Origin of the sequence: Frigoribacterium sp. 9N (assembly GCF_902506305.1) — a bacterium.
Taxonomy (GTDB): Bacteria; Actinomycetota; Actinomycetes; order Actinomycetales; family Microbacteriaceae; genus Frigoribacterium.
The window spans coordinates 2,251,377-2,306,447 of sequence record NZ_LR733392.1; the positions used below are offsets into that span (position 1 = coordinate 2,251,377).

The window sequence follows — 55,071 nt, forward strand, 5'->3', positions numbered from 1 at the left end:
CCTGTACGTGACGACCGGCGACGCGAACCAGCGGCCGAACGCCCAGGACCCCGGCTCGCTCGGCGGAAAGGTGCTGCGCGCGACCGCGATCGGCGGCGTGCCCGACGACAACCCCGAACCCGGGTCGCTCGTCTACTCGCTCGGCCACCGCAACCCGCAGGGCATCGCCTGGGACGCCACCGGCGCCGCCTGGGCGGCCGAGTTCGGGCAGAACACCTACGACGAGCTCAACGCCCTCGAGCCCGGGGCGAACTACGGCTGGCCGGACGTCGAGGGGCGCGGCGACGTCGCGGGCTCCACGGACCCGGTACTGCAGTGGTCGACCGACGACGCCAGCCCGAGCGGCCTCACGGCGGTCGGCACGACGCTCTACCTGGCCGGGCTCGGCGGCGAGAAGCTGTTCGAGATCCAGGTGGCTCCCGGCTCCGAGGCCGTGCCGACCGAACTCTTCGCCGGCGACCGGTCGCTCGGCCGCATCCGCGACGTCCTGCCCGGTCCCGACGGCACCCTCTGGCTCGTGACGAACAACACGGACGGGCGCGGCACGCCGAGCGCCGGCGACGACCGCATCGTCAGCGTCCCCCTCACCCCGGCCCCCTGACCCGGCCGGCGCCACCGGAGGAGGCGCGGGTCGGGTTCCGCACACCGGCCCCAGGAGGCGCGGGTCGGGTTCGCACACCGGCCCCGACACTCGCTCACACGCTGCGCGCCGCGCGGCCTGTTCGGGGGCCGGGCGGTTACCCTCGTACTCGATGAGCCAGCACGACCGACCCGACACGACAGCACCCGGCAGCGCCCGCCCCCAGACCGTGCCGCCGGGGTTCGCCGCGCCCGTCGTGCGCGGGACCGGTGGTGCCGGCGGCTTCGACCCCGTCAGCCTGCGCACGGCCGTCGACGTGCCCGTCGCCGAGGCCCGCCTCGCCGCCCTGGGCCAGAGCCGCAGCACCGCAGCCCTCGGCGAGCGCGCCGACCTGCTGCGCCTGCTCGGCCGCCTCGACGAAGCCCTGGCCATCGCCGAAGAGGCGTTCCGTCTGGCGCACTTCACCGGCGACCGGGCCGACTCGACGGCGGCCCGCATCCGACGGGCCCACATCTTCCGCGAACAGGGCAAGCTCGACCGTGCGCTGAACGACCTGCACACCAGCCGCATCACGGCCGCCACCGAAGAATGGCGCGAGCTCGAGGCCGCCGCCGCCGAGCTCGAGGGCTACACGCTCTACGACCTGGGCCGCAACGAAGAAGCGCGCGAGACCCTGGCCAAGGCGCTCGAGGCGTACGAGGCATCCGGTGCCCCGCGCGACCGCACGAACGGCCTGCGCGTCGCGATCGAGGGCGTCATGCGCGCCTACCTCAGCGACACCGGCCCGCAGCCACGACTCGAGGCCCCGGCCGTGGGTGACACGAACCCGGTGCCGCTCCAGCCCCTGACCGCGGCGCCGACGTCGGCCCCTGCCCCGGCCCGATCCCAGGGCCGGACCCAGGTGCCCCGCTTCGACGGCATCGCCTCGCTCCACGGTGGTGCGCCCACGTCGACGCCGGCGTCCGCTCCCGCCCCGGCTTCTGCTCCGGAGGTGCCCGCGGGCACCGCGGCCGCGGCCGCCGGCGACGGCGCGGGGGCCGAGGCCGTCCCCGCCCGCCAGCCCATGGACGCCGCGCGCACCGCCGCGATCAGCTTCGACCCCGAGTCCATGCCCGACGAGGCCGCCGCGTCGCCGGTGGCCGAGGCCGCCGCCGCCCGTGCCGAGAAGGTCGCCGCGACGGCTCCGGCCGCACCACGCGACGGTGGGCTCTGGGGCAAGATCAGCCACCTCGCCGAGCGCGCCGCGGGTCACCGCGACCGCGACTCCGACGAGTTCGACGCCGAGCGGCGGGGCGACGCCGAGCGTCGCGGCGCCGACGAGGGCCGCACCGGGGACCGCCCCCGCACGGGCGGCACCGGCGTGACCGGCGTGGTCGACGGCCTCCCGCGCGACGACGAGCCCACCACCTGGCCGTTCCCGCGGCGCTGACCCGCGCCTCCTGACCTCGACGTGGCCGACCTCGACCGGGTGCGGCGCTGGGCCGCCGCGCTCATCGACCTGCACCTCGACCCCGCCGTGTGGACCTTCGGCTTCGACAACGCCAAGACGCGCGCGGGCCTATGCAACTACACGACCAAGCGCATCACGGTCTCGCGGCACCTCGCCGGCCGCTACGACGACGACGAGATCCACCAGGTGCTGCTCCACGAGGTCGCCCACGCCCTCGCCGGCTCCCGCGCCGGTCACGGTCCCCGGTGGAAGGCCGTCGCCACCGACCTGGGCTACGTCGGCTCGCGCCTGCACGACGGAGCCATCGCCAGCGAGCTCGCCCCGTGGGTCGGGGTCTGTCCGGCGGGGCACGAGCACTACCGCTACCGTCAACCGGCGCGACCCCTCGCCTGCGGGAAGTGCTCGCGGCGGTACGACCCGGCCCACCTCATCACCTGGACGAAGCGCGCGGTCTGACGCCGCGCCTCCCGGGCCCGGTCCGCGCCGGACGAGGGCCGTCGGGAGGCGCGTAACCGGTTAGGGTGGTCAGGTGCAGACCGGACAGTGGCTCAGATCCGACACCGACACCCGGTGGTTCTTCGACTCGGGCGCGCTCAGCCTCGACTTCGCGTACCTCGGCGGGTTCCGTGCCGGGTCGCGGTTCGGCCCGGAGTCGGGCCTCGACCTGCCCGCCGACGGGTCGACCCCCTGGGACGGCCTCCTGCTGCCCGCCGACCTCGACGACTGGATCGGCGAGCGCTTCGACGGCATCGCGGGCTCGGCCGGCGACCGCGAGCTCGCCGACGCCCGGGGCCTGCGCGACGCGGTCGCCCGGCTCGCGGTCGCCGCGGCCGACGGCACCTCGAGCGATCCCGACGACGTCGACACCCTCAACCTGTTCGCAGCCCTGCCCGACGTCCCGCCGTCGCTCGAGGGCGGACGACGCCAGGCCGGGGCCGGGCGCCTGCGGCTCGGGCAGGCGATGGCGTCGGTCGCGCGCGACGCGGTGACCCTCTTCACGGCCGTCGGCTTCGTCGGCGGACCGGACTCGCGCCTCCGTCGGTGCACGAACGAGGCGTGCGGGCTCGTCTTCTTCGACGAGTCGCGCGCGGGCAGCCGCCGCTGGTGCTCGATGCAGCGGTGCGGCAACCGGGCCAAGGTCCGGGCGCACCGGGCCCGCGCCGCCCGCGCCTGAGCAGGGAGCCGCGCAGGCCTTTCGTGCGCTCCGGTCGCCGGGCCGCCCCGCTCGGCCACCGCTTCGGCTTGCCGCCCCGACCTGCCGCCCACGATCGCTCTCTGCCCCTCTACGCCACGAACGGAACAACCCGCCACGCGATTCGGTGGCGGGTTGTCGAGTACGTGGCGGCGTGAGCGGTGCGGCCCCGGCTGGGGCCGCATCGAGCACGGAGGGGACGGTCGGTCAGTCGACGACCGAGACGTCCTTCCAGAAGGCGACGTAGCCCGAGTAGTCCTTGCCGACGCGGTCGAACGAGGACGGGATCGGGGTCGGGTAGCTCCAGGCACGGTCCTGCAGCAGGTCGTCGCCCGACGTGACGCTGAAGTACTGCGTGTCGCCCTTCCACGGGCAGTGGTACTGGGTGGGGCTCTCGGTCAGCAGGTCGGAGTTCACGCTCGCGGGCGGGAAGTACCAGTTGCCCTCGATCGAGATCAGCTCGTCCTTCGGGGCCTCGGCGACGACGGTTCCGTCGGTGAGCACTGCCTTCATGGTTCCTCCTGCGGTCGGGGCGACGTTCGGGTCGCTCTGGCCGCAACGCTACGCCGAGGGGGTGAATTCCCCTCGGGAGCCCGACGGGGCCACGACGGCAAAGGCAGCGGAGGACGAGGAGGCGCGGGCCGCGTCGACCACGTCGCCCCGGTCGGTGGCGACCAGCTCGGCCGCCGAGGCCGAGGCCGTCAGCAGGTGCGACGAGGCCCGGGCCAGCGCCCCGGAGGCGGCGCAGGCGACGGCGGCCTCGGGCGACGAGAAGTCGATGCCGACCGCGGCGAGCGCGTCGACCACCGCCCCGGCGGTGAGCTGGTCCTCGACGGCGGGCCGGAACCCGTCCGCGTCGACCGCTCCCGCGGCGACGATCGCCACGAGGGCACGGTCGCCCCGTCGGGCCTGACGCTCGACCACGTGCCGGGCCACCTCGGGCGCCGCCCCGGCGCCGGTGACGACCAGGACGTCGGCCCCGCTCGCGACCTCGGGCAGACCGGCGACGACGCGCACGGTCTCGTCCCGCGTCAGCGTGCCGTGCCCGTCGATCACGTCGACCACGACGACGACGTGCGCGCCCGGGGCGATGCGGGCGGCTCCGGCCACGCCGTGGTCGAACCTCACCTGGTACTTCTGCTGGCCGTGCGGACTCATCCGACCAGCGTAGGCAGCCGCGCTCGGACGTCGCCCGTGCGTGACGCGACGTGACGTGCGATCAGGCGGCGGGAGTTGGATCGGGGCATGCACGTGCAGCTCAAGCTCCGCCTCGCCTGCCCCGTCGATGTCGCGACCGACGCCCTGCGCGACCCTCGGGTGATGGTCGCCGTGACGAAGCCGCTGGTGGTCTACCGCTCCGAGTCGCCGTCGGGCTTCCCCGACCGCTGGACCGAGGAGGCGCACCCGGTGTCGGCGAGCATCCTCGGCGTCCTGCCGCTCGGCAGCACGCACGTCGACCTCGACTGGCACGAGCGCGACGGTGCGTGGATCCAGCGAGACACCGGGCGTGGCACGAGTGGCCAGTTCGCCCGCATGCGCATCAACCACCGGATGGCCGTCGTGCCGGACGGTCCGGGCCACACGCTGTTGCGCGACCGGCTCGAGTTCCACGCCGGGGCGCTGGGCCTCGTGCTCTGGCCCGGGCTCTGGGCGACCTGGCAGTGGCGCGCCCTGCGGATGAAGGCCCTCGCCCCGACCTGGCGCGGGGCGTCGACCCACCCGAAGCACGTCTGACCCGCTCCGCGGTCCGCAGCAGCACTCAGCCGTGGCAGGTCGGCCGTCGCAGGTCGACCGCTCCGCGTCAGCCCCAGAAGCCGGCGTGCACGGCCGAGGCCTCGTCGAGGAGGGCCGGCCCCGACACCGACACCGCGCCTCCCCCACGAGCGAAGACCTCGCGGCAGGGCAGGTCGAGCGTCGATTCGCCCTCCTGCTCGGTGACCATGCCGAGCAACTGCTGTTCGGCGAGCGCGTAGACGACCCGGCCGATGCCGGCCCAGTGGATCGCTCCGGCACACATCGCGCACGGTTCGGTGCTCGTGTAGAGGGTCGCGGCCTTGAGCGTCGGCTTGTCGAAGCGCTGCGCGACGAGCCGGACGAGGTTCGTCTCGGCGTGGCCCGTCGGGTCGCCCTCGGTGACGACCGTGTTCTCGGCCTCGACCACGTCTCCGTCGGCCGTGAGCACCAGGGAACCGAAGGGATGGTTGCCGTGGTCGCGAGCCTGCTGCGCGACCTCGATCGCGCGGTGCAACCGCGCCAGGTCGGCCGGGGTGACGGTGGGGTCGGGAGTCGTGGTGTCGGTCGTCATGGGGCGAGCGTAGCCAGGGAGCGCCGTCCGCCGCGGCCGGGACGGCGAGCTGTGGACGGGCGACCTGCCTGTGAGCGAGCCACGGGCACCGCGGCGACCGCCTGCGTACGGTGGCAGAGGTGACCGACCCGACCCGCGCCTCCTCGTCCACCGGTGAGACCTCCGCCGACGCCGGCGTCGACGCCTCTGCCGAGACCACCGCCGACGCCGACGACAGCACCTCCCCGACGCCCGCCCAGGGAGCGCTCGACATCGCCTCGTGGCGGCGGACGATCCACGGGCTCTACCGCGACGTGCGCGAGGCGACCGACCTGGCGGCGGCGCACGACCTGTGGCGACGCACCCGCGACGAGCTGTTCTCGACGCACCCCTCGACCCCGCTGCTGCCCGAGGACCGCCCCGACTTCACCGGCCTGCCGACGAAGCCGTACGACCCGGCCTGGCGCTTCGAGGTGTCGGTCGAGCCGGCCGAACCGCGACGCATGGTGGTCGAGACCGGCACCGACGGCGACGTGCTCTTCGACCTCGTCGGCGTGGCCGACGTGCCCGGCGTCGGCAGCCTCGACGTGTGGAAGCTGGCGCAGTACGCCGGCGGCCTGTTCATCCCCATCAAGGACGCGCTGGCGGGCAAGCCCGGCGGCACCTACGGCGGAGGGCGCTACCTGATCGACTCGGTCAAGGGCGCCGACCTCGGCGCCGGCGGCGAACCCGGCACGATCGTGCTCGACTTCAACTTCGCGTACAACCCCAGCTGCGCCTACGACCCCGCCTGGGCCTGCCCGCTCGCCCAGCCCGGCAACACGGTCGCGGTCGAGATCCCCGTCGGCGAACGGTACGGGCGCGCGCACTGATCGGGGCCCGCGGGCGGACGCGCGCATCGCTCGAACCCCGCGGGGGACGCGCGCACCGCTCGAACCCCGCGGGCGGACGCGCGCCTAGCCCTTCGGCTCGGAGTCGACCTCCACCGCGACGCCGTAGTCGTCACCGCCGTCCGTGCTGATCACCGAGACCGAGTCGTAGACGACGTCGGAGCCCGGGGTCCTGACGTCGCAGTGCACCTCCGCCTGGTCGACGACGGAGACCGCGTCGTCGCCGCAGTCGACGTCGGGGCGGGTGCCGACCTCCTTCTCGAGGGCGTCGGCGACCGTGGTGGCGAAGGCGCTGGACGACACGGTCCGGTCGATCGAGGCCGAGGCGGTGCATCCGGCCAGGGCCGTCGCCAGGACGGAGGCGGTGATCACGCTCGAGACGACTGTCGATGTGCGCATGGGTGCAGACCTTCCGGACGAGGCGGAGACCGCGGTGCGTGCCCCCGGAGCCGCGGCCCTCGCGCCCCCGACGTGCAGCCAACCACGTCGTCCGGCCGGTAGAACGACAGGTCGATCCTCACGGGCACGTCGACTAGCGTCGGATCATGACCCCGACGACGCCGCCCACCACCCCGTCGAGCCCACAGGTCGTGACGCAGGCGCTGCTCGACCTCGGCTCGCGACCCGAGCATCCCTTCACCACGAGCATCGAGGGCGGACGCATCGTCTTCACCTGGGTCTACGACAAGGCGTCGGGGCCGTTCGGCAGCCGGGAGCAGTCGTACCGGCTGCGCATCACGCTGATCCCCGAGACCTCCGAGTACAAGAGGTCCGAGATCGGCGTCGAGCGGCAGCGCGGCTCGGTCAGCGGCTCGTACACGTTCAACTCGGCGAAGGTCGTCGGCCCGGTCAAGCGCACCCTCGAAGCCCACGGCTGGCACCGCCGACGCACGGCGCTGGGCAAGGCCATCCGGCGCCTGTTCTCGTAGCGGACGGTCGTCGGAGGTCAGGAGGCGCGGTGGGGGCGAGGCGTCCCGAGGGGCCGACCCGCGCCTCCTCGGCTCGTCCCCGGCGCCGCCACGCGGCGCCCCGCACGGCCGTGCACACCACACCCGTCGCGTTTTCCGGCGCCAGCCGCTAGGCTGGGTTCACTTGCGAGCCGGCCCGATCGGCTCCCTGCGTCGTAGCACGCCCCTCACCGCCTCTCCGTCCTGGCACACACCCAGGCAGACCAGCAGGCGCGCGAAGCTCACTCTGCGGCGAAACGATCGTGCACACCTGCACCGTCGCCACACCTCGAGCCCGGCTACGACAGCCGTCCTCCCGGCACTGCCCCGCCCTCGTGCGAGCACGTCCCCGACGTGCCTCCTCACCAGCAGGCGGCCAGGCAGCCTCGGCCCGGCTCGACACCGATGCCCCGAAAGGTGCACCACATGTCAACGAACACCCTCGACACCGAGAACACCACCGGCGCCACGAGCGTCGACGAGACGGCCGACGCCGTCACCTTCAGCTCGCTGGGCGTGCCCGCCCCGATCGTGAAGTCCCTCGCCGCGGAGGGCAAGACCACCGCGTTCCCGATCCAGGTCGACACCCTGCCCGACACCCTCGGCGGTCGCGACGTCCTCGGCCGCGGCAAGACCGGCTCGGGCAAGACCCTCGCCTTCTCCATCCCCATGGCCGCACGCCTCGGCGGCAAGCTGGCCGGCGGCAACCGCCGCGCCGGACGCCCCCTCGGCCTCGTCCTCGCCCCCACCCGCGAGCTCGCCACGCAGATCGACGCCGTCCTCGCCCCGCTCGCCGAGGCCTACGGCATGCGCACCACCACGATCTTCGGCGGCGTCTCGCAGAACCGTCAGGTGCAGGCCCTCAAGGCCGGCGTCGACATCATCATCGCCTGCCCCGGCCGCCTCGAAGACCTCATGAAGCAGGGCTTCGTCAAGCTCGACGCCATCGAGATCACCGTGCTCGACGAGGCCGACCACATGGCCGATCTGGGCTTCCTGCCCGGCGTCACGCGCATCCTGAAGGCCACCCCGAACGACGGCCAGCGCCTCCTCTTCAGCGCCACCCTCGACAACGGCGTGGACAAGCTGGTCAAGCAGTTCCTCCACAACGAGGTGCTGCACTCGGTCGACGAGGCCAACTCGCCCGTCGCCAAGATGACCCACCACGTCTTCGAGACGCCCGACGTCGACAGCAAGAACGCGCTCATCCAGAAGCTCGCGAGCGGCCAGGGTCGTCGCATCCTCTTCATGCGCACCAAGCACCACGCGAAGAAGCTCGCCAAGAAGCTCACCGAGTCGGGCATCCCCTCGGTCGACCTGCACGGCAACCTGTCGCAGCCGCAGCGCGACCGCAACCTCGCCGCCTTCCAGGACGGTTCGGCCCGCGTGCTCGTCGCCACCGACGTCGCCGCCCGTGGCGTGCACGTCGACGACATCGAGCTGGTCATCCACGTCGACCCGCCGACCGAGCACAAGGCGTACCTGCACCGCTCGGGCCGCACCGCCCGCGCCGGAGCCGAGGGCGACGTCGTCACCCTCGTCATCCCCAGCCAGAAGCGCGACGTCGCCCAGCTGATGAAGAAGGCGGACATCCGCCCGACCATCACCGCCGTGACGCCGAACTCGCCCGAGGTCGACGCCCTCGTCGGCCAGGTCGCCGCCTACGTCAAGCCCTCGCCCAAGGCTGCCGTCCAGCAGCAGCAGGGTGGCGGTGGACGCTCGCAGGGCGCGAACGCCCAGCGCAAGCGCGCCGCCCGTCAGGACTCGCAGGGCAACCCCATCGCCCGCCAGGACCGTTCGGGTCGCCCCAGCCAAGGAGGCGCGGGTCGCGGTTCCGACGCCGGTCGCGCCGGTGCCGGTGCCGGTGCCGGTCGTTCGGGTGGCTCGCGTGACGGCGGCCGCCAGGGTGGTCGCGACGGCGCCCGCCGCGACGCCGCTCCCCGCGGTGGCGCCTCGACCTTCTACTCGACCGAGTCGGGCCGCGGTTCGTCCACGCCCGTCCGCGACGACGCCCGTGGCACGCGCGACGGTGCTCGTGACGAGACCCGTGGCACCCGTCAGACCGGTCGCCGCGCCCAGAGCAGCGGCACCCAGAGCGACGGCGGCCAGAGCCGCACCAACGCCGTCCGCAACGACCAGGCCGAGTTCGCCGCGTCGCTCGGCGGCTCGCGCGAGGGCGGCCAGCGTGACGGCGGCCAGCGCAGCGGCGGACGCCGCGCCTCGTCCGAGGGCGGCCGTCCCGGCTCGCTCAAGGTCGGCGGCCTCGTGGGCGGCAAGGCCCGCACCGGCGGCGGCCAGCGCGGCGGTCGCTGACCCGACCCGCTGCCACACCCCCGAACCGGCGTGACACCCTCTGATCCGAGGGTGTCACGCCGGTTCGGGGGTGTTGCGCTGCCAGCCCCTTCAGCGCACCCCGGCGCGCGCGAGGGCCCGCACCATGGGCTCGGCGCGCAGGGCGTCGCCCCAGGTCCATCGGACGACGGTGTGAACGCCGGGCAGCGCCCGCAGATCGTCCTCACGCCGCTTCTCGTCGATCACGACCTGCTCGGGGCTGCGCCCGGCCCGCATCCGTTCGTCGCGGTACTTCACCTCGCCGTCGAACTCGCCGATGACGCCGAACTGCGGCCACCAGAAGTCCACGAAGCCGATCAGGGGGCCCGTCACCGGGAACCGGGCCTGCAACACGGGCCCCGTGAGCCCGGCGGCCCTCATGCCCGCCCGGCTCAACGACTCACCCGGCGACTCGGACCGCCCATCGGCGAAGGCGACGGCGACCGCCGCCCGTCGACGCCCGGGCACCCCGGGCCGTGCGGCCAGGGCGGCCTCGAGCGCGGACCGGTCGTACGCGCCCGCGTGCAGCCCGTGGTCGAGCACGACGGTCGCCCCGCGCAGGTCGCGCCGGCGCACGCTGTCGACGGCCGCTCGGGCGGCACCCACCACGGGCAGCCCGTCGACCGTGTCGATCTCGCCGTCGCCGAGGGGCGCCGCGTGCTGGTGGACGGACCCGGTCACCTTGTCACGAGCGCGCTGACGTGCCACGACGTGCACCCTTCGAGGCCACTCGCCCAGCAGCGGAAACCCCCGAATGGCGAGGGCGGACTCGTGGGAGACGACGGCGTCCGGTCCGAGCCGGGGCAGCACCGTGTGCACGCGGGCGGTGTGCTGCGACGCCGGGCCGAGCGACCGCCAGTCGTCCGTCCGGACGTACACGCCGGCGGCGAGCCTCACCGCGAGGCCACGTCGCGCGTCCCGCTCGATGGAGGAGGCATCCACGCCGTCGTCGACGAGCCGGGAACGACGGATGAGCAGGCCTGACGTGTCGCGCATCGGTCCAGCCTGGCCGAGCGCCGTCAGGGACGCGGCCCGCGCCTCCTCGCCTGTGGAGAGGTGCTGGGCGACACCCCCGAACCGGCGAGACACCCCGCGATCCGAAGGTGTCACGCCGCGTCGGGGGTGTTGCGAGCGCCGCTAGTGCAGGGCGCCGACGGAGGCGAGGGCGCTGCGCAGCAGGGTGCCGCGCCCGCCCTCCATCTCGGCGGCGACCTCGTCGGAGGCGGCCTGGTGCGGCGTCAGCCAGGTGAGCTCGAGGGCGTCCTGCCGCGGGTCGCACGTGCCCGTGACGGGCACCACGTACGCGAGCGACACCGCGTGCTGACGCGGGTCGGTGTAGACCGACGAACCGGGCAGCGGGAAGTACTCGGCGACCTGGAACGGCACCGGAGACGGCGGCAGCTGGGGGAAGGCCATCGGCCCGAGGTCCTTCTCGAGGTGGCGGAACAGCGCGGTGCGCAGGCTCTCGCCATACATCACCCGGCCCGACACGAGCATGCGCGAGATCGACCCCTCGTCGGAGGCGCGGAGCAGCACCCCGACCTCGGTCACGACCCCGAGGCCGTCGGTCCGCACGGGCACGGCCTCGACGTAGAGGATCGGCAGGTGCTGACGCGCCTGGAAGAGCTCGTCCTCCGAGAGCCAGCCGGGATTGGGGTCGGGGTCGGGTGTCCGCACGGAGCTCATGGGCCATTCTTACCGGCTCGGGGGCCCGATCGCGTGACGTGACGCTACGGGCGAACAGCACCGGCCCCGATGTCGGCACCCGTCGCTAGGCTCGGCCCATGGTGCAGATCGACCCGTCCCTCGTCCAGTGGTCCGCCGTCGAGGCCGAGCGTGACGGGCGTCCCCTGCTCGTGTTGCTGCACGGCGTGGGCTCGCACGAGGGCGACCTGATCGCGCTCGCCCCCTACCTGCCGCAGCAGTTCGTGGTCGCGTCGCTGCGGGCACCACTGCCCCACGGCGACGGGTTCTCGTGGTACCCGCTGTCGACTCCCGGCGCACCCGATCCGGGCGCCGTCGACGACGCGGCCGAGGCCGTGCTCGCCTGGCTCGACTCGCTCGGGGCGCACCATCCGTCCCTCAGCCTGCTCGGGTTCTCGCAGGGCGGGTCGCTCTCGCTGCAGCTGCTCCGTCACGCGCCCGAGCGGTTCGCGTTCGCGGCCGTGCTCGCGGGGTTCGTGGTCCCCGCCGCGGGCGACGACGCCACGCTTGAGTGCGCGGCCGCACGCGACGACGCCGTCACGGCCGCCCGCCCCGCCGTCTTCTACGGTCGCGGCGACGTCGACCAGGTCATCCCCGCCGACGCCGTCGAGCGCACGTCCGCCTGGCTCGAGACGCACGCCGACGCCGAGCAGACCGTCTACCCCGGGCTGGCCCACGGCATCTCGCAAGAAGAACTCGACGACCTCAACGCGTTCATCGGTCGCGTCACCGCCGCGCCGGTGGTCGACGGCGGCGCCTCCGTGGTGGCCGGCGAGGCCGGCACCGCCGACTGACCACGGGCCTCCGCCGACTGACCACCGGGCCCCACCCGGCCCCGCACCACCCGACGAACGAAGGAGGCGCGCGATGGCGACGCTCTCGGTGTCCGGTTCCGCCACCCACCGCCACCGTGCCGAGCGCGGCGTCGTCCACCTCACCGTGGGCTTCGACGGCGACGACCGCGAGGCGGTCGTCCGCGACACCGCCGCGGTGCACTCCCGCCTCACCGAACAGGCCACGGCCTGGCGCCGCCAGGAGGCCGCCACCTGGTGGAGCGCACAAAGGGTCGCGGTCGAGACCGAGGCGACGACCGACCGGGGCGACGGGGCCGACGCGACCCGCGCCTCCTCGGTGGTGCGGTTCCGCACCCGGGCCGCCGTCGACGTGCGGTTCAGCGACTTCGACGCGTTGGCGTCGTGGGTGGGCGACGTCGCCGTCGAACCGGGCGTCACCGTCGAATGGATCGAGTGGTCGCTCAGCCACGACCGTCGGCCCGAGGTCGAGAAGGCCGTGCGGGTCGCCGCGATCGCCGACGCGGTCACCCGGGCCGGCGACTACGCCGAGGCGCTCGGGCTCGGTCGGCCGACGCTGCAGTCGGTCTTCGAGCCGGGGTTGCGGCCCGGCGCTCCCGGTGGGGGCAGCCCGTTCGGCCTGGCCCGTGCCGTCGCGACGTTCTCGTCGGGCGGCCCCGTGACGTTCGACCTGTACCCGGACGACATCGAGGTCACCGCCGAGGTCAGCGCCGACTTCATCGCCTGACCCGCCTCCGGGCACGGCCGACCGGCAGGCCCGCCTCCCGCGTCCCGCCTCCCGCCTCACAGCAGCCGGTGCCACACTCCCTCGACGCCGATCGGCACGAACCCGACGGCCTCGTTGACCGCGAGCATGGGCCGGTTCTCCTCGGCGTTGAAGGTCAGCACGGACGGGCGTCCCGGCTTCTCCGCGATCAGTCGGTCGAGGTTGGCGGCCTTGACGAGCCAGCCCAGCCGGTGCCCGCGGTGCTCACGCCGCACGAGGGTCATCTGCTGCATGGCGGGCCGCGACGCGTCGTCGGGCACCGCGAGGTCGGAGCACGCGACGAGCCGGCCGGTCGGCACGTGCTCGGCCGCCGCGGTCAGCGAGGCCCGCCCGCTCGCGGCGCGTCGCTGCTCGGCCTCGACCAGGCGATCGACGGTCCAGACGTCCTCGGGCTCCGGCACGTCACCCATCGGTGCGTCGGTGCTCAACGCGGTCGCCATCGCCGCGACGTCGGACCGCCAGCGCGGAGGCGTGGGGCCGGACCAGGTGTGGACGCGGTACTCGTCCCCCGCCGCGGCGAGCGCCTCGGAGCGGATCGCGGCCAGCGCCTCCTCGTCGACCGGCAGGGGCAGGCGGCTGATGCGCTCGACCTGGCCGAGCGCGTAGCCGCGCGAGAGCGCGAACCGGACCTCCGAGGAAGCGCGGGGCACCCACCCGTGACCGGTCGAGGCCTCGAGGCGGTCGCCCGGGTCGGGGCGCGAGCCCTGGCCGGACGCGACGAAGGAGATCGCGTCGGTCCTGCCCGCCGCGCGGGCGACGGCCTCGACGTGGTCGAGCAGGGCCGTGCCGAGCCCCCGGCGGCGGTGCTCGGGGGCGACGGCGACCCAGAGCCAGCAGGTCGTGACGGTCGGGTCGGCGAGCGTCTCGTAGGTGGCCTGTCCGACGATGCGACCACCGGACCGCACCACGAACAGCCGCCGCGGCGTGAACCGGTCGTGCCACTGCGGCAGCTGTTCGACCGGGCCGAAGTCGAGGTCGCCGAAGCCGAGCACCTCGGCCTGGACGGCGTTCTCGAGGCCGATGGCCTCGACGTAGGCGGCGACGCGTGCGGTGTGGTCAGCGCGGTCGGCGCGGTTGGCATCGGCGTCGTGGCCGGCATCGGCGTCGGCTCCGGCGTCGGAACGGGGCTCGAGGGTGTCGGGCACGACGATCTCGTCGATCACGATGTCGGTCACGGGGGCTCCGGGGTCGTGGCGGGGACGTGGTCCGCCGCCCGGCAGGGCAGCCGACCAGGGTAGCGCCGTCCTCGGCCTCCGCGCCAGGGGGGAGACGGCTCGACCCGCAGCGCGTAGAACGGGGCGATGAGCGATCCCTTCGACCTCGGACGGTACGTCGACGCGCAGGACGCCGACGGCACCCACGACCAGGCCCTGGCCGAGCTGCGCCGCGGGCGGAAGACCTCGCACTGGATGTGGTTCGTCTTCCCACAGATCGCCGGCCTCGGCCGCAGCGGCATGGACCGCACCTACGCGATCCGATCGCTCGACGAGGCGCGGGCCTACCTCGCCCATCCCCTGCTCGGCCCGCGCCTGCGCGAGGCGGCGGGCGTCGCGGCCCGGGCGGACGCCGCGAGCGCCGGCGAGCTGATGGGCGGGATCGACGCCCTCAAGCTGCGCTCGTCGATGACCCTGTTCGCACGGGCCGACCCGACCGAACCCGAGTTCCGGGCCGTGCTCGATCGCTGGTTCGACGGCGTCGAGGACGACCTGACCGTCGCCCGCCTCTGAGCCCGTCCGCGACCGTCCGTCGGGCGACGGCTCCTCCCCGGACGAGGAGGCGCGGGTCGTCGCCCCCAGGCGCCGCGCCTCCCCTGCCGGTGTCGGCTCCCCCGGCTACGCTCGTCCGCATGCGCCAGCTCTACCCCGAGATCGAACCCCACGACTCCGGCCTGCTCGACGTCGGCGACGGCCAGCAGGTCTGGTGGGAAGAATGCGGCGACCCCGACGGCAAGCCGGTGGTCTTCCTGCACGGCGGGCCCGGCAGCGGGTCGTCACCCGCGCACCGCCGCCTGTTCGACCCCGACCGGTACCGCATCGTGCTGCTCGACCAACGTGGGGCGGGTCGCAGCACGCCCCACGCCGGCACGTTCGGCACCGACCTCTCGACGAACACGACCCGCCACCTCGTGGCCGACCTCGAGACCCTGCGCGAGCACCTGGGCATCGACCGCTGGCAGGTGTTCGGCGGCTCGTGGGGCTCGACCCTCGCGCTCGCCTACGCCGAGACCCACCCCGACCGCGTCACCGAGCTCGTGCTGCGCGGCATCTTCACCCTTCGCCGGAGCGAGCTCGACTGGTTCTACGAGGGCGCGGCGTCGAACGTCCTGCCCGACCGGTGGCAGGGCTACCTCGCCCCGGTGCCCCTCGACGAACGACGCCCCGGCGGGCTGATCGAGGCCTATGCGCGACTCCTCGCCGATCCCGACCCCGCCGTCCACGGGCCCGCCGCCGTCGCGTGGTCGTCGTGGGAGGCCTCGGCGATCACCCTGCTGCCCCGCCCCGACCTGGTCGAGCGGTACTCCGACCCGGCGTTCGCGCTGGCCTTCGCCCGCATCGAGAACCACTACTTCGTCCATCGCGGCTTCCTCGACGAGGGCCAGCTGATCCGCGACGCTCACCTCGTCTCGCACATCCCGACGGTCATCGTGCAGGGCCGCTACGACCTGTGCACGCCGGCGACGACGGCCTTCGACCTGCACGCCGCCCTGCCCGACGCCGAGTTCGTCCTGGTCGACGACGCCGGCCACGCGTTCGACGAGCCGGGCATCCTCGACGCGCTCATCGCGGCGACCGACCGCTTCGCGGCCGAGTCGACGCCCTCGCGTGACGAGGCGAGCCGATGACCGTCGTCCTCGCCGGCTGCGGCGACCTCGGCACCGAGGCGGCCCTGCGCTTCGCCGCCCTCGGGCACCACGTCCTCGGACTTCGTCGCTCGGCCGAGAAGCTGCCCGCGTCGATCGACGGCGTGTCGATCGACCTCGGCGCCACCCGGCCCACGCTGCCCGCCGACACCGAGATCGTCGTCGTCGCCCTCTCGGCCGGGTCCCGCGACGTCGACACCTACCGGGCGTCCTACGTCGACGGCCTGCGGAACGTCCTCGACGCGCTCGACGAGGCGGGGGCCGCCGACGCCCGGGTGCTGTTCGTCTCGTCGACCGCCGTGTACGACGTCGACGACGGCAGCGTCGTCGACGAGACCACCCCGGCGACCGGGGCCTCCCCCACGGCCGAGGTCATCCTCGAGGCCGAGGCCCTGCTGCACGCGCGTCGTCCCGACGGCATCGTCCTGCGCCTCGGCGGCATCTACGGCCCGGGCCGGGAGCGACTGATCACCCAGGTGCGCGACGGAGAAGCGCGCCTGGCCGAGCCGGCCGGCAGCTCTCCCCACACGAACCGCATCCACCGTGACGACGCGGCGGCCGCGATCGTGCACCTCACCACCACCTCGGCGCCGACCGACGTCCTGTACGTGGGGGTCGACGACGAGCCGTCGAGGCTCGACGACGTGCTGGCGTTCGTGGCCGACGAACTGGGGTCGCCCGTGCCGCCGAGCGCGCCTCCTCGGGGTCGTCAGGCGGGCGGCGACAAGCGGTTGTCGAACGCACGACTACGCGGCACGGGATTCACCTTCGAGTACCCGACCTTCCGCGAGGGGTACCGGGCCGTGATCGCGGGCGAGGGCGTGCGGCACCCCTGAGCCGGGCCCAGCCCGGCTCGGGCCAGGCGGTGCGAGCCTGTCGGACCTGCCCCGCAGGTGCGGGCCGTGTGGACCACGCCCGCCGGTGCGGGCCGGGTGGACCCACGCCCGCCGGTCCGAATTGGGGGGTCACCTCGCCCACCTCGCCCACCTCGCCCGCCTCGCGCGCGAGGACGCCGCCCAGCGGACCGGGCACCGCGTGGTGTCGCGGGGCCCGGTCCACTGGACGGCGTCCTCGAGGGCGGAGGGTGATCAGTGGATCGGCGTGCCACCCGTCACGGCGATGGTCTCGCCGCTGATGTAGCTCGACTCCTGGCTCGCCAGGAAGACGAACGACGGGGCGAGCTCGACGGCCTGGCCCGGGCGGCCGTAGGCGGCCTCCGAGCCGAAGCTCTCGATCTTCTCGTTCGGCACGAAGGCGGGCTGCAGCGGCGTCCAGACGGGGCCGGGCGCGACGCCGTTGACGCGGATGCCGCGTTCGGCCAGCTGCTGGGCCATGGCGCGGGTCCAGTTGGCGATGCCGGCCTTCGACACGGCGTACTCGGCGAGGTCGGGCGAGGGCTGGAAGCCCTGGATCGACGAGGTCGTGATGATCGAGGCCCCTGGCTTCAGGTGCGTCGAGGCGGCCTTGGTCAACCAGAACAGCGGGTAGATGTTGGCCTTGAGGACGTGGTCGAGCGTCTCGGTCTCGAAGTCGTCGATGCTGCTGACGGTCGGCATGACGCCGGCGATGATCGCCAGGATGTCGAGGCCGCCGAGCTCGGCGACCGTCTTCTCGACGACGTCGACGTTGGTCTGCTCGACCTGCAAGTCGCCTGGCAACAGCACGGCGGTACGACCGGCCTCGCGGACGAGTGCGGCGACCTCTTCGGCCTGGGACTGCTCCTCGGCGAGGTAGCTCAGCGCGACGTCGGCACCCTCGCGGGCGAAGGCGATGGCCGTCGCGCGGCCGATGCCGCTGTCGGCACCGGTGACGAGGGCCTTGCGACCGGCCAGGCGACCGCTGCCGACGTAGCTGGTCTCGCCGTGGTCGGGCTCGGGCTTCATGGCGTGGACGTCGCCGGGAGCGCTCTGCTGCTGGTGCTCGAACGGAGGCTGGGGGTACTGGGTGACGGGGTTCTGCGGGGTGTACATGTTGTCTGCCATGCCCCCGGTGTACGCGGCGGAGCGAGCGTGCCGGCCCAGCTTGTACCCCGGTCGGGGGTGACGTCGGCGGCGCGGAGCGACGACAGGAACCGAGGAGGCGCGGCACCACCCCCGGGGAAAGATACGGTGGTCGCGTGCCCCTGCTGCCACTGCCTTCCGAGACTCCCCGTCAGGTCCTGCCCGCCTGGGTGCTGCGCGCCGACCGACGGGCCGCGAAACGCATCAACTCGGTCAGGGGAGTGCCGGTCGTCGACCGCAACCTCAGCCGCCTCAGCCACTTCGCCGACCACGGACTGTTGTGGGCCGCGGTCGCCGCAGGACTCGCCCTCGTCGGCCAGCGTCGTGCCGCGGTGCGGGGCACCCTGTCGCTCGGTTTCGCCAGTGCCATGGCGAACATCGTCGGCAAGCGCATCTTCGGCGGCAACCGGCCCCTGATCGACGACGTCCCGATCGAGCGACGTCTACGCAGCCAGCCGCTGTCCGCGTCGTTCCCCTCCGGCCACGCGGCCTGTGCCGCCGGCTTCGTGACGGGCGTCGCCATCGAGTCGCCGGGAGCCGCGGCAGCCTTGTTGCCGCTGGCCGGTGCGGTCTCGTGGTCGCGCCTCCACGTGGGGGCGCACTGGACGTCCGACGTCGTCGGCGGGCTGCTCATCGGGTCGGGCGTCGCACTGCTGGGCCGACTCGTGTCGGCACCGCGCGGGCGCTGACCCCGGGCCGGCCCGCCGGCACCCGGTCTACCAGCGGGGGTGGACGGCCTCGCGGAAGTACTGGTCGTAGATGCGGACGACCTCGCTGTCGAGCCCGTCGTCGAGCTCGCCGACGCTGCCGGCCGCGGCGTTCGCCGTGGCCTGCGCCACGTTGCGCGCTCCGGGGATGACCGTGCTGACGCCCGGCTGCTCGACGATCCACGCGAGGGCGGCCTGCGGCACGGTGACGCCGTCGGGGACGGCCGCGGCGAACTCCTGCGCGGCGGCGACGCCCTGCTCGAAGTCGACACCGCTGAAGGTCTCACCCTGGTCGAAGGCCTCGCCGTGACGGTTGTACGTGCGGTGGTCGTTCTCGGCGAAGGTCGTCTCGGTCGTGTACTTGCCCGACAGCAACCCGCTGGCGAGGGGGACGCGCGCGATGATGCCGACGCCGGCCCGTCGCGCGGCCGGCAGCACCTCGTCGAGGGGCTTGAGACGGAACGCGTTGAAGATGATCTGCACGGTCGCGAGGTTCGGTCGGGCGATGGCGGTCAGGGCCTGGGCGGTCTCCTCGACGCTGACGCCGTAGGCACGGATCGCACCGTTCTCGACCAGCTCGTCGAGGGCGTCGTAGACCGCATCGCTCTCGAAGACGGGGGTGGGCGGGCAGTGCAGCTGCACCAGGTCGAGCGTGTCGACGCCGAGGTTGCGGCGCGAACGATCGGTCCACGCCACGAAGTTGTCGCGGACGTAGTTCGACGGCACCTGGTCGAGCCGACGGCCCATCTTCGTCGCGACCGTGAGGGGCACGTCGGGGTTCGACGCACGGAAGCGCCCGATGATCTGCTCGCTGCGCCCGTCGCCGTACACGTCGGCGGTGTCGAAGAAGGTCACCCCGGACTCGACGGAGGCGCCCAGCACGTCGAGCGCGTCGCTCTCGCTGACGTCGCCCCAGTCGGCACCGAGCTGCCAGGTGCCGAGACCGATGACCGAGACGGGACGGTCGGCGAGGAAGGGTGAACGGGTTCCGAGGGTGCGGCTCTGCATGCCGTCGAGCCTAGCCACGCCGCACGTCGACCCGCCCAGACTGCGAGGGCTCAGCGGCGCGACGCGTTCACGCTGCGGACCAGCGCGTAGGCGACGACGACCGAGACGAACGCCGCGAAGAGGAACGCCGCCCCGAACCCGGCCTGCCCCTGCAGGAGCCGGACGAGCCCGACGATCGCGAGAGCCGCGGCCAGCATGCCGAACACGCGCGCGACGACCGACTTCACGCGGCGTGCGGCCCCGGCCCTACGGCCGCCTCGTCGACGCGACGACACGGTCACCCGAGGCGACGAGCCGAGGCGACCGCCGCCTCCTTCGCCTCTCGCAGTTCGCGCGTCGCTCGCTCGCGGGCGGCCTCGGGCATGGGCAGCCGGTCGCTGAGCGTGAGGTTCGTGGCGATCGTCTCGACGCGCATGCCGAGCGTGGCCCCCAGGACGATCTCGAGGACCGGGGTGGCGTGGTCCCAGCCGGCCGTGGGCGTGCCGTCGTCGTAGGCGCCGCCGCGGCTGGTCACCACGACCGCGGGTCGTCCGAGCATCGGCTGCTGGTCGTCGCCGTCGAAGGGCGCGGTGACGCCGGGCAGGTGGACGTTGTCGACCCAGGCCTTGAGCGTCGAGGGCAGCGAGTAGTTGTAGAGCGGCGCACCGATCAGGACGACGTCGGCGGCGACGAGCTCGGCGATCAGGGCCTGCTGCAGGGCCTCGTGGGCGGGATCGGGGGCGTCGCCCGGCTGCCGGAGCCGCGGCGGCCAGTGCAACGAGCTGTCGCTCAGGTGAGGCAGCGGGTCGACGTGCAGGTCGCGCCGGGTGACCGCGTGGTCGGCGCCGAGGTCGCGCCAGGCGTCGGCGAACGCGGCGGTGATCGCACGGGAGCGGCTCGTCGTGAGGTCGGCGGACGAGTCGAGGTGGAGCAGGTTCGGCATGCGCCCACCGTAGCCGGGGCGACCGACACGGTCGGCGAGACGTCACGACCCGCCTCGCCCCTCCGGTCGTGAGCGGCACGTCGTGACGTCTCGGCGGAATGTCGGTGGTGCAGAGCAGGATGGCAACGATGACCGACGTGCTCGACCGCTTCTCCCCCGCGACCCGTGAGTGGTTCCGGGGGGCGTTCGCCGCGCCGACCCGGGCTCAAGAAGGCGCCTGGACGGCCATCAGCCAGGGCGACCACGCCCTCGTCATCGCGCCGACCGGTTCGGGCAAGACGCTCGCGTCGTTCCTCTGGTCGATCGACTCGTTGGCCTCGTCACCCCCGCCCGACGAGAAGCTGCACCGCACCCGGGTCCTCTACATCTCGCCGCTCAAGGCGCTCGGCGTCGACGTCGAACGCAACCTCCGTTCACCGCTCGTGGGCATCACCCAGACCGCGAGACGCCTGGGCACCGAGGCTCCCGACATCACGGTGGGCGTGCGCTCCGGCGACACGAGCTCGAGCGACCGCGGCCGTCTCGCCCGCACGCCGACCGACATCCTCATCACGACGCCCGAGTCGCTCTACCTCATGCTCACGTCGCAGGCGCGCGAGACCCTCAAGGGCGTGCAGACGGTCATCATCGACGAGGTCCACGCCGTCGCCTCGACGAAGCGCGGTGCCCACCTGGCCCTCTCGCTCGAACGCCTCGACGCCCTGCTCGAGAAACCCGCCCAGCGCATCGGGCTCAGCGCGACCGTCCGGCCGCCCGAAGAGGTCGCGCGGTTCCTCGCCGGCCCGGCACCGGTCACCATCGTCAACCCCCGCGCCGACAAGAAGTTCGACCTGCGGGTCGTCGTCCCGGTCGACGACATGACCGAGCTCGGCACCGCCGCCCCGCTCGAGGGCTCGGCCGCCGGCGCCGCGCCGCAGGGCTCCATCTGGCCCCACGTCGAAGAGGGCATCGTCGACCTGATCGCCGCGCACCGCTCGACCATCGTCTTCTCGAACTCACGCCGCCTGGCCGAACGCCTCACGGCCCGCCTCAACGACATCTGGATCGAACGCCAGGGCGGCGACCTCGAGGCCGCCGAACGTGCCACCGAAGAGGCGCGGGGCCAGCTGGTCACCGCCGGCCCGGTCGGCGACGACGCGGCCGCCGACGCCGTCGACCCCTTCGCCCCGGCACCCGCCGCGCAGCGCAACCCGGCCGTCGGCGGCGGGGCGCCCGCCCAGCTCATGGGCGGTTCGGGGCAGACCGCCGGCAGCGATCCCCTGCTCGCCCGGGCCCACCACGGCTCGGTGTCGAAAGACCAACGCGCCCTCATCGAGGACGACCTCAAGAGCGGCCGACTGCGCTGCGTCGTCGCCACGAGCTCGCTCGAGCTCGGCATCGACATGGGTGCGGTCGACCTGGTCATCCAGGTCGAGTCGCCGCCGTCGGTCGCCAGCGGCCTGCAACGCGTCGGCCGCGCCGGGCACCAGGTCGGCGAGACCTCCCGCGGCGTCCTGTTCCCCAAGCACCGGGCCGACCTGATCCACTCCGCCGTCGCAGCCGAGCGCATGGTCGCCGGGCTCATCGAAGAGCTGCGCGTGCCGACCAACCCCCTCGACGTGCTGGCCCAGCAGACCGTCGCGGCCGTCGCCCTCGACGAACTCGACGCCGACGCCTGGTTCGACACCGTGCGCCGCAGCGCCCCCTTCGCCACCCTGCCGCGCTCCGCCTTCGACGCCACCCTCGACCTGCTCAGCGGCAAGTACCCCTCCGACGAGTTCGCCGAGCTGCGACCCCGCATCGTCTGGGACCGCGTGCACGGCACCCTGACCGGGCGCCCCGGGGCCCAACGCCTCGCGGTGACGAGCGGGGGCACCATCCCCGACCGGGGTCTGTTCGGCGTCTTCATGGTCGGCGAGAAGGCCGCCCGCGTCGGCGAACTCGACGAAGAGATGGTCTACGAGTCCCGGGTCGGCGACGTGTTCGCCCTCGGGGCCACGAGCTGGCGCATCGAGGACATCACGCACGACCGCGTGCTCGTCTCGCCCGCCTACGGCCAGCCCGGTCGCGTCCCCTTCTGGAAGGGCGACGGCATCGGCCGCCCGGCCGAGCTCGGCAAGGCCATCGGCGGCTACGTCCGCGAGCTGTCGAACTCGAGCGAGGCCGACGCCACCACGCGCGTCGCCGCCGGTGGGCTCGACGAGCGCGCGGCACGCAACCTCATCGCGTTCCTCGGCGAGCAGAAGGCCGCCACGTCGTACGTGCCGACCGACACCACCCTCGTGGTCGAGCGCTTCCGCGACGAGCTCGGCGACTGGCGCCTCATCCTGCACTCCCCCTACGGCATGCAGGTGCACGCGCCGTGGGCACTGGCGGTCTCGGCCCGCATCCGCGACCAGCTCGGGGTCGACGGCGGGGCCATGGCTGCCGACGACGGCATCGTCGTGCGCATCCCCGACACCGATGCCGAGCCTCCCGGGGCCGAGCTGTTCTCGTTCGAGCTCGACGACCTCGACGAGATCGTCACCGAAGAGGTCGGCGGCTCCGCCCTGTTCTCGTCACGCTTCCGCGAGTGCGCCGCCCGGGCCCTGCTGCTGCCCCGGTACAACCCCGGCAAGCGGTCGCCGCTCTGGCAGCAGCGTCAGCGCTCGTCGCAGCTGCTCGACGTCGCCCGCAAGTACCCGCAGTTCCCGATCGTGCTCGAGGCCGTGCGCGAGGTGCTGCAGGACGTGTACGACCTGCCGGCCCTGATGAGCCTCACCCGCGACCTCGCCAGCCGCACCGTGCGCATCGTCGAGACCGAGACCGAGGTGCCCTCGCCCTTCGCCCGGTCGCTGCTCTTCGGCTACGTCGCGGCCTTCATGTACGAGGGCGACTCGCCGCTCGCCGAGCGTCGTGCGGCCGCCCTGTCGCTCGACTCGAGCCTGTTGCAAGAGCTGCTCGGCCGGGCCGAGCTGCGCGAGCTGCTCGACGCCGACGTCATCGACCAGCACGAGCTCGAACTGCAGCGCCTCGCCCCCGACCGCCGGGCCCGCGACATCGAGGGCGTCGTCGACCTGTTGCGTCTGCTCGGCCCGCTGACCACCGACGAGATCATCGACCGCAGCTGGCTCGCGGCGACTCTCGTCGCCGGTGACGTGGCCGCCCGCGACGACGCCCACCGCGCGCTCGAGACCGCCCTGACCGACCTCGCCTGGTCGAACCGCGTCCTGCGCTTCACCCACGCCGGCACGGTGCGCTGGGCCGGCATCGAGGACGCCTCGCGCCTCCGCGACGCCCTCGGCGTCGCCCTGCCGATCGGCGTGCCGACCGCCTTCGTCGAACCGGTCGACGACCCGCTGGGCGACCTCATCGGCCGGTTCGCCCGCACCCACGGCCCCTTCACTCCCGCCATGGTGGCCGACCGTCTCGGCCTCGGCACCGCCGTCGTGATGGACACCCTGCGGAAGCTCGCCACCCAGCGTCGCGTCGTCGAGGGCGAGTTCCGCCCCCGACAGCAGGGCAGCGAGTGGTGCGACTCCGAGGTGCTGCGCCGACTGCGCGGCAAGTCGCTGGCCGCGCTCCGGCACGAGGTCGAGCCGGTCGCCCCCGAGACGCTCGGGCGTTTCCTGCCCGCCTGGCAGCACGTCGCCACCGGGCTCAAGGGGTCGGGCCTGCGCGGCCTCGACGGCGTCGTGCAGGTCGTCGACCAGCTCAGCGGGGTCTCGCTGCCTGCCTCGGCCTGGGAGTCCCTGATCCTGCCGGCCCGCGTGACCGACTACAACCCGTCGATGCTCGACGAGCTCACGGCCACCGGCGACGTCATCTGGTCCGGCACCGGCACCCTGCCCGGCAACGACGGCTGGGTCAGCCTGCACCTCGCCGACGGAGCCCAGGTCACCCTGCCCGAGCCGTCCGGAGCCGAGACCGACGACCTGCAGCGCGAGGTGCTGGCGGCCCTGGCCGGTGGCGGGGCGTACTTCTTCCGCCAGTTGTCGGACGCCGTGGGCAGCACCGACGACGACGCCCTGGTCACCGCGATCTGGCAGCTCGTCTGGGCCGGGCAGATCACCAACGACACGTTCGCGCCCCTGCGCACCCAGGTGGGCGGCGGACGCACGCCGAGGCCGCGCACCCCGACGCGGTCGCGCTCGTCGTACCGCAGCCGCGGCCGGGTCGCCATGCCTCGACAGGCGGGCCCGCCCACCGTCGGCGGCCGCTGGTCGCTGCTGCCGCTGGCCGAACCCGACGGCACCGTGCGCGCCGCCGCGACGGCCGAGATCCTCCTCGAACGTCACGGCGTCGTCACCCGCGGCGCCGTCGTCAACGAGGGCGTCCGTGGCGGCTTCTCGACGGCCTACAAGGTGCTCAGCGGCTTCGAAGAGACGGGGCGGGCCCGACGGGGCTACTTCGTCGAGGGCCTCGGGGCGGCCCAGTTCGCGACCGGGCCCACGGTCGACCGCCTGCGGTCGTTCGTGCGCGACGAGGGCGACCGACGCGACGACGACACCCTCGTCGCCGCGGGTCGTCAGCGCGACGTGCCCGTGGTGACCCTGGCCGCCACCGACCCGGCGAACCCCTACGGGGCGGCCCTGCCCTGGCCCGGGCAGACGCTCGACGGCGCCTCCGCCGACGAGGCCGCGGCCGTGGCGAGCGCGGCGGCACGAGCCGCCACCGCGGCGGCGGCGACCACGGCGACCGGAGCCGGGGAGCGCGCCGAGGCGGGCTCCGCCGCCGGCTCGACCCGCGCCTCCTCGGGGGGCGACGACCGTGCGACGAGCGACACCCCAGGAGGCGCGGGCGGCAAGAAGAAGTCCGGTCACCGCCCGGGGCGCAAGGCCGGTTCGCTCGTGGTGCTCGTCGACGGGCGGCTCGTCGTCTACGTGGAGCGCGGCGGCAAGACGGTGCTGACCTTCGGTGAGCCGGACGAGCGCGAGCTCGCCCTGGCCGCGGGTTCGCTGGCCGCCACCGTGCGCAACCGCATCGGCAAGCTCGCGGTCGAACGGGTCGACGGCGAGTTCGTGTTGGGTACCGCCCTCGGCGACGCCCTGCGCGACGCGGGGTTCGCACCGACGCCGAGCGGCATCCGGCTGAGGGCCTGACCGATGCCCGAAGGAGACACCGTCTACCGCGCCGCCAAGAACCTCGACGCGGTCCTGCACGGCCAGACGCTCACCGCCAGCGACTTCCGGGTGCCGGCGTTCGCGACCGTCGACCTCAGCGGTGAGGTGATCGACGACGTGATCGCCCGCGGCAAGCACCTGCTGCACCACATCGGCGACCTGACGCTGCACACGCACCTCAAGATGGAGGGCTCGTGGCACGTCTACCGGCACGGCACGAAGTGGAGACGTCCGGCCTACCAGGCGCGCGTCGTGCTCGAGACCGCCGACTGGGTCGCCGTCGGGTTCGACCTCGGCATCGTCGAGCTCGTGGCCCGCGACGACGACGACAGCGTGGTCTCGTACCTCGGCCCCGACCTCCTCGGCCCCGACTGGGACGCCGCGCGCGCCCTCGCCAACCTCGAGGCCGACCCGTCCCGCGAGGTGGGGCTCGCGCTGCTCGACCAGCGGGTGCTGGCGGGTGTCGGCAACGTGTACCGCAACGAGCTCTGCTTCCTGAGGGGCGTGCTCCCGACCCGTCCCGTCGGCGAGGTCGAGAACCGGCCCAAGATGATCGACCTCGCTCACCGGCTGATCCAGGCCAACAAAGACCGCGTCGACCGCACGACGACCGGCAACCTCCGCGGCACGACCGACTGGGTCTACGGCCGGGCGGGCAAACCGTGCCTGCGCTGCGGCACCAAGATCAAGAGGGGCGAGCTCGGCGAGAGCGAACTCGAACTCCGCGACACGTACTGGTGCCCTCACTGCCAGAGCTGACGGTCGCCTGCCCGACCGCCACGCCGGCAGGCCGCCACGCCGCCACGCCACCACGCCACCACGCCACCACGCCACCACGATGTAAACATCCCGCCACGCAATCGTGTGGCGGGATGTTTACATCGTGGCGGCATGGGTCGGCGGCCGAGCAGCGCCGGGATGCAGGGGCGATCGGCAGGGCAGGGTCCGAGCGCCCGAGAGCCCGAGAGCCCGGCCGTCCGGCCGCGTGTGACGCCCCGTGACGCGGATCGGCGTCGGTCCGGGGTGACGTGCCTACGATCAGCGACACCCGACGGCCGTACCCGGCGAGCCCGTCAGCGCGAGAGGACGACCATGTCGAACAGCAACCCCACCGACACCCGCAGTACCGCCAGCACCCCCGCCTCCACCACCATCGCCGAGCAGGTGACCGAGTTCAACGAGGGGTTCACCGCGCAGATCGGCCCCGACTTCTCGAAGGTCTTCGACGACGAGCAGAGCACCCTGCGCGAGGCCGGCGTGCCCGACGACGCCGTGCGACCCGGCGACACCGTGGTCGAGGCGACACTGTTGACGCCGCAGGGCACCGAGGTCTCGCTCGCCGAGACCGTCGGCGAGGGGCCCGCCGTGCTCGTCTTCTACCGCGGCGCCTGGTGCCCGTACTGCAACCTGACGCTCAAGACCTACCAGGCCGAGCTGCTGCCGCGCCTGCGGGAGCGCGGCGTCGCGCTCGTCGCGATCAGCCCGCAGACCCCCGAGGGCTCCAAGGCGTCGGTGACGAACGGCAGCCTGGAGTTCCCCGTGCTGTCCGACCCGGGCAACGTGCTGAGCGGCGCGCTCGGCATCCGCACCGAACCGAGCGCCGACGCCCGCACCGTCCACACCCAGCTCGGGTTCGACGTCGCCGACAGCAACGCCGACGCGACGGGCGACATCCCCTTCCCCACCGTGCTCGTCATCGACCACGACGGGATCGTCGTCTTCGCCGACGTCCACACCGACTACACGACGCGCACCGAGGTCGACGAGATCGTCGCCGCCCTCGACCTGCTGGAGGCGCGCGCGGCCTGACCCCGCCCGGTCACCCCGTCCGGTGACCCCGCGGGTCACCGCGACGCGTCGCCCGAGGTCGGCACGGGCCAGACGTAGTCCAGGTCGGCGGGTTCGTCGCCGAACGCCGCGGCGTAGGCCTCGGGTGCCTTCGCCAGCAGCTTCGACTGGTGTGAGCGGTGGACGTCCTCCCGACCGAACCACGGAGGCAGCTCGAACTCGTCCGCGCGGAACGCCGCCGCGTCGGCGGGGACCTCGTCGAGGGTGGCCAGGGTCTTGTCCAGGCAGGTGTCGGCGAAGCCCCGAGCGACCCAGGCCGCGCAGGTCTCGACCTGGTAGGCCATCAGCGCCGGCCGGTACCCCCGCCACATCGCGGTGACCGGATGGCTCTGCCAGCCGTAGCCGGGCACGACGAGCGCCCGCATGACCTGGAGCGTCTCGACCCGCTGCTTGCCGAGCCGCTTGTCGTCGAGCACCTCGGCGCTGGCACGGAAGTCGGCGTAGGGGAGGAAGGTCTGCACCGCACCAGCCAACACGCCCGTGCGGGGCGCCGTGCGGCCGCCGAGGACGAGCGCCCGGCCGGTCCCGAGCCGGGCCGCGGCCGGACGATTGCGAACACCACCCCGCCCCGTGCGGTCCCCCGGGCGCGCATCCGCCTACCCTCGATCGAGGTGACCGGCCCGAACCCGGTGCACCCCGTCACGGTCGAGAGGACCCCATGTCGAACGCCGACTCCCCCATCCCCACCCGCATCGCCGACAAGGTGACCGAGTTCAACGAGGGCTTCAACGCCGAGATCGGCGCGGACGCCACGAGGGTCTTCGATGACGAGCAGTCGGGACTGCGCGACTCGGGGGTCCCCGCGGCCGCCGTCCGGGTGGGCGACACCATCGTGGACGCAACGCTCGTGACGACCGCCGGTGACGAGGTCTCGCTGTCGGAGACCGTCGGCGAGGGTCCGGCCGTCCTGGTCTTCTACCGCGGCGCCTGGTGCCCCTACTGCAACCTGACGCTCAAGACCTACCAGGCCGACCTGCTGCCCGAACTGCGGGAGCGCGGCGTCGCCCTGGTCGCGATCAGCCCCCAGACGCCCGAGGGCAGCGAACGGTCCGTCGCGAACGGCGGCCTCGAGTTCCCGGTGCTGTCCGACCCGGGCAACGTGTTCGTCCGGGCCCTGGGCATCCAGACCGAGCCGGTCGCGGCCGCCCGTGCGGTGCACTCCGACCTCGGATTCGACGTCGCCGACAGCAACGCCGACGCGACCGCCGACGTTCCGTTCCCGACCGTCCTCGTCGTCGACCGCGACGGCAAGGTCGTCTTCGCCGACGTCCACGTCGACTACACGACCCGCACCGAGGTCGACGAGGTCGTCGCCGCCGTCGACGCGCTCGACACGCCCCCGGCCTCCTGACCGGCACCGCGCCTCCTGCGCCGCACCGCGCCTCCTGAGGCCGAGGAGGCGCGCCCGGCCCGGCCCCGCCGGTCACGCCCCGGGCACACAGCGAAGGACCCCGTCCCCGACGACGGCCCCCGAAGGATCGGGATGCATCGTCCGGGACGGGGTCCTCCGTCGGTCGGCGGTGCCGCTCAGTTCGGACGGCCACCGGCGTCGACGGCGGGTGCCGGGGCGGCGGCGTCCTCGCCGAGACCGACCCGCGAGTGCCGACGCCCGTAGGCGAAGTACACGACGACGCCGATCACGAGCCAGACGGCGAACCGTGCCCAGGTGAGCGTGGTCAGGTTGAACATCAGCCAGACGCAGAGCACCGCCGACAGGATCGGCAGCACGGGCGACAGCGGCACCCGGAACGCCCGCGGGAGGTCGGGCCGGGTGCGCCGCAGCACGATGACGCCGATGCTGACCAGCACGAAGGCCGACAGCGTGCCGATGTTGATCATCTCCTCCAGGACGCCGACGTCGGTGAACCCGGCGATCAGGGCGACGAGCACACCGGCGATGACCTGGACGCGCACGGGCGTCTTGCGGACGGCCGAGGTCTTCGCGAGCCAGCGGGGCAGCAGGCCGTCGCGCGCCATCGAGAAGACGATGCGGGCGAGGCCGAGCAGCAGCACCATGATGACCGTCGTCAGGCCGATGAGGGCTCCGATGGCGATGACCTGGGCGGCCCAGCCGACGCCGACCAGGTCGAAGGCCGTGGCCAGGGTCGGGGCCTCGACGGCGGCGAGGTCGCGGTACGACACCATGCCGGTGAGCACGATGGACACCATGACGTAGAGCACGGTGACGATGGCCAGGCCCAGGAAGATGCCGCGGGGCATCGTCTTCTGCGGGTTCTTGACCTCTTCGGCGCTGGTCGCGACGACGTCGAACCCGATGAAGGCGAAGAAGACGAGCGAGGCGCCGGCGAGCAGGCCGAAGACGCCGTACTGCGCGGGCTCGGCACCCGAGACGAACGAGAAGAGGGACTGCGTCCAGACGTCTCCCTCGCCGGCCGGGCGGGGCTGCGACGCCGGGACGAAGGGCGTGTAGTTCGACGACTTGACGAAGAAGAAGCCGACGACGATGACGAACAGCACGATCGCGACCTTGATCACGGTGAAGACGCTGCCGACGCGCGAGCTGAGCTGCGTGCCCAGGACGAGCAGCACGGTGAAGAACGCGACGATGACGAACGGCGCCCAGCTCAGCTCGAGCGGCCCGATCGACAGGGTGTCGGGCACGTCGAGACCGAAGCCGGAGAACACGGTGCTGAGGTAGATGCCCCAGTACTTGGCCAGCACGGCCGCCCCGGTGAGGGTCTCGAGGATGAGGTCCCACCCGATGATCCAGGCCAGGAACTCGCCGAGGGTGGCGTAGGTGAAGGTGTACGCGCTGCCCGCGACGGGGATGGTCGAGGCGAACTCGGCGTAGCACATGATCGCCAGGCCGCAGGTGACGGCCGCGAGGATGAACGACAGCGTCACGCCCGGGCCCGCGAAGTTCGCGGCGGCGTTGGCGCCCACCGAGAAGATGCCGGCCCCGACCGCGACGGCGATGCCCATGAGGGTCAGGTCGGTGACGCCGAGCGAGCGCTTCAGCCCGTTCTCGGGTCCCGTCGAGTCGGCGAGCGACGACTCGACCGACTTCGTGCGCCACAGGGTGCTGAGACCCCGGGCCTTGGGGACGGTGCTCATGCTGCCTCCTGGGTGGTGCGGGCGATGGGGTCGCCCCGTCTCGGGGGACGACGCGCCAGCATACCGGCGGACCGGCCGCGTCTCGTAGCATGGCGGGCGAGGGGGCATCGTGGACGGACGACCGTGGCAGCCGACGCGTCCCGAGCGCCCGGCGGCAGCCCGGGAGGCGCGGGCCGGCTCCCCGGCGACGCCCGCCTCCGCGACCGGTCACCCCGACGAGCACGCAGCCGACGTCGATGCTCGCGACGGGCACGACGGGGTGGAGGCCACCGGAGCAGGACGGCGCGCGGGGCGCCCCCCGCTGCAGGCGGTCGGACGCCGGACGGGTCGTGCGCTGCGCCGGGGGTGGAGCCGCGCCTCCCGGGCTCGCCGCCTCGGGCTGACGGTCGGCGCCGTCGCCGTGGTGACCGCGCTCGTCGCCGGCGCGGGCCTCGCGATGCAACCGCGGTACGACGAGCCGGTGCGCCCCGCGATGCTCGTCGACGACCTGCGGTCCGAGCCCACGGCGACCGTCTGGCGGACCGACCTGGCTGGTGCGGCCACGCCGGGCATGCCCTCGGGGTGCGCCTACTACGCGTTCGCCGGGATGGTCGGCGACGACGCGCTCGTCACCGCCCAGTCGGCCGAGCAGTCCGACCGCTGCGGGGGTGCCGGAGGACGCCTGGCCCGGGTCGACGGCGACACCGGCGACGTGGTGTGGAGCGCGAACGTGGCCACGGCCCTGGGGCGGGCGGTGCGGTCGGTCCGGGTGACGCCGGACGCCGACGGACGCACCGCCACCCTGGTCGTCGAGGTCGACGCGGGTTCGACCCTGGCCCGGCTGGACCTGCGGACGGGCGAGGTCACCGACTGGTCGGCGGCGGTCGAGTCGTCCGATCCCGACCAGGTGACGCGCATCGAGGAGGTCTCGTCGACGACCGTCCTCGTCTCGCACCAGCCCCGGACGAGGTTCGGGCCCGACGGCTCGGGGCCGACCACCGACGAGGGCGACGTGACGGGGTACGAGCTCCGTGCCCTCGACGCCCCCGACGCCGTGTCGTGGCGGGCCGACGAACCGTCGCAGGCCACCGTGAGGCTCGTCGACGACGAGTTCTACGTGCTGACGACGGCCGGCGACGGATCACGGGTGATCGACGCCGCCACCGGTGACGTGCACCGCCTGCCGATCGACGACGACACCTACGGCTGGCCGGAGGCGGCCGGCGACCACGTCGTCGTGACGCTCGCCGCCCCCTCCGGGCAGCAGCTCGTCGCCTTCTCGCAGGACCGGCCGGGCACCGTGGACTGGTCCGCCGACCTGTCGGGCGACGCCTCGTTGATCGTGTCGGACCGGTGCGTCACGGTCACGGCCCCCGTCGTGAGCGGCGACCCGGTGGTCGCCGGGCCGAGGGGCTCCGACGACTCGGGCGACACCGACGACGCGGGCGACACCGCCGACGCGGACGGACCCGTGGATCGGAGCGCGGTCACCTGCCTGTCGCCCTCGACCGGCGAGACCGTGTGGTCGACCACGGTCCCGGTCGCCCGCGGACAGACGGTGCAGTCGGGGTGGAACCCCTCGCCGAGCTCCGCCTTCGACGACGTGCAGGTCACCGTCTCACCGTCCAGCGACTTCGGCGACGAGACCTCGACCGTGACGACGTTCGACGCCCACGACGGGCGCGTGGTCTTCGAGGCGACCCTGCCGGGGTACTCGGCACCCCTCGCCCAGGGCCGCACGACCGTCTACCAGCAGACCTTCGGGGTCGACGGGCGTCTGGCGATCGTCGCCCTCGACCGGTCGAGCGGCCGCGAGCTCTGGCGGACGTCGCGTGACGACGTGCTGACGTACGAGTTCTGGGGGCAGCACCTGGTCGTCGTGACCCAGGACGGCGTCGTCCGACGCCTGGCCGATCCGACGGCGGTGGCCGACCGCTGACGTCACGGCTGCGGCGCCGACGAGCTCGGCTCAGAGCAGCCGGTCGAACCGCTGCGTGGGCCGCTTCAGCAGCGAGTGCTCGAACGGGTCGCCCGCGGCCACCCACCCCTCGCTCTCGTAGAGCCCGACCGCGGCGACGTTGTCGAGAAGTGCGTGCAAGACGACGCGGCGGTGACCGAGCGCGCCGAGCTGGCGGGTCGCCTCCCTCAGGAGGGCACGCCCCAGCCCGCGCGCCTGGGCGCCGGGCCTGGTAGCCAGCAGGCCGACGACGGGGGCGTCCTCGGGGTCGCCCGGCAAACCGCTGCCGGGCCGCGTCGCGAGCACGAAACCGTCGACGCCACGAAGCCCGTCCACGTCGGGCCCGTCCACGTCGGGACCGTCCGCGACCAGCCACACTACGCCCGCGTCGAACTTCGGTCGGGCCCGTTCGGCGACCCCCTCGAACGCCTGCCCGTCGCGTGCGGCGCACGCCGCGACCCAGACGGCCAGGCACGCCTCGAGATCGGCCGCCTCGGCAGGGCGCGTCTCGACGGCCCCGATGGGCGGTTCGACCTCGGACATGCACGTAAGGCTAGGGCCGTTCGGCTAAGCTCGAATCAATCGACCCCCTCCCAAGCCTCTCGACGATGCTCAAATGGGAGGGGCCTTTTTCGTTCTGGAACACGTCATGAAGCCGAGCCTCTCCCTCGAACAGCAATCAGCCCTGCTGAGATCACGCGGGCTGATCATCCCCGACGAAGCAGAATGCCGAGCCTTCCTCGCGGCCCACAGCTACTACCGCCTGTCGGGTTGGGCGAGGTACTTCCAGACCGCGCCCCACGTGGGTGACGACTCGTTCCGCCCGGGTACCGGCTTCGACGACATCCGTCGCGTCTACGAGGCCGACGAAGCCCTTCGTGCTCGGCTCGTCGCCCCGTTGACGCGTGCCGAGCTGGTGCTCCGAACGCACGTGGCCCGAGTGATCGGCGACAGGCACGGCCCCCGTGGACGGTACCTGGAGCAGGACTTCTACACCGACGTCGGCGATGCCGAGCCGACCGTCATGGCGTGCCTCCGCGACGTCGGTCGCAGCAAGGAGAGGCACATCCTGCACTTCAAGTCCGGCACCGGGAACGATGCTCACTTCGCCGATCTGCCGGTCTGGTCGGCGGTCGAAGCCTTCTCGTTCGGAACCTTGTCCAAATGCATCGAACGAGGGGCCGGGGGCACCCTCACTGCCGACGTGGCAGCCAGCGTCGGGGTCGCCACGGCGGGCTTCGCGTACCGCGTCCGGGCACTGGTCTATCTGCGGAACCGTTGCGCCCACCACAGTCGGCTCTGGCATCACTCGGTCGTCGACGCAGGCCCCACACCCAACAACGTCCGAGTCAAAGCGAAGAGGCTGGTCGGCCAGTTCGGCCCTCGGTCGGTTCTCGACGTCATCGCCTCCCTGGACGATCTCCTGGTTCGCAGTGGGGCTTCCGAGGCCACACTTCCGGACCTGTTCGCCGAGTGGGCCGATGGCGAGGACTTCTGGCCCGGTCTCGCGGCCCCTCAGGTGCCGATCGACCACCGACGCTGATCGGCACCTTCCGTCGTGCCCCTACCCCCGCACCAGCAGCGGGAACACGAACACCGCAAAGAGGAAGAACGCCGCCATCACGCCGAACACGACGTAGGTGCCGCGGCCGACGACCCGCTGACCGGAGGCCTCCCGGCGCTGCAGCACGCGGCGACGGTAGATCACCTGGATGACCACGAGCACGACGATCGCCAGGGCGAGGATCGAGATGACGACGGCTTCGATGGCGCGGCTCCTTCGGGGGACGGGCGACGAGAGGGCGAACGGGCGGAGCCGCTCGTGCACCGGCGGGCGGGACCGGACGGCCCGCACCAGCCTAACGGCTGACCCCGGGAGCCCAGGAGGCGCGGGTCCCGACCCCGGGACCGCTCACGGCCCGCCCGCGCGCCCGCCTCGTACCATGGCCGGGTGACGGACGACGCCCGACCGAGCGACCAGCCGTTCGCGCGCGCCCGCCGCCGCGGGGCCGCCGTCTGGCACCGCGCCTCCCGCCCTCGCCGGCTCGCCCTCGTGGCCGCCGCGGTGGTCGCCGCCGCGGCGCTCGTGACCACCGCCGGCCTGGTCGAGGCACCGCGGTACTCGTCGGCCGCCGCGCTCGACGGCGTCGTCGGCGACGACCTGCGGCACGAGCCCGTCCCCGGGTCGTGGACGCTGACGCCCGCCGACGTCGGCGTGCCGGCGGACCAGGGTCGGTGCCTGCTCTGGCAGGCGGAGCCCGCGGTGGGCCCCGACCGGCTCGACGGCGACGTCCTCGTCAGCGCCGGCGGTGCCGCGGGCGACGACGGCAGGGGCACGAGCGCCGCCACGGACGTCGGCGCCGACTGCCGCTTCGACGGCGGCTTCGGCAGCACCGCGCAGGCCGTCAGCCGGCTCGCCCGGGTCGACCCCGTCGACGGCACCGTCCGCTGGTGGGTCGACCTCGGCACCGAGCTCGACGCCGGCAGCGGCTTCGTCCAGGTCTGGCCCGCCGACGGCGCCACCGACACGGCCCTCGTCTCGACGCTGGGCTTCGGCGGCGACGGGTTCGCCTCGTCGTACGCCCGCCTCGACCTCGGGACCGGCGAACTGACCGACGTGACCACCTCGCCGAACGGGCGCGCGCGCCTGACCGACGCCACCGCCTCCTGGGCCCTCGTCTCGAGCGACCCGCAGTTCTCGTACCAGGACTCCCGCGTCTACTACGACGCGGAGCCCGGCACGGGCGAGTTCTCGCTCTACGCCGCCGACGACCTCGACACCCCCGTGTGGACGGGCGAGACCACCGGCAGCCAGGACGAGGCCCTGACCCCCGACGGTCTGCTCGTCCTCGACGGCGGGACCATCACCGCGGTCGACGGACGCACCGGCGAGACGCACGACTGGGGGCCCGACCTGCCGACCGCCACGACCCTCGTCGTCGACGGCGACCTCGTCGTCGTGGGCCTCGACCCGGCGATCCCCACCTCGACCGACGACACGGACGGCACGGTGGTGGCGCTCTCGCTCGACGGGCGCGAACTCTGGCGGCACGGCTTCCGCCAGGACCGCGGGGTGCAGGCGACCGGCGACTGCCTCGTCTTCTCGACCACGCCCGGGGTCGTCTGCGTCGACCGCCGCACGGGCGCCGAGCTCTGGACGACCCCGCCCCGCGACCGCCGCCACGGGCTCGCGCGGGTGACCACCGACCCGGCCGGCGACCGGGGGTCGCTCGTCTTCGCCCAGACCTTCGAACCAGGAGGCGCGGCGGCGGTGTCCGGCGACCTCACGTCGGACGAGGCGGCCCAGCGCACCGTCCGCCTGCTCGACGCGGCGTCGGGCCACGAGGTGGCCCGGGCGGTGGTGCCGGGCGAGTCCCAGATCGCGCTCGTCGGCCGCACGACCGGCTACGCCACGACCGCCTCGAGCGGTCGCACCTCGACGGTCACCGCCTTCGACCTGTCCGACGGCCGCCGCCTCTGGCAGCTCGACACCGAGCGCGACCAGCTCGGCTTCTGGGGCGGCACGCTCGTCGCGAACCACCCCGACGGCAGCGTGCAACGCCTCGTCGACCCGGTGCGCCTCGTCGGCTGAGCCGGTGCGCCTCGTCGGCTGAGCCGGGCCCGCCCTCGCCGACCCGCGCCTCCTGCGCTCGGCCCTACCGCGCCCCGGCGGTCATCACGTAGGCCATCGCGTAGGCCCGCGAGTTGCCGTCGTCGATGCCCGTCTCGGGCAGGTCGGCGAGTGCCGTCAGGGCCGCCGCGGCCTGGTCGGGCCCCTCGAGGGCCGAGTACATCAGCACGTAGTCGCCGAGCGGCCGGTCGAAGCCCGAGGCGCTCGCCTCGTCGACCACGCGCGCGATCTGCCGGGCGCCTCCGCCCGCCGACGACGTCAGGTACGACACCGAGGTCGGGCTCAGCGGGATCAACTGGATGCCCGCGATCGCCGACGGCTCGGCCGAGAACCAGGTGCCGTAGTCGCGCTTGCCACCCCAGGTCAGCGACACGATCGCGTGTCCGTAGCCGGCGGACGTCGGGCCGGTCAGGTCGGGGGCGAGCCAGTAGGCCAGCGCCGACGAGGCCTCGCCGCTGAGCATCCACGACGCCTCGTCGCCGAGCGCGTCGTCACCCGTGGCCGCGGCCCAGAGCGACAGGCCCGCGTAGGCGTTGACCGCCTCGGACGACGACTCCTGGTTGTTCCCGTCGGCGAACGGCGAGTAGCCCGAGGCCCAGCTGTGCGACCAGTAGGGGTCGAAGGCACGCCGGTCGGGGAACGACCCGTTGTCGGCGCCCGAGGCGATGTCGGCGGCGAGCAGGTCCATGACCGGACGCCAGCGCTCGGCCAGTTCGGGGTCGTCGGCCGCGACGACGCCGGCGGCGTAGAGGAAGTAGCCGTAGTGGAAGTAGTGGTCGTTGAACTCGTCCGAGCCGAACGACGCCGCCTTGCCGACGACGCCCTTCACGGCGGGGTCGTAGACGAAGCACTCCTGCTCGCGCGTCTCGCAGCCCGAGGGGTCGGTCCACCGGTCGAGTCGGTCGACGACCGACGTGCGGAGGGTCTCGGCCGACGCGTCGTCCCCGAGCTGCCGGGCGAGCTGCAGGAGCATCGCCGACCGGTAAAGCGCCTTGCCGCCGTAGTAGGTGTCGACCGGCGTCTCCGCCGTGCGGGCGACGTCGACCTGCACCTGGTCCTCGAGCTGCGCCCTCTGGTCGTCGCTCAGCCCCGAGAGGTCGAGCCCGGTCGAGGCCGTGGTGACCGGTGCGTCGAACGCCAGCGTCGAGCCGATCGACAACGGGACGGTGCCGTAGATCGTGTCGTAGCCCAGCCCGGTGCCGCCACCCGTCGCCGCGTCGCCCATGTGCGGGGCCGGGACGAGCAGGGTGTCTCCCCCGGCCGCCGTCTCGTAGCCGAGCTCGGTGGTCGACACCGCCGACGACCCGGACCCGGAGGCGCGGTGCGCGGTGGTCACCGACGTCAGCGGCGAGGCGGCCGCGTCGAGCACCGTCCGCACCTGCTCGTCGGTGGCCCCGTCGGGCAGCGGCACGAGGACGACCGAGCCGCCCTCGTCGAGCCGGACCGCCGTGCCGTCGAGGCTGCCGTCCGTCACGGCGACGCCCCACGTCGTGCTGCCGACGGTGAACGTGCCGCGACCGTCGCCGACGGTCGTGACGGCAGTCCCGAGGGTGTCGGTCTGCGCGGTCGCGGCGGTGTACGAGACGACCGGCGAGCCCTCGGCGACGGTCGTGTGACCGAGCACCGCGTCGCCGTCGAGGTGGGCGATCGTCACCGAGACGTCGTCGTAGGCACTGATCTCGGTCGCCGAGGCCTGGACGTCGAGGGTGACGTCGGGCAGGGCGGGCGACACGATCGCCTTCTCGGAGGCCACCGGCACCGGGAGTCCCGCGGCGAAGCCGGCCTGCGTCAGCTGGAACGAGATCGGGAACGGGAACACGGGCGTCGGCTCGTCACCGAAGACCAGCCCCGAGAACCAGGTGTTGGTGGGCGGGACGAGGCCGTCGGCGAGGCGCATGGTCGGGACGGTGCCGACCGACTCGTGGGGCAGGGCGGCGACCAGGGGGTCGACCTGCGAGGAGGGGAACACGTCGCCTCCGGCGTCGGGGCGGCCCGTGGTGTCGCCGTCCGTGTCCGAGCCGCCGGTGCAGCCGGCCAGCACGAGCACGCCGGCCGTGCCGAGGGCGACGCCGGCGAGGACCCGGCGGAGGGTCGGGAGGCGCGGGGCGGGTCGGATCTCGACCCGCGCCTCCCGGGGGTGACGGGCCGGCCCGGAACCGATCGGTGATCCCGAACGATCCCGTCGGCCGGACCGACCCGTCGTCTTTCTCCGTGCGCCGGGGATCGTCAGACCCCGATCTGGCGCAGGAAGTCCTGCATGGTGTCCACGGGCCCGGCGAGGATGCCGTCGTCGCGGAGGTGCATGGTCGCCTCGACCGGCGTGCCGCTCGCGACGAGGCCGTTGTAGGCCCCTTCGCTCAGCTGGTCGCTGACCACGCGGACGGTGGCCGCGGCCGCGCCGTCCTTGGTCTGCACGCTGACCAGGTCGACGCTGCCCTCGACGACCTGCTGGTTGGGCAGCATCACGTCGACGGTCGCGCCGTCCTGGATGCGCTCGTAGTCGCGAGGCGTGAGCGTGAAGTCGGCGTCCACGAAGAGCGTGCCGGCCTTCTCGATGGTCGCGACGGACGTTCCCGAGCCGAGGAACCCGCCCTCGCGGACGTCGAGCTGCGACAGCGTGCCGTCGACGGTGGCCATGAAGGTGATGGTGCCGTCGTCGTCCACCGTGTAGGCGTCCGTGTCGGGGACGACGACGTCGTCCGCGAGGTCCTTCTGCAGCGAGGGGCTCTGCAGCGAGAAGAGCACGTCGCCCTTCTTCACCCGGTCGCCGACCTCGGCGTCGGTCGAGGTGACCGTGCCGCTGTAGTCGGTGCCGACGGAGAAGTCCTGGCTCGCGATGGCGGCACTGGTGCTGATGACCTGGGCCTGCCGCTGCGTGAAGATGACGGTGAAGACGGCCACGAGGGCGAGCACCACCAGGATGCCGACGGTCATCTTGATCCTGTTGCCCCAGGTCATGAGACCACCTTCTCTCGGTCGTTCGTGTCGTGTCGGTCGGGTCCGGACACCGGTCCCGCGTGCTGTGTGTGCGACGCCTCGTCGCCGTGCTGCGCCTCGTGGGCGTGCTGGTCGTCGGCCACGGCCAGTCGGGCCTCGAGCAGGTGACGCCGCTCGTCGTCGCGCCGGCGCTGCTCGAGTCGCTGCTCGGACGACAGCTCGAGGAACTCGTCGTGGCTCCGGGGCAGGGGTCGGGCGACCTGGGTGCGGAGGGTCTGAGTCGCCACGGGCCCGGTCGTGATCGGACCGGCGACGGTCGTGCGAGCGCTCGACCCCGAGCGGGCGGCACGCTTGATGGCTCCGGCCTCACGCAGGGCCGCGAGCAGGAAGGCCGAGAGCACGGCGGTGTTGATCAGGTTCCAGACCGTGGCGAGCGTGAGCACCCGGTTGTCCCAGTCCCGCCAGATCGCGACGAGCGAGGTGAGCGACAGGAAGAGCCAGAACAGCACCTGGGGCACGAGCACGTTGAACGGACTCGACGCCTTGCCCCCGCCGGTCACGTGCCAGGCCGTGTCCTTGCCGCTCAGCACGTTCCACAACGCCTTGACGTAGATCGGGAACGACACCGACGCGAGCATCAGCACCTCCCAGCGGAACGACCCGAGGGTGAAGAACGCGAGCGCGATCTGCAGCAGGTAGAAGCCCGAGTAGAAGAGCAGCCACTGCAGCACCGAGATGTGCAGGTTCATCGGGCGCAGGTCGAAGAAGATCTCCATCGGCGGCACCATGATCAGCAGCAGCGGGGCGATGCCCGTCAGGTAGTGGGTGGCCGTCAGCGTGTACTGGAAGCGCTGGTCCATCGTCAGGGTGCGGCGGGGGCTCAGCGGGTTGTGCCGGAAGAGGATCTCGAAGCCGCCGGTCGCCCAGCGCAGCTGCTGCTTGCTGTACGCCTCGATGGTCTCGGGGGCGTCGCCGATCGCGAGCGTCATCGGGATGTAGATCGAGCGCCACCCGGCCTCGTGCAGGAACAGGCTCGTCCAGACGTCCTCGGACTTCGAGTCGGTGTCGATGCCGCCGACCTCGTCGATCGCCGCACGGCGGAAGATGACGTTGGTGCCGACGCAGAACGCGGCGTTGAACCGGTTGCGGCCGGGCTGGATGTACCGGTAGAACACGGCCTGCATGTAGCCGGCGCCGCGGCTGACGATGCTCACGAGGTTGCCGTACGACTGCGGGGTCTGGACGAAGGCGACCTTCTCGTCGATGAAGAACGGCACGGTCTCGTGCAGGAACATCGGCTTGGGCACGAAGTCCGCGTCGAAGATGGCGAAGTAGTCGCCCTTGGCCACCGACAGGGCGTAGTTGACGTTGCCCGCCTTGGCGCCGTGGCTGGTCAGCCGACGGATGTACCGGGCGCCGAGCCTCGCGGTGAGGTCCTTGACCTCGTCGCTCCGACCGTCGTCCAGCACCCACGTGCGGTGCGCGCCCTGCATCGCGACGGCGGCCTGGACCGTCATCGCGATCTTCGACAGTTCTTCGCCGTAGACCGTGACGAAGACGTCGACGACGACGGTCTTCCCGTCGACGACGATCGGCCACAGGTGAGGCTGGTCGCGGACGCCGAGCCGGTCGATCGCGTCCTCGTCGTAGAGCGTGTCCTGCGTCGAGTGGAAGTCGAAGTCCCGGGGGTTCTGACCGCCCGAGAGGATCGTCCACATGGCCAGGAGGGCCTGCAGCACCAGGACGGCCTCCGCGATGATCACCGCGACGTAGGGCAGCAGGTCACCGCGGTTGGCGGGGTTCAGCAGGAACTGCCCGTAGAGCAGGATGCCCATGGTGCAGGCGAGCACGAGCAGCACCATGAAGGGTGAGTGGGCACGCCCCTCGGTGCGCGAGACGACCGACGCGTGGTGGTCGCTCGTGATGCGCGTCGTGGGGCGTGCCCGCGATCCCCGCTCCTCGTCGTGGTGTGCCAGGCGCCTCAGTTCGCTGCGCGAGCGAGGTGCCACGTCGAGGGCGGGGCCGGTGTCGGGTGCACCGGTGTCGGGTCGGTTTTCGGCGTCGCTGTCGCGGACGCGCATGGTTCGGGACATGCGTGTTCTCTCCGGGTTCGGGTCTGAGAGACGACCGGACGCCGGCGGCGGTGGGTGACCGCCGTCGGACGTCCGGAGGGGCGTCGGCGACGGCGGCGACTCGAGGTGACGCGCCGGGGTGGGCGGCGGTCGGGTGGGAGCCAGGGGCTCCCGTTTCGGGTCCGTCGACTGCGAGCGGTTCGGGCCACTCGATCGACGGGTTCGCCTCCGGTGTGGGCCTTTCGGGGGACCGTTCCGGGGACGTGTCGAAACAGTACAGGGTCGTTCCTGCCGATTCGCGACACCCGTTCGGGGGGTACGCCCCCTCGAAGGGGTCACAGGCCGCATGGACAGCGGGGAGGTGACACCCGTCCCGGCCCGAGGCTCACCCGTCTCACCCGTCCGGGGGGCACGCCGCGGGGCGGGTGGCACCGACCCCGGCGGGCGGGACGGGGAGGCGCGGGTGGCGTCCTCGAGGACGGCCACGCCCGGGCGTGTCGCGGGCCGGTGCCGTCGGGGGCCGGGCCCGTCGCAGGCCCGGACGCGTCGCGGCCGGGCGTCAGACGGTGAGGTCGGCCAGCCAGCCGGCCAGGAACTCGGCCCCGGCCTCGTCGTGGATCGCGCCCGTCGAGCTCGTCAGCACCGGGTACGGCGTCGCCGGCACGCCGTCGGCCGGGCGGACGTCGACGTGCGCGACCGCGTGACCCTGCGCGTGCAGCCAGTCGGCCATGGCGTAGTCGCTGCGCGAGTCGCCGACCGTGCGCCAGGCGAGCGGGGGCTCGCCGTCGGCCGCCAGCAGCTCGAGCGCCCGCTCGGCCCCGAGGTCCTTGCCGAGCCGCACCGACTCGATGTCGGTCGAGATGATCGTCGGGTCGACGCGCCACTGCACGGCCCCGGAGGCGTCGGGCCGCACGTCGTCGAGTCGGCGCACGCCGAAGCCCCGGCGGACCAGCGCCTGCATCGCCTTCTCGTCGAGGTCGCGTTGCCGGCCCAGGTAGGTCGACGACTCGACGCTCGTGAGCTGCTCGATCGAGACCATCGCGTGCTTGGTCGTGTCGTAGAACACCAGGTCGGCGAACTCGTCCGCCACCAACGCCTGCATCTCGGCGCCGAAGTCGGCGGGCATGGCGAGCGACGAGTCGACCTCGATCGGGCCGATGCCGTCGACACCGTGCTCGGGGCCGATCGTGAACCAGACGGCACCCTTCTCGCAGACGCCGTGCACCCGCGCCCCCTCGGGCAGGCCGGCGGCGAGCAGCGGACCGACGACCTCCTCACGGATGAACGCGTCCGAGCGCCCCGTGTTGAAGACGATGGGCACGCCGAGGGCGGCGAGCGCCACGAGGTCGCGCGTGATCGCGGGCAGCGCGATGCTGCGGGTCACGGGGCTGGCGATCGGGCCGTCGACGTCGAGGAGCAGGCCGAGGCGGGGTGCGCTGGAGGAGGTCACGGGACCATCCTCGCAGCAGGTCCGGCTACGGGGCGGTCGGCAGGGACGGCATCGTCTGCACGAACTCGGCGAAGGCCACGATGAACACCGAGAACGCGACGACGATCGTGATCAGGTACACGGCGATGAAGAGCCACAGCGGCGCGAGCCCGCCACCGGTGCGACGCTTCACGACGACCGAGCGACCGACGACGTAGACGACCGTGAGGAACGCCCACGGCCACGGGAACGGCTTCACGATGCCCCGGGCCGTCAACGCCCGGTGGTCGAGCCAGGCGAAGACGACCGTCAGTGCGTAGACGAGCAGGCCGATGCCCATGTAGGCGAGGTAGCCCGGCGTGAAGGGCGACTGGTAGACGCCCGGGGTGATCGTGGCGGTGCGCTCGAGGTAGTCGCCGACGTCCCAGAAGGCGAGCCCGATCAGTTGCACCAGCGGCAGCAGGACGAGCACCCAGACGAACGGCGTCGAGGTGCTGACGCCGGGGTTGGTGCCCTTGAGCGGGTCGGCGTACCCACCGGGCCCGGGGTAGGGCTGCTGCCCCGGCTGCTGCGCCTGGGGGTGCTGGCTCTGGTACGGCGGGGAGTACCGGGGGTCCTGCTGGCTCTGGGGGTTCTGCTGGCTCTGGGGGTTCTGCCAGGGCTGCTGGCCGGGGGCGTCGCTCACGGTGTCTCCGTCGTCGTCGTGGGTGGGCAGGTCGGATCGTCGTCGCGCGTCGGGCCGCTCTCCGGCAGCGTAGTGCGGCGGCTCGACTCGGCGCCCGCTCCGGTTTCCGCCTGTGGACGGACCTGTGAGGGCAGCTCGGGTGGGAGGATGGTGGGAACCCCTCGACAGGAGATCACCCGTGGCGTCGCTCCCCCTTTCCGTCATCACCGCACTCGAGGCCTTCGCCGCACCCGATCGCAAACAATCCGTGCACGACCTCGCCGTCGACCCTGCCGGCCCCGAAGAGCAGGCCCTCGCCGACCTGACCGGGTCGGTCGAGTGGGTCGACATGGCCGTCGCCCACCCGCTCGGTCCCGACCGCAGCGACCCCGAGGGCATGCGCCGACTGCTGCAGGCGATGGGAGCAGAGGGCCGCTGCGCCGTCCTGTCGGCGTCGGGTTCCGAAGACGACCGCGACCTCGGCGGCGCCCTCGACGGCGTGCTGCACCAAGAAGGCGGCGCGCTCGTCGTCTGCCGTCCGGGTCCGCTCGCGCTGCTGATCACCGGCCGCGGCGAACACTGGCTGCTGAGCGACCGGGACATCCCCCAGCTGACCGGCCCGATCGGCGTCGTCACGCCGTAGGCGGCACCCTCCGGCGGCGATCCGGCACGAGCCGCATCCGTGGCCGCAGCGCGGCGCGTCGCCCGGACGTCAGCCGCGGCGGATCGGGTCGCCCGTCGTCAGCTGCCAGATCGCGACGCCGTGGAGCCCCTTCGACTCGGCCAGATCGGCGCGCGCGGTGATCGAGCGACCATCCGACCACCAGAGGGTCGAGCCGTCGCCGGGCGAGGCGGTGTACTCGGCCTGGTCGGCGTCCCACGAACCCGTGGACTGCGCAGCGGTGCGGGCCTCGGCGACCGACAGCGCGCCTCCTGCGGTGCCGTCGCCCGTCCACCGGTAGCCGTACCCCGCGACGCCGAGGTCGAGGCGGTCGGCCGGGACGGACTCGAGTGCGGCGTCGAGGACCTCGCCGACCCAGGGCAGGCCGCCGACGGGCCCCGGTTCGCTGAACCCGGCGCCGTGCTGGTCGTAGGCCATGAGCACGAACCGGTCGACGGAGTCGGACAGGGCGGCGAGGTCGTAGCCGAGGTCCGCGTATCCCGCCGGATCGGTGCTGGGCTGCAGGGCCATCGAGATGCTCGCGTCGTCGGGCAGGGCGTCGCGGAGCTCGGCGGCGAAGTCCACCAGCCCCGGGGCGTCCGCGGCCGAGAGCGACTCGAAGTCGATCTGGACGCCGTCCCAGCCGCCGTTGACGACTTCTCCGGTGAGGCCCGACACGACGAACTCGCGGTTGGCCCGGCTCGACAGCAGTTGCGACGCGAGCTCACCGCTGAAGCCGTCCTGGCCCGCGTTGACGACGAGCAGCTCGGCCTTCCCGCCCGCCGACTGGGCGGCCTCGCGGAGGGAGTTGGCGGACTCGTCGCTCGGTGCGACCCCGGCCCCGCCGGTCGTGATCGCGACGCCCGAGACGCCGACCGTGTCGATCGCCGCCCCGCTGCGGTCGAGCGCCTCGACGGCGGCCGTCGTCGCGTCGGGTGAGGCGATGGCGTAGCCCTCGACCGCGAGCCCTGCCGGGATCTTCGCCTGCGGCGCGACCGTCGGGTTGTTCCCGTCGGCCGAGCACGACGACATCGTGACCGCGAGCGAGGCGGCGAGCAGCAGGGCGGCGGTGCCGGCGGTCAGGGTGCGCACCGTGCCATCTTCGTCGATCCGGCGGAGCGGTGCGGCACGGGGCGGTGCCGTCCGGGGCGTGCTTGGCTCGTCGCATGGCAGACGACGGACGACAGCAGACCTGGGACGAGTTCCACGACGACGTGAACATGACGGCCTCGACGCTGCGCGAGTGGCTCGACACCGACGAGTCGCGCGAGGTGGGGCAGAAGGACGGCGGCGAGTCCGTCGGGCACGAGAGCGGCCGGCACATCGTGCGCATCCTCGAGAAGAAGAAGGCCGACCTGACCGACGCCGACTGGAAGCACATGGAGAAGGTCCACGGCTACGTCGCGCGCCACTCGAAGCAGCGTCCCTCGGGCGACGTCACCGACACGAAGTGGCGCTGGTCGCTCATGAACTGGGGTCACGACCCGCTAGCCTGACCGTCGATCGGCCCGACCGGCGGCCCGCGGGACCGGCAGACTGGTCCGATGAAGACCGCACTCGTCACCGGGGGCTCGCGGGGCATCGGCCTCGCCGTCGTCCGCGACCTCGCCCGCACCCACCACGTGATCGTCCACGGACGGGACGAGGAGGCGCTGCGGGCGATCACCGCCGACCTCCCGTCCGCGACGGCGTGGGCCGCGGACCTCTCGGGCCCGGCCCTCACGGTGCCGCCGCTCGACGGGCTCGACGTGCTGGTGCACGCGGCCGGCGTCATCGGCGGGCGCGCCGTCGCCGACACGGAGCGCGACGACTGGCGGCGCGTCTTCGAGGTGAACGTGTTCGCCGTCGCCGAGGTGACGCGGCAGCTGCTGCCGGCGCTGCGGGCGGCGCAGGGCACGGTCGTGTCGATCAACAGCGGCTCGGGGTTCACGGCAGGGCCCGACGGCAGCACCTACGCGGCGAGCAAGTTCGCCCTGCGCGCGCTGACCGACGCCCTGCGCGAAGAGGAACGTCCGCACGGCGTCCGGGTCAGCTCGGTGCACCCGGGCCGCGTCGACACCGACATGCAGCACGAGTTGGTCACGGCCGAGGGCGGCACGTACGACACGTCGCTCTACCTCGAACCGCAGTCCGTCGCGGACGCCGTGCGGCTCGTGGTCGACCTACCGCACGGGGCGACCGCCGAGGTCGTCTCGGTGCGCCCCACCCGCCGCGCCTGACCCGCCGGGGCCCGAGCGGCCGCGGCCCGGCCCGCGCCGGGCGCGCTGGCGGCGCCGGCCGGGTCAGGAGGCGCGGGTCGAGCAGCAGGGCCGGACGGCTGTCGCACCGCCGATCGAGCATCGCACCGCCCACTTCGGCGGTGCGACGTCCATCCGGTGGTGCGGACCGCGGGTGGTGCGGACGGCGGGTGGGTCAGCTGTAGTCGTGGCCCGAGACGCCGAGGGAGCGGTAGACGTACTCGCCGCCCTCGCTGGCGTCGTCGTCGAGCTCCCACATCAGGTCCTCGCCGTCGGAGGCCCCGGGACGCGTGACGCTCTTCTGCGGCAGCCCGTCGATGAGGGTGAGTTCTTCGGTGGTGGTCTCGTCGTGGCCGACGAAGCGGGCGGTGTAGGTCTGGTCGCTCATGGCGTGGACGGTACGCCGGGTGCTCCGAGGCGGTCCGTGGCACCCCCTCCCGGGCGCGGCCGGGCGCGGCCCACTACCGTTCACGGCATGAGCGAGAAGAAGGCCCCCGAGCCGGCGACCCTGTTGATCCTGGGCGCGAGCGGGGACCTCGCCGCGCGCCTCCTGATGCCCGGCCTCGGCGGCCTGTTGTCGATCGAGCCGCCCCGGCGCGTGCAGCTGATCGGCGCCGGCGTCGAGGAGTACACCGATGCCGAGTGGAAGGCACGCGTGAAGACGTCGTTCGACAGCGTCCACGCGAGCGGCCCCGCCGTCGACGCGTTGCTCGAGTCGACCACGTACATCACGGCCGACGTGACCGGGGCCGACGGCCTCCGCGGCCTCCTCGAGGCCTGTGACGCGCCTCCGTCCATCTACTTCGCGCTGCCGCCGGCCATTACCGAGAAGGCCTGTGCCGCCCTCCGCGAGGTCGACCTGCCCGAGGGCACGGCGCTCGCCCTCGAGAAGCCGTTCGGCACCGACCTCGCCAGTGCGAAGAAGCTGAACCGCGAGGTGCTGAAGCTCGTGCACGAGGACCAGGTGCACCGCGTCGACCACTTCCTGGGCCGCTCGACCGTGCTCAACCTGCTCGGCCTGCGGTTCGCGAACCGCCTGATCGAGCCCATGCTCAACAACCAGCACGTCGAGAGCATCGAGATCGTCTACGACGAAGAACTCGGCCTCGAGAACCGCGCGCGCTACTACGACCACGCCGGCGCCATGGTCGACATGATCCAGAGCCACCTGCTGCAGGTGATGGCCGTGCTGACGATGAACGCCCCCGCCACGCTCGGCGCGGCCGACCTGCGCGACGAGAAGGAGTTGGTGCTGCGCGCGACCCACGTCTGGGACGACGACGCCGTCGCGAACTCCCGCCGTGCCCGCTACGGGAAGGGCGAGGTGGACGGCCGCACCCTGCCCGCCTACGTCGACGAGGACGGCGTGGACCCGTCGCTCGAGACCGAGACGCTGGCCGAGGTCGTCGTCGAGGTGGCGAACTGGCGGTGGGCCGGCGTGCCGATCCTGCTGCGCTCGGGCAAGGCCCTGGCCTCGCGTCGCCGCGAGATCGTCATCACGTTCCGGCCGCCCACCCACGTCCCGAAGGAGTTCGTCGGCGGAGGCACCCCCGACCGCCTGCGCATCGCGATCTCACCCGACGAGATGTCGCTCGAGCTGAACGTCAACGGGCCGGGCGACTCGTACGACCTGTCGCGCGCCTCCCTGCACGCCGACTTCGGCGCGGCCGACCTGACGGCGTACGGCGAGGTGCTCGAGGGCATCCTCGACGACGACCCGACGCTCTCGGTGCGCGGCGACTCGGCGGAGGAGGGGTGGCGCATCGTCGCCCCCGTCGTCAAGGCCTGGAAGTCCGGCGAGGTCGCGATCGACGAGTACCCGGCGGGGTCGGCCGGACCGACGTCCTGGCCCGCGGGCGTGCACCAGAACGAGCCCGCCGTCCGCGCGCGCGAGGGCGCGAAGCTGGCGCACCGCGAGGACTGAGCCGGACCCGGCAGGCGCACGCCGCCTCGCGCACGCCGCCCCGCGCACGCCGCCACGAGGTGAACGATCCGCCACGCGATCGTGTGGCGGCGTGTTTACTTCGTGGCGGAGTGGGTCGGGGCCAGGGCGGGGCGGCAGGCAGGGGCGGCGCGAGTGCAGGAGGCGCGGTGCCGGCGGGCGGTCAGCCGAGGCTGACGAAGGTGCTCACGTCGTCGCGCGGCAGCTCGTCGGCGACGGCTCCCACCTGCATCCCCGCGACCGTGACGCGGCCGCCGTGGCTCGAGAGGAACGCCGTGTCGGAGGCGTCCCGTCCGGTCGCGATGCGCAGGAGCGTCTGACGCGGGGCCAGCCCGGTCGCGTCGACCACGTGCCAGGCACCGTCGACGAAGGCCTCGGCCACGGCGTGGAAGTCCATCGGGGACAGGCCCGGGGCGTAGACGCTGACGAGCCGCGCGGGAACGTCGAGCCCCCGCAGCAGGGCGATGACGAGGTGCGCGTAGTCGCGGCAGACGCCCTGCCGGTCGAGCAGGGTCTGCACCGCGCCGTCGGTCGGCGCGCTGGCCCCGGGCACGTAGGCGAGGTGCGAGCCGACCCACGTCGCGACCGCGGCGAGCAGCTCGCGCCCCTCGAGCCCGCCGAACTCGGCGCGGGCGGTCGGGCTGAGCGTGTCCGACTCGCAGTAGCGGCTGGGGCGCCGGTAGCGCACGAGGTCGAGGTCGTCGACGGCGGGTTCGTCGAGTCGTCCGTCGACGACGACCCGGTAGTCGACGGTGACCCGGCCGGCCCCGACCTCGCACAGGTGGAGGAGGGTGCCGTGGTGGTCGTGCAGCTCGCGGACCTCGAGGGGTGCGCCGTGCTCGGTGACGGCCAGCGCCTCCTCGGTGATGCGGGCGGTGCCTGCCTGCGCCACCGCGTCGGGCGCGGCGTAGGCGCGGGAGGCGGCGATCGACAGGACGAACTCGGCGGGGCCGTCGACGTCGAACTCGAGCCGGGCGGACGCGGTGCGCTTCATGACCAGAGGGTGGCACGGTCGTGAGTCGAACGTGTTTCGGGGTCCGCCGTGAAGCGGCTGCGACCCTGCTGGGACCGTCGCTCGATGTCGGTGGTGGCGGGTTGGATGAGCGCATGCCCTCGTACCGCGTCACGCTCACCGTCGGCACCCTGCGCCCCGGGGTGCGGCCCGATTCGGTGCTGCCCGCGGCCGCTGCGAGTGCGGCCGGGTTGACGACCGTCGAGGCCAGCGACGTCACGCTCGTGCGCGGTGAGCCACGGTTGGTGGTGCGCTACGAATGTGCCGCCGACGAGCCCGCACACCGCATCGGGGCCGTCGTCGAGGCGACCGTGGGCGAGCTGGCCGACGTGGTCCAGGGACGCGTGACGCGCCGCGACGGCGGGGCGTGGACGCTGGTGGGCGCGGTCTGACCCGGGTGACGTCGGGCCGGCATCCCTCGATGCGTGGGACCCGCCGCGCGTAGGCTCCCGACATGGGGACGACGACGCGGACGCTGCTCACGACCACTGCTCGCACGGGGGTGGCCGCGGCGACGGTCCTGCTCGCCTCGGGGCTGTTGACGGCCTGCAGCGACGGCGAGGACGACCCCGTGGTTACCGTCAGCCCGAGCGTCAGCCCGTCGGCGACGCCCGAGAGCCCGACACCGGCGCCCGTGCCTCCCACCGACGGCATCGTGACGCCGTCGGTGGGCCCGACCAGCCCCAGCCCGCGTCCCACACCGGTCACCACCGACAAGCCCACCGACCGGCAGACGATCCCCCCGCAGAACTAGCGGTGGCGCCCGGTGGCGCGGCAGTGCAGGCCCTTGACGCGGCAGTGCAGGCCCGTGGCGCGGCAGTGCAGGCCCGTGGCGCGGCAGTGCGCCCCCGTGGCGCGGCATCGCACCACGAACTGAACGTCGCACCCCGGATCTCCGCGGTGCGACGTTCAGGAGGCGGTGCGACGTCCGGCAGGCGAGGCGAGCCGAGCCCGGGCCGACCCGCTCAGTACCAGTTGACGGACTGCGAGTGCGACCAGGCGCCGCACGGGGTGCCGTAGACCGACTTGATGTAGCCGAGCCCCCAGGTGATCTGGGTCTTGGCGCTCGTGGCCCAGTCGCTCCCGGCCGAGGCCATCTTGCTGCCGGGCAGCGCCTGCGGGATGCCGGTCGCGCCGCTGGGGTTGTAGGCCTTGTAGTTCCAGCCCGACTCCTTCGTCCAGAGCGAGACGAGGCACGAGAACTGGTCGCTGCCCCAGCCGTACTGGGACGACGCGAGGGACTGGGCCGTGGCCTTGGCCCCGTCGACCGAGTTGTCGGCGGCGGCGCGGGCGGCCTCGGCGGCGGCCGCGGCGTCGGCGGCGGCCTTCGCCTCGGCGGCGGCCTGGGCCTCTGCGGCGGCCTGCGCGGCAGCGGCGTCGGCAGCGGCCTGTCGGTCGGCCTCGGCGGCGGCGGACTGGACGGTCTGCGCCGAGAGCGCGGTCTTCTCGACGCGGTCGTTCAGCGTCGAGGCGTCGAGCTTCTCGTAGTCGGCCAGGGAGGCGACCTGGGTCTGCAAGTCGCTGGCGTCGGTCCGGCTCGAGGTCGAGGCCACGACCTGGTTCGCGATCTGGATCGTCGAGCGCGCCTTGGCCTGGGCCAACGAGGTGGCGATGTCCGCCTTCTGCTGCTTGACGTCGGCGGCGTGCTGCTCGGCCGAGATGGTGTCGGCACCGGCGGCCGACATCGAGGTGACCGCGAAGCCGGTGCCCGTGACGAGGGCGACCGCGGCGACGCCACCGATCAGCGAGAGGCGACGACGGGCGGTGCGACGGCGTCCGGCGGAGAGCGAGCGGCGCGTGGCGGGAGCCTCGGCGGCGGCCGCGGCGTCCGCGCCGGAGGCAGGGGTGTTCTCGGGGGTCATGTGGTCCTCGTGCTCGGCCGACCCGCGCCTCCGTTCGGGCAGGGCGCACACGGCGGTGCCGCACGGGCGCGGGGCGCTCGGGGCGGCGGGACCCCGCGGCAGAGGCGGGGGAAGCCGTGACAGGTCGGTGTCGGTCTCGCGAGGCCGTGGGGCCTCGACTCGTCCGCCGCAGCTGCCCTGCCGAGTCGGACTCGGTCGGGAGGGGCGCACGCGCCCGGGCGAAGTGACGAGTATGCAGAGACTTCCTGAGTAGAACCACACAATGCACTGTCGAACCGGGCAGTCCGGCGCATCATCCCAGCGGATGACATCGGCTCGCGCCTCCCTCATCCGAGCGAAGGAGGCGCGGGCCGGGCAGGTCAGCGGCTCGCGATCACGACGCCTCGGGCGCCGCCACGAGGTCCTCCGCGACGCGGGTTCGACGCCAGGCCCCCGTCGCCACGTACTTGACCATCACGTTGAGCACGGCGACCGTCGGCACGGCGAAGAGCGCGCCCGGGATGCCGGCCACGTACGACCCTCCCGCCACGGCGAAGACCACCGCGAGCGGATGCACGCGGACGGCCGAGCCCATGACCAGCGGCTGCAGCACGTGGGCTTCGAGCAGGTGCACGACGAGCACTCCGGCCAGCATGACCACGGCCTGGACCGGCCCCGCGAAGACGAGGGCGACGATCACGGCGAGCGCGCCGGTCACGATGGCCCCGACGACCGGGATGAACGACGCCAGGAAGACGAGGATCGCGATCGGCACGGCGAGCGGCAGCCCGAGGAAGAACGCGATGAGGCCGATGCCGACGGCGTTGACCGCGGCGACGACGATCTGCACGCGGACGAACGAGGTCAGCGTGTGCCAGCCGGCCTGGCCGGCCCCGTCGACGGCGGGGCGCGCCGCCTTCGGGAAGAGGCGGACGGTCCAGGCCCAGACCCCGCGACCGTCGATCATCAGGAAGATCGTGGCGAACAGGGTCAGGAGTCCCCCGGCCAGCAGGTGCCCGGCCGCGGTGCCGATCGACAGCACGCCGCTGAGGATCGCCTTGCTCTCGGTCTGCAGCGCGTTCTGCGCGTCCTTGAGGTAGCCGGTCACGTCGGCGTTCGTGAGGCTCAACGGCGGCCCCTGGAGCAAGGTCGTCAGCTGGTCGTACTGCGCCACGGACTGCTTCTCGATCTGCGGCAGTCCGGCCCGGATCTGCGTCACGGCGAGCAGCACGAGGCCCCCGACGACGACCACCCCGGCCAGCAACGCGGCCACGATGGCGAGCCACCGCGGCCACCGGTGCCGGTGCAGGAACCCCGCGACCGGCACCAGGAACGCCGACACGAGGATCGCGATCAGCAGCGGCACCACGATCTCCTCGAGCGTGGCGATCAGCCAGAAGAGCACGGCCAGCGCGGCGGCGACCGCGAGCAGGCGCCAGGCCCAGGCACCCGCGATCAGCATGCCCGGGGGCAGCGTGGCCGGGGGCAGCACGGCCACGGGCGGCACGGCCGAGGGCGGCGCGGCCTCGGCCGGGTCGGCGGTGCGGGTCGCGTCGTCCGCGACGCCCCCGTCTGTGGCTGCACCCTGGGGGTGCTGGGAGCGACGTGAGAACTTCATGAGCCGAGTGTCCGGCCGCGGGGCTATCAACCGGCTGTGACTTCGCTGACCCGCCCCGCGCCTCCTCGGCTCGCCCTGGACCACCGCATGGCGGGCGCACCGGCCACCGGGTGGGCCGGTCAGCCCTCGGGCGCGAACCTCGGGCCGTCGTGCCCGTCGCGTCGCACGTGCTCGGACCAGGCCGCGAGGGGCCGAACCCAGAGGCCCTGCTCGCCGTAGAGCGCGCGGTAGACGACGAGCGGCTCGTCGGTCTCGCTGTGGCGGGCGGTGCCGAGCACCTCGTAACGGCCGCCCTTGAAGTGGCGGTAGAACCCGGGAGCGGGAGGGGTGTCGGCGGTCATCCCGCGAGCCTAGACGGGCGGTGAGGGGCACCATGGTCGGGTGACCCAGGACGCCCCCCGCCCCACCGCCAGCACGCCGACCGCCCCCGGCGAACCGGTCGTCGACACCGACGACCGCGCCGCCCGCCGCGAGTTCGACACCCCGTCGGGCCGCATCGTGGGTCGGGTCGACGGCGAGGTCGTGCGGGTGCTCGGCGTGCCCTACGCCGAGGCCGACCGCTTCGAGCCGCCGCGTCCGGTCGCACCCTGGCCCTCCCCGCTGCTCGCCTTCGACCGCGCCCCCGCCTCACCGCAGGTCGCGTCGCCCGGGCTCGACGCCCTGATCGAGGGCGCCGCCGTCGGCATGGTCGACGACGAGCACTGCCAGCGCCTCTCGATCACCCTGCCCGCCGACCTCCTCGCCGACGAGCGCGTGCCGGTCATGGTGTGGATCCACGGCGGCTCGTACGTCTCGGGGGCGGGCGACCTGCGCGTCTACGACCCGCGCGCCCTCGTCGCCGAGCAGCGCGTGATCGTCGTCACCGTGACCTACCGGCTGGGCATGCTCGGTTTCTTCGGCGTCGGCGACGAGCTGCCCGCCAACCTCGGACTGCTCGACCAGCTCGCGGCCGTCCGCTGGGTGCACGAGACGATCGAGGCGTTCGGGGGCGACTCGAGCCGCATCACCCTGTTCGGCCAGTCGGCCGGCGGCGACGCGATCGCGCACCTGATGATCAGCGAGGGCGCCCGGGGGCTCTTCGCCCGGGCCATCGTGCAGAGCGCCCCGCTCGGCATCGTGCGCGGCCGCAGCCGCATGGTGAAGGCGATGACGGAGGCGGTGGGCACGCCCCGCAAGGACGCTCCGCTCGACGAGCTGCTCGCCGGGCAGTCCGTGGCCGAGCGGGCGGCGAAGCGCTTCGGCCTGCGCGGCGGCATGGCCTTCGGGCTGCAGTACGGGCGGGCACCGCTGCCGACCGAGTCCGCCGCCGACGCCGCGTGGCGCGAGGTCGCGCCCGAGATCGACCTGCTGATCGGCGCGACGGCCGACGAGACCGCGGTGTTCGCCGAGTTCTCCCCCCTGCTGCAGCGGATGTTCGGCCTGCCCGTGGTCGGCCGGGCGATCCGACGCCTGATGATCGACGCCACGACGAAGGCCGTCTACCACCGGGCCGGTCGGGCCTTCGCCGAGCGGCACCGCGCCGCGGGCGGGCGCGTCTCGACGTTCGAGTTCACCTGGGAGCCCGAGGGCACGGCGTTCGGCGCCGCCCACATCACCGAGCTGCCGCTGCTGCTCGGCGGCCGCGAGGCCTGGGCGCACACCCGCCTGGTCGGCACCACCGACTGGGAGGACGTCGACCGCCGCGGCCGAAAGGTGCGCCAGATCTGGGCCGACTTCGCCCGCACCGGCACGGTGGCAGCCGACGCGACGGCCGGCCTCGCCGACACCCTGGTCGTCCACCGCCGCTGAGCCGGTCCGTCCTGGGTGCCCTCGCCCGCGCCTCCTCTCGTCCCCGGGCACGGCTCCTCGCGTCCACAGGCGCGGCTCCTCTCATCCACAGGCGCGGCCCGGGGTTCGCGTGCGAGCGAGCCGCGACAATACGATCGACGGCAGAACCGATGCGCCGACGTCGCCGTACTCGCCCGCCCCGCCGTGCCCCGGCGCCGAGCACCTGAGGACCCCCGTGAAGAAGTTCCGCCGCAACCAGGCGCGCATGCACCTCGTCATGATGCTGACGCTGACGTTCACCACCGGCATCATCGACGCCGTCGGCTACCTCGGCCTCGACCGGGTGTTCACCGCGAACATGACCGGCAACGTGGTCATCCTCGGCATGGCCATCGCCCAGGCCGACGGTCTGCCGATCGTGGGCCCGATCGTGGCCCTCGCCGCGTTCCTGCTCGGAGCGGCGATCGGCGGCCGGGTGCTGCGCGGCGGCCGTGCCGGGTGGTCGGGCCGCAGCACGACCTCGTTCGGCGTGACCGGCGGCGTGCTGCTCGGCCTCGGCATCTCGACCTTCTTCGTCGTGCCCGAAGAGAACACGCCGTGGGCCTTCACGATCACCGGCCTGCTGGGCGCCGCGATGGGGCTGCAGGCCGCCGCCGCGCGCAAGATCGCCGTGGCCGACGTCACGACCGTGGTGGTCACGTCGACCATCGTCGGGCTCGCGTCCGAGTCGAAGCTCGCCGGCGGCACGGGCAAGAACTTCCCCCGGCGCGTGCTCGCCGTGGTGCTCATCCTCGCCGGTGCGGGCGTCGGGGCCCTGCTGCTGCAGGTGCACATCGGCGTGGGCATGGGCGTCGCGGGCGGGCTGAC

The 55,071-nt window shown here is 73.3% G+C and carries 55 protein-coding genes (2 of these 55 running past the window's edge); 29 read left to right on the plus strand and 26 right to left on the minus strand.

Features of this window, described 5'->3' with window-relative positions:
• The 4 genes from ARTHRO9V_RS13610 to ARTHRO9V_RS13625 all read left to right on the plus strand — a co-directional run.
• On the plus strand, positions 1–601 hold the 3' portion of the coding sequence (locus ARTHRO9V_RS13610; protein WP_159827896.1) for a sorbosone dehydrogenase family protein. The gene continues 608 nt to the left of window position 1, outside the view; 601 of the gene's 1,209 nt are visible here — the last part of the coding sequence; its start codon lies off the left edge, out of view; the stop codon is at positions 599–601.
• Between the two features lie 151 nt (positions 602–752).
• Positions 753–2,009, plus strand: a complete 1,257-nt coding sequence (locus ARTHRO9V_RS13615) for a hypothetical protein (protein WP_159827899.1) — start codon at positions 753–755, stop codon at positions 2,007–2,009.
• A gap of 21 nt (positions 2,010–2,030) precedes the next feature.
• Entirely contained in the window at positions 2,031–2,486 is a 456-nt protein-coding gene (locus ARTHRO9V_RS13620) for a SprT-like domain-containing protein (protein WP_056043729.1), read from the plus strand.
• A 73-nt stretch (positions 2,487–2,559) separates the two neighbouring features.
• Positions 2,560–3,204 carry a CGNR zinc finger domain-containing protein gene (locus ARTHRO9V_RS13625; RefSeq protein WP_159827902.1) on the plus strand — a complete coding sequence of 215 codons (645 nt, stop codon included), beginning with the start codon at positions 2,560–2,562 and terminating at the stop codon, positions 3,202–3,204.
• Positions 3,205–3,429: 225 nt separating this feature from the next.
• Here the strand turns inward: ARTHRO9V_RS13625 and ARTHRO9V_RS13630 are convergent, their stop codons facing one another.
• Together ARTHRO9V_RS13630 and ARTHRO9V_RS13635 are read right to left on the minus strand one after the other, a co-directional pair.
• On the minus strand, positions 3,430–3,735 hold the full coding sequence (locus ARTHRO9V_RS13630; RefSeq protein WP_159827905.1) for a DUF427 domain-containing protein: 306 nt from the start codon (positions 3,733–3,735) through the stop codon (positions 3,430–3,432).
• Positions 3,736–3,783: 48 nt separating this feature from the next.
• Entirely contained in the window at positions 3,784–4,380 is a 597-nt protein-coding gene (locus ARTHRO9V_RS13635) for a hypothetical protein (protein WP_159827908.1), read from the minus strand.
• Between the two features lie 87 nt (positions 4,381–4,467).
• On the opposite strand from ARTHRO9V_RS13635, the gene ARTHRO9V_RS13640 reads away from it, so the two are divergent.
• The gene (locus ARTHRO9V_RS13640) at positions 4,468–4,956 is read left to right on the plus strand and encodes a hypothetical protein (protein WP_056043741.1); all 489 of its coding nucleotides are present in this window, start codon (positions 4,468–4,470) and stop codon (positions 4,954–4,956) included.
• A gap of 67 nt (positions 4,957–5,023) precedes the next feature.
• Here ARTHRO9V_RS13640 and ARTHRO9V_RS13645 read toward each other — a convergent pair whose 3' ends face one another.
• Positions 5,024–5,527 carry a nucleoside deaminase gene (locus ARTHRO9V_RS13645; RefSeq protein ID WP_159827910.1) on the minus strand — a complete coding sequence of 168 codons (504 nt, stop codon included), beginning with the start codon at positions 5,525–5,527 and terminating at the stop codon, positions 5,024–5,026.
• A gap of 251 nt (positions 5,528–5,778) precedes the next feature.
• Here ARTHRO9V_RS13645 and ARTHRO9V_RS13650 point away from each other — a divergent pair, with 251 nt between their 5' ends.
• Positions 5,779–6,378, plus strand: a complete 600-nt coding sequence (locus ARTHRO9V_RS13650) for a DUF1684 domain-containing protein (RefSeq protein WP_370516211.1) — start codon at positions 5,779–5,781, stop codon at positions 6,376–6,378.
• 84 nt (positions 6,379–6,462) lie between these two features.
• Here the strand turns inward: ARTHRO9V_RS13650 and ARTHRO9V_RS13655 are convergent, their stop codons facing one another.
• Positions 6,463–6,795, minus strand: coding sequence for a hypothetical protein (locus ARTHRO9V_RS13655; RefSeq protein ID WP_159827914.1), 333 nt, complete (start codon positions 6,793–6,795; stop codon positions 6,463–6,465).
• Positions 6,796–6,941: 146 nt separating this feature from the next.
• Between ARTHRO9V_RS13655 and ARTHRO9V_RS13660 the strand changes: the two genes are divergently transcribed.
• Together ARTHRO9V_RS13660 and ARTHRO9V_RS13665 are read left to right on the plus strand one after the other, a co-directional pair.
• Positions 6,942–7,325: a hypothetical protein gene (locus tag ARTHRO9V_RS13660; RefSeq protein ID WP_159827916.1), complete on the plus strand. Its 384-nt coding sequence runs from the start codon at positions 6,942–6,944 to the stop codon at positions 7,323–7,325.
• Between the two features lie 444 nt (positions 7,326–7,769).
• On the plus strand, positions 7,770–9,656 hold the full coding sequence (locus ARTHRO9V_RS13665; RefSeq protein ID WP_201298948.1) for a DEAD/DEAH box helicase: 1,887 nt from the start codon (positions 7,770–7,772) through the stop codon (positions 9,654–9,656).
• A 90-nt stretch (positions 9,657–9,746) separates the two neighbouring features.
• Here ARTHRO9V_RS13665 and ARTHRO9V_RS13670 read toward each other — a convergent pair whose 3' ends face one another.
• Entirely contained in the window at positions 9,747–10,670 is a 924-nt protein-coding gene (locus ARTHRO9V_RS13670) for a hypothetical protein (protein WP_159827920.1), read from the minus strand.
• A 141-nt stretch (positions 10,671–10,811) separates the two neighbouring features.
• On the minus strand, positions 10,812–11,360 hold the full coding sequence (locus ARTHRO9V_RS13675; RefSeq protein WP_056043756.1) for an NUDIX hydrolase family protein: 549 nt from the start codon (positions 11,358–11,360) through the stop codon (positions 10,812–10,814).
• A 98-nt stretch (positions 11,361–11,458) separates the two neighbouring features.
• Between ARTHRO9V_RS13675 and ARTHRO9V_RS13680 the strand changes: the two genes are divergently transcribed.
• The gene (locus ARTHRO9V_RS13680; protein ID WP_159827922.1) at positions 11,459–12,172 is read left to right on the plus strand and encodes an alpha/beta hydrolase; all 714 of its coding nucleotides are present in this window, start codon (positions 11,459–11,461) and stop codon (positions 12,170–12,172) included.
• A 73-nt stretch (positions 12,173–12,245) separates the two neighbouring features.
• A complete protein-coding gene (locus tag ARTHRO9V_RS13685; protein WP_159827924.1) occupies positions 12,246–12,917 on the plus strand; it encodes an SIMPL domain-containing protein in 672 nt (223 codons plus the stop codon).
• A 56-nt stretch (positions 12,918–12,973) separates the two neighbouring features.
• Here the strand turns inward: ARTHRO9V_RS13685 and ARTHRO9V_RS13690 are convergent, their stop codons facing one another.
• Entirely contained in the window at positions 12,974–14,131 is a 1,158-nt protein-coding gene (locus ARTHRO9V_RS13690) for a GNAT family N-acetyltransferase (RefSeq protein WP_159827926.1), read from the minus strand.
• Positions 14,132–14,257: 126 nt separating this feature from the next.
• Between ARTHRO9V_RS13690 and ARTHRO9V_RS13695 the strand changes: the two genes are divergently transcribed.
• The 3 genes from ARTHRO9V_RS13695 to ARTHRO9V_RS13705 all read left to right on the plus strand — a co-directional run bounded on the left by ARTHRO9V_RS13695 (position 14,258) and on the right by ARTHRO9V_RS13705 (position 16,652).
• Positions 14,258–14,683, plus strand: a complete 426-nt coding sequence (locus ARTHRO9V_RS13695; RefSeq protein WP_159827928.1) for a DUF1810 domain-containing protein — start codon at positions 14,258–14,260, stop codon at positions 14,681–14,683.
• Between the two features lie 119 nt (positions 14,684–14,802).
• Positions 14,803–15,798, plus strand: a complete 996-nt coding sequence (pip, locus tag ARTHRO9V_RS13700) for a prolyl aminopeptidase (protein WP_159827930.1) — start codon at positions 14,803–14,805, stop codon at positions 15,796–15,798.
• Positions 15,795–16,652 (plus strand): NAD-dependent epimerase/dehydratase family protein, encoded by an 858-nt coding sequence (locus tag ARTHRO9V_RS13705; protein ID WP_159827933.1) that lies wholly within the window; start codon positions 15,795–15,797, stop codon positions 16,650–16,652. Before pip ends, ARTHRO9V_RS13705 begins: the two co-directional genes overlap by 4 nt.
• A gap of 252 nt (positions 16,653–16,904) precedes the next feature.
• Here ARTHRO9V_RS13705 and ARTHRO9V_RS13710 read toward each other — a convergent pair whose 3' ends face one another.
• Positions 16,905–17,798 (minus strand): SDR family oxidoreductase, encoded by an 894-nt coding sequence (locus ARTHRO9V_RS13710; protein WP_123571344.1) that lies wholly within the window; start codon positions 17,796–17,798, stop codon positions 16,905–16,907.
• Positions 17,799–17,932: 134 nt separating this feature from the next.
• On the opposite strand from ARTHRO9V_RS13710, the gene ARTHRO9V_RS13715 reads away from it, so the two are divergent.
• Positions 17,933–18,505: a phosphatase PAP2 family protein gene (locus ARTHRO9V_RS13715; protein WP_056043774.1), complete on the plus strand. Its 573-nt coding sequence runs from the start codon at positions 17,933–17,935 to the stop codon at positions 18,503–18,505.
• 27 nt (positions 18,506–18,532) lie between these two features.
• Here the strand turns inward: ARTHRO9V_RS13715 and ARTHRO9V_RS13720 are convergent, their stop codons facing one another.
• From ARTHRO9V_RS13720 to ARTHRO9V_RS13730, 3 genes are read right to left on the minus strand one after another with little or no spacing between them, the layout of a single operon-like run.
• Positions 18,533–19,531: an aldo/keto reductase gene (locus ARTHRO9V_RS13720; protein ID WP_056043777.1), complete on the minus strand. Its 999-nt coding sequence runs from the start codon at positions 19,529–19,531 to the stop codon at positions 18,533–18,535.
• Between the two features lie 50 nt (positions 19,532–19,581).
• Positions 19,582–19,758 (minus strand): hypothetical protein, encoded by a 177-nt coding sequence (locus ARTHRO9V_RS13725; protein ID WP_157485182.1) that lies wholly within the window; start codon positions 19,756–19,758, stop codon positions 19,582–19,584.
• Between the two features lie 50 nt (positions 19,759–19,808).
• A complete protein-coding gene (locus tag ARTHRO9V_RS13730; protein WP_159827935.1) occupies positions 19,809–20,453 on the minus strand; it encodes an FMN-dependent NADH-azoreductase in 645 nt (214 codons plus the stop codon).
• Between the two features lie 128 nt (positions 20,454–20,581).
• Here ARTHRO9V_RS13730 and ARTHRO9V_RS13735 point away from each other — a divergent pair, with 128 nt between their 5' ends.
• From ARTHRO9V_RS13735 to ARTHRO9V_RS13745, 3 genes are all read left to right on the plus strand, one after another.
• On the plus strand, positions 20,582–25,513 hold the full coding sequence (locus ARTHRO9V_RS13735; protein ID WP_056043783.1) for a DEAD/DEAH box helicase: 4,932 nt from the start codon (positions 20,582–20,584) through the stop codon (positions 25,511–25,513).
• Between the two features lie 3 nt (positions 25,514–25,516).
• The gene (locus ARTHRO9V_RS13740; RefSeq protein WP_123571347.1) at positions 25,517–26,293 is read left to right on the plus strand and encodes an Fpg/Nei family DNA glycosylase; all 777 of its coding nucleotides are present in this window, start codon (positions 25,517–25,519) and stop codon (positions 26,291–26,293) included.
• Positions 26,294–26,626: 333 nt separating this feature from the next.
• Complete coding sequence (locus ARTHRO9V_RS13745) at positions 26,627–27,343, plus strand: peroxiredoxin-like family protein (RefSeq protein WP_159827937.1); 717 nt, start codon at positions 26,627–26,629, stop codon at positions 27,341–27,343.
• Between the two features lie 35 nt (positions 27,344–27,378).
• Here the strand turns inward: ARTHRO9V_RS13745 and ARTHRO9V_RS13750 are convergent, their stop codons facing one another.
• A complete protein-coding gene (locus ARTHRO9V_RS13750) occupies positions 27,379–27,843 on the minus strand; it encodes an MSMEG_6728 family protein (RefSeq protein ID WP_159827939.1) in 465 nt (154 codons plus the stop codon).
• Positions 27,844–28,040: 197 nt separating this feature from the next.
• On the opposite strand from ARTHRO9V_RS13750, the gene ARTHRO9V_RS13755 reads away from it, so the two are divergent.
• Positions 28,041–28,733 (plus strand): peroxiredoxin-like family protein, encoded by a 693-nt coding sequence (locus ARTHRO9V_RS13755; RefSeq protein WP_123571349.1) that lies wholly within the window; start codon positions 28,041–28,043, stop codon positions 28,731–28,733.
• 176 nt (positions 28,734–28,909) lie between these two features.
• Here ARTHRO9V_RS13755 and ARTHRO9V_RS13760 read toward each other — a convergent pair whose 3' ends face one another.
• Positions 28,910–30,457, minus strand: a complete 1,548-nt coding sequence (locus ARTHRO9V_RS13760) for an APC family permease (protein WP_056043796.1) — start codon at positions 30,455–30,457, stop codon at positions 28,910–28,912.
• A 109-nt stretch (positions 30,458–30,566) separates the two neighbouring features.
• On the opposite strand from ARTHRO9V_RS13760, the gene ARTHRO9V_RS13765 reads away from it, so the two are divergent.
• Complete coding sequence (locus ARTHRO9V_RS13765) at positions 30,567–32,375, plus strand: PQQ-binding-like beta-propeller repeat protein (RefSeq protein ID WP_159827941.1); 1,809 nt, start codon at positions 30,567–30,569, stop codon at positions 32,373–32,375.
• Between the two features lie 30 nt (positions 32,376–32,405).
• Here ARTHRO9V_RS13765 and ARTHRO9V_RS13770 read toward each other — a convergent pair whose 3' ends face one another.
• A complete protein-coding gene (locus tag ARTHRO9V_RS13770) occupies positions 32,406–32,936 on the minus strand; it encodes a GNAT family N-acetyltransferase (RefSeq protein WP_159827943.1) in 531 nt (176 codons plus the stop codon).
• Between the two features lie 106 nt (positions 32,937–33,042).
• Here ARTHRO9V_RS13770 and ARTHRO9V_RS13775 point away from each other — a divergent pair, with 106 nt between their 5' ends.
• A complete protein-coding gene (locus ARTHRO9V_RS13775) occupies positions 33,043–33,936 on the plus strand; it encodes an Abi family protein (protein WP_159827945.1) in 894 nt (297 codons plus the stop codon).
• Between the two features lie 21 nt (positions 33,937–33,957).
• Here the strand turns inward: ARTHRO9V_RS13775 and ARTHRO9V_RS13780 are convergent, their stop codons facing one another.
• Complete coding sequence (locus ARTHRO9V_RS13780; RefSeq protein ID WP_159827947.1) at positions 33,958–34,221, minus strand: hypothetical protein; 264 nt, start codon at positions 34,219–34,221, stop codon at positions 33,958–33,960.
• A gap of 123 nt (positions 34,222–34,344) precedes the next feature.
• Here ARTHRO9V_RS13780 and ARTHRO9V_RS13785 point away from each other — a divergent pair, with 123 nt between their 5' ends.
• Positions 34,345–35,985 (plus strand): PQQ-binding-like beta-propeller repeat protein, encoded by a 1,641-nt coding sequence (locus tag ARTHRO9V_RS13785; RefSeq protein WP_159827949.1) that lies wholly within the window; start codon positions 34,345–34,347, stop codon positions 35,983–35,985.
• Between the two features lie 64 nt (positions 35,986–36,049).
• Here ARTHRO9V_RS13785 and ARTHRO9V_RS13790 read toward each other — a convergent pair whose 3' ends face one another.
• The 5 genes from ARTHRO9V_RS13790 to ARTHRO9V_RS13810 all read right to left on the minus strand — a co-directional run bounded on the left by ARTHRO9V_RS13790 (position 36,050) and on the right by ARTHRO9V_RS13810 (position 43,147).
• Positions 36,050–38,071 carry a glycosyl hydrolase gene (locus ARTHRO9V_RS13790; RefSeq protein WP_159827951.1) on the minus strand — a complete coding sequence of 674 codons (2,022 nt, stop codon included), beginning with the start codon at positions 38,069–38,071 and terminating at the stop codon, positions 36,050–36,052.
• Between the two features lie 179 nt (positions 38,072–38,250).
• The gene (locus ARTHRO9V_RS13795; protein WP_056043811.1) at positions 38,251–38,982 is read right to left on the minus strand and encodes an efflux RND transporter periplasmic adaptor subunit; all 732 of its coding nucleotides are present in this window, start codon (positions 38,980–38,982) and stop codon (positions 38,251–38,253) included.
• Positions 38,979–41,054 carry a glycosyltransferase family 2 protein gene (locus ARTHRO9V_RS13800; RefSeq protein WP_235452281.1) on the minus strand — a complete coding sequence of 692 codons (2,076 nt, stop codon included), beginning with the start codon at positions 41,052–41,054 and terminating at the stop codon, positions 38,979–38,981. The genes ARTHRO9V_RS13795 and ARTHRO9V_RS13800 overlap by 4 nt, the downstream gene beginning before the upstream one ends.
• 538 nt (positions 41,055–41,592) lie before the next feature.
• Positions 41,593–42,483 carry a hypothetical protein gene (locus ARTHRO9V_RS13805; protein WP_123571355.1) on the minus strand — a complete coding sequence of 297 codons (891 nt, stop codon included), beginning with the start codon at positions 42,481–42,483 and terminating at the stop codon, positions 41,593–41,595.
• A gap of 25 nt (positions 42,484–42,508) precedes the next feature.
• Positions 42,509–43,147: a hypothetical protein gene (locus ARTHRO9V_RS13810; protein ID WP_159827954.1), complete on the minus strand. Its 639-nt coding sequence runs from the start codon at positions 43,145–43,147 to the stop codon at positions 42,509–42,511.
• Positions 43,148–43,325: 178 nt separating this feature from the next.
• On the opposite strand from ARTHRO9V_RS13810, the gene ARTHRO9V_RS13815 reads away from it, so the two are divergent.
• On the plus strand, positions 43,326–43,769 hold the full coding sequence (locus tag ARTHRO9V_RS13815) for a hypothetical protein (protein ID WP_043596785.1): 444 nt from the start codon (positions 43,326–43,328) through the stop codon (positions 43,767–43,769).
• A 69-nt stretch (positions 43,770–43,838) separates the two neighbouring features.
• Here ARTHRO9V_RS13815 and ARTHRO9V_RS13820 read toward each other — a convergent pair whose 3' ends face one another.
• Positions 43,839–44,879, minus strand: coding sequence for a glycosyl hydrolase family 18 protein (locus ARTHRO9V_RS13820; protein ID WP_159827957.1), 1,041 nt, complete (start codon positions 44,877–44,879; stop codon positions 43,839–43,841).
• A 74-nt stretch (positions 44,880–44,953) separates the two neighbouring features.
• Here ARTHRO9V_RS13820 and ARTHRO9V_RS13825 point away from each other — a divergent pair, with 74 nt between their 5' ends.
• Both ARTHRO9V_RS13825 and ARTHRO9V_RS13830 read left to right on the plus strand, forming a co-directional pair.
• Complete coding sequence (locus tag ARTHRO9V_RS13825) at positions 44,954–45,283, plus strand: DUF3140 domain-containing protein (protein WP_056043833.1); 330 nt, start codon at positions 44,954–44,956, stop codon at positions 45,281–45,283.
• A gap of 48 nt (positions 45,284–45,331) precedes the next feature.
• Complete coding sequence (locus tag ARTHRO9V_RS13830) at positions 45,332–46,006, plus strand: SDR family oxidoreductase (RefSeq protein ID WP_123571358.1); 675 nt, start codon at positions 45,332–45,334, stop codon at positions 46,004–46,006.
• Between the two features lie 193 nt (positions 46,007–46,199).
• Here ARTHRO9V_RS13830 and ARTHRO9V_RS13835 read toward each other — a convergent pair whose 3' ends face one another.
• Complete coding sequence (locus ARTHRO9V_RS13835; RefSeq protein ID WP_043596779.1) at positions 46,200–46,412, minus strand: hypothetical protein; 213 nt, start codon at positions 46,410–46,412, stop codon at positions 46,200–46,202.
• A gap of 87 nt (positions 46,413–46,499) precedes the next feature.
• On the opposite strand from ARTHRO9V_RS13835, the gene ARTHRO9V_RS13840 reads away from it, so the two are divergent.
• On the plus strand, positions 46,500–47,948 hold the full coding sequence (locus ARTHRO9V_RS13840) for a glucose-6-phosphate dehydrogenase (RefSeq protein WP_159827960.1): 1,449 nt from the start codon (positions 46,500–46,502) through the stop codon (positions 47,946–47,948).
• A gap of 181 nt (positions 47,949–48,129) precedes the next feature.
• Here the strand turns inward: ARTHRO9V_RS13840 and ARTHRO9V_RS13845 are convergent, their stop codons facing one another.
• Positions 48,130–48,960, minus strand: a complete 831-nt coding sequence (locus tag ARTHRO9V_RS13845) for a transglutaminase family protein (RefSeq protein ID WP_159827963.1) — start codon at positions 48,958–48,960, stop codon at positions 48,130–48,132.
• Positions 48,961–49,073: 113 nt separating this feature from the next.
• Between ARTHRO9V_RS13845 and ARTHRO9V_RS13850 the strand changes: the two genes are divergently transcribed.
• Positions 49,074–49,370: a hypothetical protein gene (locus ARTHRO9V_RS13850; protein WP_043596776.1), complete on the plus strand. Its 297-nt coding sequence runs from the start codon at positions 49,074–49,076 to the stop codon at positions 49,368–49,370.
• Positions 49,371–49,432: 62 nt separating this feature from the next.
• Positions 49,433–49,732 carry a hypothetical protein gene (locus tag ARTHRO9V_RS13855; protein WP_159827966.1) on the plus strand — a complete coding sequence of 100 codons (300 nt, stop codon included), beginning with the start codon at positions 49,433–49,435 and terminating at the stop codon, positions 49,730–49,732.
• Positions 49,733–49,943: 211 nt separating this feature from the next.
• On the opposite strand, the gene ARTHRO9V_RS13860 is transcribed toward ARTHRO9V_RS13855, so the two are convergent.
• From ARTHRO9V_RS13860 to ARTHRO9V_RS13870, 3 genes are all read right to left on the minus strand, one after another.
• Positions 49,944–50,840, minus strand: a complete 897-nt coding sequence (locus ARTHRO9V_RS13860) for a phospholipase (protein WP_201298949.1) — start codon at positions 50,838–50,840, stop codon at positions 49,944–49,946.
• 373 nt (positions 50,841–51,213) lie between these two features.
• Entirely contained in the window at positions 51,214–52,437 is a 1,224-nt protein-coding gene (locus ARTHRO9V_RS13865) for an AI-2E family transporter (protein ID WP_236557055.1), read from the minus strand.
• Positions 52,438–52,556: 119 nt separating this feature from the next.
• Complete coding sequence (locus ARTHRO9V_RS13870) at positions 52,557–52,778, minus strand: DUF1653 domain-containing protein (RefSeq protein ID WP_159827969.1); 222 nt, start codon at positions 52,776–52,778, stop codon at positions 52,557–52,559.
• A gap of 40 nt (positions 52,779–52,818) precedes the next feature.
• On the opposite strand from ARTHRO9V_RS13870, the gene ARTHRO9V_RS13875 reads away from it, so the two are divergent.
• Together ARTHRO9V_RS13875 and ARTHRO9V_RS13880 are read left to right on the plus strand one after the other, a co-directional pair.
• Positions 52,819–54,225, plus strand: coding sequence for a carboxylesterase family protein (locus tag ARTHRO9V_RS13875; RefSeq protein WP_082460074.1), 1,407 nt, complete (start codon positions 52,819–52,821; stop codon positions 54,223–54,225).
• Between the two features lie 214 nt (positions 54,226–54,439).
• On the plus strand, positions 54,440–55,071 hold the 5' portion of the coding sequence (locus tag ARTHRO9V_RS13880; RefSeq protein ID WP_236557056.1) for a DUF1275 family protein. It continues 178 nt past the right edge of the window; only the first 632 of its 810 coding nucleotides appear in the window; its start codon is at positions 54,440–54,442; its stop codon lies beyond the right edge, outside the window.

Bases quoted from the DNA above. Each gene is read 5' to 3' on its own strand.
- ARTHRO9V_RS13665 (WP_201298948.1), top strand. From the start codon at position 7,770: ATGTCAACGAACACCCTCGACACCGAGAACACCACCGGCGCCACGAGC.
- ARTHRO9V_RS13870 (WP_159827969.1), bottom strand. From the start codon at position 52,778: ATGACCGCCGACACCCCTCCCGCTCCCGGGTTCTACCGCCACTTCAAG.
- ARTHRO9V_RS13795 (WP_056043811.1), bottom strand. From the start codon at position 38,982: ATGACCTGGGGCAACAGGATCAAGATGACCGTCGGCATCCTGGTGGTG.
- ARTHRO9V_RS13645 (WP_159827910.1), bottom strand. From the start codon at position 5,527: ATGACGACCGACACCACGACTCCCGACCCCACCGTCACCCCGGCCGAC.
- ARTHRO9V_RS13635 (WP_159827908.1), bottom strand. From the start codon at position 4,380: ATGAGTCCGCACGGCCAGCAGAAGTACCAGGTGAGGTTCGACCACGGC.
- ARTHRO9V_RS13855 (WP_159827966.1), top strand. From the start codon at position 49,433: ATGGGGACGACGACGCGGACGCTGCTCACGACCACTGCTCGCACGGGG.
- ARTHRO9V_RS13760 (WP_056043796.1), bottom strand. From the start codon at position 30,457: ATGAGCACCGTCCCCAAGGCCCGGGGTCTCAGCACCCTGTGGCGCACG.
- ARTHRO9V_RS13655 (WP_159827914.1), bottom strand. From the start codon at position 6,795: ATGCGCACATCGACAGTCGTCTCGAGCGTGATCACCGCCTCCGTCCTG.
- pip (WP_159827930.1), top strand. From the start codon at position 14,803: ATGCGCCAGCTCTACCCCGAGATCGAACCCCACGACTCCGGCCTGCTC.
- ARTHRO9V_RS13860 (WP_201298949.1), bottom strand. From the start codon at position 50,840: ATGACCCCCGAGAACACCCCTGCCTCCGGCGCGGACGCCGCGGCCGCC.
- ARTHRO9V_RS13640 (WP_056043741.1), top strand. From the start codon at position 4,468: ATGCACGTGCAGCTCAAGCTCCGCCTCGCCTGCCCCGTCGATGTCGCG.
- ARTHRO9V_RS13735 (WP_056043783.1), top strand. From the start codon at position 20,582: ATGACCGACGTGCTCGACCGCTTCTCCCCCGCGACCCGTGAGTGGTTC.
- ARTHRO9V_RS13845 (WP_159827963.1), bottom strand. From the start codon at position 48,960: ATGAAGCGCACCGCGTCCGCCCGGCTCGAGTTCGACGTCGACGGCCCC.
- ARTHRO9V_RS13775 (WP_159827945.1), top strand. From the start codon at position 33,043: ATGAAGCCGAGCCTCTCCCTCGAACAGCAATCAGCCCTGCTGAGATCA.
- ARTHRO9V_RS13705 (WP_159827933.1), top strand. From the start codon at position 15,795: ATGACCGTCGTCCTCGCCGGCTGCGGCGACCTCGGCACCGAGGCGGCC.
- ARTHRO9V_RS13675 (WP_056043756.1), bottom strand. From the start codon at position 11,360: ATGAGCTCCGTGCGGACACCCGACCCCGACCCCAATCCCGGCTGGCTC.
- ARTHRO9V_RS13680 (WP_159827922.1), top strand. From the start codon at position 11,459: ATGGTGCAGATCGACCCGTCCCTCGTCCAGTGGTCCGCCGTCGAGGCC.
- ARTHRO9V_RS13745 (WP_159827937.1), top strand. From the start codon at position 26,627: ATGTCGAACAGCAACCCCACCGACACCCGCAGTACCGCCAGCACCCCC.
- ARTHRO9V_RS13835 (WP_043596779.1), bottom strand. From the start codon at position 46,412: ATGAGCGACCAGACCTACACCGCCCGCTTCGTCGGCCACGACGAGACC.
- ARTHRO9V_RS13685 (WP_159827924.1), top strand. From the start codon at position 12,246: ATGGCGACGCTCTCGGTGTCCGGTTCCGCCACCCACCGCCACCGTGCC.
- ARTHRO9V_RS13865 (WP_236557055.1), bottom strand. From the start codon at position 52,437: ATGAAGTTCTCACGTCGCTCCCAGCACCCCCAGGGTGCAGCCACAGAC.
- ARTHRO9V_RS13710 (WP_123571344.1), bottom strand. From the start codon at position 17,798: ATGGCAGACAACATGTACACCCCGCAGAACCCCGTCACCCAGTACCCC.
- ARTHRO9V_RS13770 (WP_159827943.1), bottom strand. From the start codon at position 32,936: ATGTCCGAGGTCGAACCGCCCATCGGGGCCGTCGAGACGCGCCCTGCC.
- ARTHRO9V_RS13850 (WP_043596776.1), top strand. From the start codon at position 49,074: ATGCCCTCGTACCGCGTCACGCTCACCGTCGGCACCCTGCGCCCCGGG.
- ARTHRO9V_RS13830 (WP_123571358.1), top strand. From the start codon at position 45,332: ATGAAGACCGCACTCGTCACCGGGGGCTCGCGGGGCATCGGCCTCGCC.
- ARTHRO9V_RS13755 (WP_123571349.1), top strand. From the start codon at position 28,041: ATGTCGAACGCCGACTCCCCCATCCCCACCCGCATCGCCGACAAGGTG.
- ARTHRO9V_RS13615 (WP_159827899.1), top strand. From the start codon at position 753: ATGAGCCAGCACGACCGACCCGACACGACAGCACCCGGCAGCGCCCGC.
- ARTHRO9V_RS13670 (WP_159827920.1), bottom strand. From the start codon at position 10,670: ATGCGCGACACGTCAGGCCTGCTCATCCGTCGTTCCCGGCTCGTCGAC.
- ARTHRO9V_RS13695 (WP_159827928.1), top strand. From the start codon at position 14,258: ATGAGCGATCCCTTCGACCTCGGACGGTACGTCGACGCGCAGGACGCC.
- ARTHRO9V_RS13630 (WP_159827905.1), bottom strand. From the start codon at position 3,735: ATGAAGGCAGTGCTCACCGACGGAACCGTCGTCGCCGAGGCCCCGAAG.
- ARTHRO9V_RS13720 (WP_056043777.1), bottom strand. From the start codon at position 19,531: ATGCAGAGCCGCACCCTCGGAACCCGTTCACCCTTCCTCGCCGACCGT.
- ARTHRO9V_RS13730 (WP_159827935.1), bottom strand. From the start codon at position 20,453: ATGCCGAACCTGCTCCACCTCGACTCGTCCGCCGACCTCACGACGAGC.
- ARTHRO9V_RS13800 (WP_235452281.1), bottom strand. From the start codon at position 41,054: ATGTCCCGAACCATGCGCGTCCGCGACAGCGACGCCGAAAACCGACCC.
- ARTHRO9V_RS13840 (WP_159827960.1), top strand. From the start codon at position 46,500: ATGAGCGAGAAGAAGGCCCCCGAGCCGGCGACCCTGTTGATCCTGGGC.
- ARTHRO9V_RS13740 (WP_123571347.1), top strand. From the start codon at position 25,517: ATGCCCGAAGGAGACACCGTCTACCGCGCCGCCAAGAACCTCGACGCG.
- ARTHRO9V_RS13825 (WP_056043833.1), top strand. From the start codon at position 44,954: ATGGCAGACGACGGACGACAGCAGACCTGGGACGAGTTCCACGACGAC.
- ARTHRO9V_RS13660 (WP_159827916.1), top strand. From the start codon at position 6,942: ATGACCCCGACGACGCCGCCCACCACCCCGTCGAGCCCACAGGTCGTG.